We start from the raw sequence: 56,801 nt of genomic DNA, 5'->3' as shown, positions 1-56,801 counted from the left end.
CACCGTCCCGGCCTCCAGCACGTACGCCCGGTCGGCCAGTGCCAGGGCCGCCCGGGCGTTCTGCTCGACCAGCAGGATCGTCACGCCGCGCTCCCGGTTCACGCGCGCCACCAGGGCGAAGATCTCGCGCGCCCGGATCGGGGCGAGTCCCAGCGACGGCTCGTCGAGGATCAGCAGCCGCGGCCGGGCCATCAGCGCGCGGGCGACGGCGAGCAGTTGCTGCTCGCCACCGGAGAGGTTGTCGGCCTTGGACCGGCGCAGCGCGGCCAACGCCGGGAACAGCTCGAACATCTCCCGCGCCGCCGCCCGGGCCGACCGCAGCGATCCGGCCGTGTGGCCGCCGGCCAGCAGGTTCTGCTCGACGGTGAGGTGCCGGAAGACCTGCCGGCCCTCCAGCACCTGGACGATGCCGCGCCGCACGATCATGCCCGGGTCGAGGCCGCGGATCGACCGGCCGGCGAACCTCAGGTCGCCGTGCGTCACCCGCCCGCGCTCACCGGCCAGCAGCCCGGAGACGGCCCGCAGCATCGTCGTCTTGCCGGCACCGTTCGGTCCCAGGACGGCGACCACCTCGCCGTCGGCGACGGTGAGCGACACGTCACGCAACGTCGGCGCGAGCGAGCCGTAGCTCGCCTGGACGTGGTCGAGCTCGAGTGCGGTCATCGGCTGCCCCTCTCGTTGCCGTCCAGCAGGTACGCGTCCGGCGCCGGCGTCCGGTACGGCCAGCGCGCGACCCGGTCGCGCAGCCGGCGGGCCAGCTGGACCAGCCCGCCGGGCTCGGCCACCAGGAAGACCAGGATCGCCGCGCCGAACAGCACCAGCTGGAGGTTGGCGACCAGCTCCGAGGTCAGCTCGATGCCCAGGACCGGCAGCCCGTCGCGGAGGAAGACCGGCAGCAGCGTGACGAACGCGGCACCCCAGATCCCGCCGGCGATGGTGCCGACGCCGCCGATGATGATCATCGCGATGTAGCTGATGGACAGCGAGAGCGGGAAGAACTCCGGCGTGATGGCGCCCGCGTTCACCGCGAACAGCGCGCCGGCCAGCCCGGCGTAACAGGACGACACGAAGAACGCGAGCAGCGTGTAGCGGAAGACCGAGATCCCGCTGCCGGCCGCGGCCAGGCTGTGGTCGCGGATCGCCACGAACGCCCGCCCGCAGCGCGACCGCAGCAGGTTGGCGGCGAAGACGACGCAGATCAGCAGGAAGCCGACGATGAGGTAGTAGCGCCCCTGGACCGTTCCGGTGTCGATCGGGCCGATCCGCTCGGCCGGGATCGACGCGGCCACCTGCGTCCCGCCGGTCACCCACTCCCAGTGGTTCAGCACCCACACGATGACGAACTGCGCGGCCAGCGTCGCGATGGCCAGGTACAGCCCGCGGATGCGCACCGCGACCAGCCCGAAGACCAGCGACGCGCAGCCCGCGATCAGTGCCGCCACGACGACGGCGGCCCACAGCGGCAGCCCGGCCCGGCCAACGAGGTTCACCGCGCCGTACGCGCCCACCGCGGCGAACGCCGCGTGGCCCACCGACAGCTGACCCGCGTAGCCGGTGAGGATGTTCACGCCGATCGAAGCCACGGCCGCCACCGCGACCAGGTTGACCAGGTCCAGCGAGTAGTCGCCGACCAGGTACGGCAGGGCGAGGAAGAGACCGGCGACGACCGCCAGGCGGGTCCGTCCAGCCCGGCTGGCCAGCGCGGACCGCTCTTGCCGGTAGCTCGTGCGCAGCTGCGGTCGCAGCACCGCGGTGGTCGCCATCACACCCGTCCGATCTCGTGCCGGCCGAACAGCCCGTAGGGGCGGACCAGCAGCACGACGATGAGCAGCAGCAGCGGGGCGACCAGACCGAAGCCGCCACCGACCAGTGGGTCCACGTACCAGGTGGCGAGGCTCTCGGCGATGCCGACGACCAGCCCGCCGACGACGACGCCGGCCAGCGAGTCGATGCCGCCGAGGATCACCACGGGGAAGACGAAGATGCCCACGAGCGCCAGGCCGGCGTCGACGCCCAGCACCGATCCCCACGCGAAGCCGCCGAAGGCCGCCGCGGCGCCGGCGATCGCCCACGCGATCGCGTTCACCCGGCGGATCCGGATGCCCAGGGACTGGGCGGCGAGCCGGTGGTCCGAGGCGGCCCGCATCGCCAGGCCGTAGCGGGTGGTGGCGAAGAACACCGCCACCAGCGCGATGAACGCGAGCGCGATGCCCATCGACCACACGTTGACCCGCGGCACCTGCAGGCCGGCCACCGAGACCGGCGCGGCGTTGAACGGCGACGGGATGCTGCGCGGCTCGCTGCCGAAGATGATCGGCACCAGGCCCTGCAGGATCGTGGCCAGCGCGAGCGTGGCCATGAGCAGCGCCAGCATCGACTGGTTCTCCAGCGGGCGGACGACCACGCGCTCGACCACCAGGCCGGCCGCGGCCATCAGCAGCATCGCCGCCGGCACGGCGACCACGGCCGGCAGCCCGCGCTCGCCCAGCAGCCATGCGGTGACGTAGCCGCCGAGCAGCACCAGCTCGCCCTGCGCCAGGTTGATGACGCCGCTGCCCTTGACGACCAGCACGAATCCGACCGAGATCAGCGCGTAGAGGGCGCCGAGGATCACCCCGTTGAGCAGCAGTTGCGGCAGGACGTTCATCGCTCGGCCTCCTCGTCCAGCGTGACGACGGCGAGGCCGAACAGCGCCAGCCACTCGACCGTGGCCGGCTCCGGCGGGCCGCCGAGCGAACCGGCGGCGCGCGCCACCTGCCAGCCGAACCGCCGCCGCACCCGGTTCCTGGCGAGCGCGCCGGCCAGCCGGCCCAGTGGGCCGGATCGGGTCGCCGTCGTGGCCTGCCGCAGCGCCCAGCCGCCCACGCCGCGGGCGAGGTCGATCTCGGCGCGGGCGGAGTGGACGGCCGCGTCCCAGGTCGACGGCGCCGCCACCAGCACCTGCGGAGCCAGCTGCCGGGCGGCAGCGGCCGCCGTGGCCGGCGACTCGGGGACGTTGGCGACGGCTCCTGCGGCCAGACAGGCCGCGAGGACGACCGCCGTGCCGGGCCAGTCCGGCGACTCGGCCGCCAGCACGTCCTCGCCGGGACGGAGCGACAGCGCCGCCGCCATCCGTTCGCCACTGGCCTGGGCCTCGGCGACGAGCTCGGCGCGGGGCACCTCGGTCCAGAGGCCGCGCGCCTGGCGGCGCAGCCCGATCCGCGGCCCGCTCATCGGACCGGCTCCGCGTCGTCCACGCCGAGATACGCCGCGACCACCGCGGGGTCGTGGCTCACCTGGTCCGGCGGCCCGTAGGCGATGAGATGGCCGAAGTCGAGCACGGCGACGACGTCGGAGACGCCCATCACGACGCTCATGTCGTGCTCGATCAGCAGCACGGTGACGCCGCGATCGCGCGCGCCGCGGATCAGCCGCACCATGTCGCGTTTCTCGCCGAGGTTCATGCCGGCCATCGGCTCGTCGAGCAGCAGCAGCGCGGGCTCCATGGCCAGCGCGCGGCCCAGCTCGACGCGCTTCTGCAGGCCGTACGGCAGCCGTCCGGCCGGAACGGTGCGCAGGTGGCCGATCTCGAGCAGCGCCAGCAGGTCCTCGACCACCTCGCGCTCGGCCAGCTCCTCCCGCGTGCACCAGGGCAGCGACAGGCCGCCGGCCAGCAGGCCGGAGCGCATCCGCAGGTGCCGGCCGGCCAGCAGGTTGTCCGCGACCGACAGGCCGCCGAACAGGCCGACGTTCTGGTAGGTGCGGACGATCCCGGCCCGGGCCACCCGGTCCGGCCGCAGGCCGGTGAGGTTCCGGCCGAGCGCCTCGATCCGGCCCGAGTCCGGCCGGTAGTAACCGGTCAGGCAGTTGACCAGCGACGTCTTGCCGGCGCCGTTCGGCCCGATCAGGGACGCCAGGGCGCCGGTCGGCACGTCGAAGGAGACCGACTGCAGCGTCTTGACCCCGGCGAAGGACAGGCACAGGTCCTGGACCCGGAGGGCGGGAGCAACCTCACTCATGATGGTCCCCCTCAGCTCATCGTCAGGCCGCCGCTGGCGCTGAGCGCCTGGCCGGTGACGAAGCTGGCGTCGTCGGAGGCGAGGAACACCGCCGCCGCGGCCACCTCTGCCGGCTCGGCCACCCGCTTCAGCGGCACGCCCCGGATCAGGCCCGCGGCCAGGCGCTGGGACAGCTCGTCCTCGCGCGCCAGCAGCCCCTGCCACAGCTCCGTGTTGATCGGGCCCGGGCAGACGACGTTCGCCCGCACGCCGGAGCGCGCGTACTCCCGGGCGATCGACTTGGCGAACGCGATCAGCCCGCCGCGGCAGGCGGCGGAGATCGCCTCGCCGCTGGCACCGACCTTGCCCGAGTCGGAGCCGACGAACACGAACGCGCCGCGCCCGCGCGCCAGCATCGCCGGCAGGGCGGCCCGGGTGCAGTGGAAGGCGCTCTTCAGCTCCGCGCCGATGGTCCGGTCGATCAGCTCGTCGTCGACGTCGAGGAACGGCGTCATGTGTGCGGTGGCGCCGACGGTGGACACGACAGCGTCCAGCCCGCCGAGCTTCTCGCTCACCTCCGTCACCGCCGCGCCGGCCTCGTCCGGGTCGGCGAGGTCGGCCCGGACGGCGACGGCCCGCCGGCCGGCGTTCTCGACCTCCGTCACCAGCCCGTCGGCGACCTCGGCCCGGGAGCGGTAGAGGACGCCGACGTCGGCGCCCTCGGCCGCCAGCCGGCGCACCGTCGCGGCGCCCACGCCGCCGGAGCCGCCGGCCACCAGCACCACCCGGCCGTCGAACCGTGCTCCATTCACAGCGACCCCCCGAGGTTGCGATCCCACGTGTGCGGCCCGACGCCGCGGCCGCGGATCTCGGTCTTGCGGATCTTCCCGGTCGGCGTCTTCGGCAGCTCGTCCCAGACCTCGACGTAGCGGGGGACGGCGAAGTAGGCCAGCTGGTCGGCGCAGTACGCGACCACCTTGGCCGGGTCCAGCTCCTGTCCCGGCTCGGCGACGACGGCCAGGTACACCTCGTCGTCGTGCCGCCCGTGCCCGGACGGCACGGCCACCGCGGCGCACTCCAGCACGGCCGGGATCTGCGTGACCACGGCCTCGATCTCGAAGCTGGAGATGTTCTCGCCGCGCCGCCTGATCACGTCCTTGATCCGGTCGACGAAGTGCAGATAGCCCTCCTCGTCGAACCGGCCGGCGTCGCCGGTGTGCACCCAGCAGTTGCGCATGAGCGCCACGGTCTCGGCCGGGCGGTTGTGGTAGCCGAGCGTCGTGACGTAGGGGCGGCGCGGGCGGACGACGATCTCGCCGACCTCGCCGACCGGCAGCGGACGGTCGTCGGCGTCGACCACCTGGACCTCCGCGTGCGGCAGCGGCGTGCCGGCCGTCTCCAGCCGGGGCCGCTCGTGCGGGTGCAGCGTCACCATGCCGATCTCGGTGGCGCCGTAGCCGCCGAGCAGCGGCACCCCGAAGCGCTCGGCGAACCGCGCCGCCTGGCTCTCGCCGTAGCCGATGCCCCAGCCCATGCGCAGGGTGTGGTCGTCGCGGGCGGGCGCGGCGCCGGCCTCGGCGAGCAGGAAGTCGACCATCGGGCCCATGCAGAAGAACAGCGTGCAGCCGTGCCGCTGGACGTCCGGCCAGAACCGGCGCACCGAGAACCGGTCGGTCAGCACCATCGACGCGCCGAAGCGCAGCGCCGACAGGGTGATCATCGCCTGCGAGGCGTTGTGGAACAGCGGGAAGTAGTTGTAGAAGACGTCGGACTCGTCCATCCGCAGGTGGCCGCCGATCACCTCGGCGACGGTGAGCTCGTGCTCGTGGCACAGCAGCACGCCCTTCGACGCCGACGTGGTGCCGGACGTCAGCATGATCGCCACCGGGTCGGACGGCCGGACCTCGGCCTCGGGCACGCTCGGCCCGGCCGCCACCGCGGTCCACGGGACGAGAGCGACGGAGGCCGCCTCGTCGGCCTCGGCCTCGCCCACCACCACGACGGTGCGGATCCCCGGCACCCGGGGCAGCAGCGGCAGCACCGCCGGCAGCCGCGCCGCGTCGACGACGAGCGTCGCCGCGCCCGTCTCGGCGAGCACCGACTCCAGCTGCCAGCCCTTGTATGCGGTGTTGACGGGCGCCTCGACCGCGCCCAGCCGGGCCAGCCCGAACCAGGCGGCGAGGAACTCCGGCCCGTTGTCCAGCAGCAACGCCACGACGTCACCGGCGCCGACGCCCAGCTCGGCGAAGCCGCCGCAGGCCCGGGCCGCCCGGTCGGCCAGCTCCCGGTAGGACAGCCGCTCGTCGCGCCACCACACGAACGTCGCGTCGCCGCGCTCTGCCGCGCGGTGGTCCAGCAGCGCGCCCAGCGTGCGCCGGCCGGTGTAGCCGGCGGTCATGGCTGCTCCACCGGCACGAAGTAGACGTCGGCCAGCGTGCCGCGTCGCTGCTCGCGGAACCGGACCTCGACCCGGGTGCCCACCCGCACCGTCCGGTTGACCCGCAGGTCGTCGGTGTGGATCAGCGTGTGCAGCGCGTTCGTCATGCCGTCGAGCCGGACCAGCGCGTAGACGAACGGCGGCTGGACGTAGCGGCGCACCGGCGAGTTGATCTGGGTCCAGTAGCAGTACACCGGCGCCACCACTGTGCCCGTGCCCGGGTGCGGCTGCCACGTCGTCCGCTCCCAGCAGCGCGGGCAGTCCCGGCGGGGGGGGCAGTAGCCGCGGTCGCAGAGCTCGCACCGGGTCACCGTCAGCCGCTGGTTGTCGACGATCTCGCGGAAGAACCGCGAGACTCCGCCATAGGAGTAGGAGTAGTAGTAGTGCAGCTCGTCGGGGACCTCGAACCAGTCGTCGGCGTCCACCGCGTCGTCGGGAAGGTCCACCCCGGTCGTGGTCATCGGCTCCACCTCCCTCATCGGCCGTCCCGTTCCAGCACGATGGCCGCGCCCAGGCCCAGCCCGGCCCCGCCGACCATGCAGGCCAGCCCTCGTCCGGCCCGGATCGGCACCTGCCGCTCGCCGGCCTCGCCGCGCAGCTGCTGGACGATCTCGCCGGTGCTGTAGATGCCCGAGACGCCGGCGATGTGCCCGGCGCCGATGCGCCCGCCGGACGGGTTCACCGGCAGCGGGCCGTCGAACGCCGTGAACCCCTCGTCGATCAGCGCGCCGCCCTCGCCGGGCGCGCACAGCCCGAGCTCGGCGTAGCTCATCAGCTCCAGCCCGGCCACCAGGTCGTTCAGCTCGACGACGTCCAGCTCGGTCCGCGGGTCGGTGACGCCGGCCATCCGGTAGGCCTGCCGGCTGGCGCCGTACAGCGGCCAGACCCGGCCGGCGTCGTCGGCGCTCATCTCGTCGGTCGAGTTGTGATGGCAGGTGCCGACGCCGGTGATCCACACCGGCCGCTGCTCCGGCCGCACGAGCTCCTCGGCCACCAGCACGACGGCCGAGGCCGCCTCGCCGTACAGGCATGACTCGAACATCGTGGTGGGCCAGTTGGTGAGCCGGGAGTCCAGCACCTCCTCGACGGTGACCGGCCGGCGCAGGTGCGCGTTCGGGTTGCGGACGGCGTTGGCCCGGTTCTTCACCGCGACCCGGGCGATCTGCTCCTCGGTCGGCCCGCCGAACTTGTCCATGTGGGCGGTGAGCAGCAGCGCCCACGGCTGCTGCGAGAACGGCAGGTGCCAGGTGGTGTCCAGCGTCATGCTCTCGGCCTCCAGCGCGGCGTCGGCGCGCTGTCCGGTCTCCGGGTCGTCGACGTCGAGCGCCTTCTGCACGCCGAGGCAGAGCACGACGTCGCTGAACCCGGACGCCACGTCCGCCCACGCCGTCTTCACCGCGTACCCGCCGGACGCCGCGCCCGCGGTGACCCGCTGGCCGGGCCGGCCGTTGAGCCCGAGGTAGTCGTGGATCATCACGTCCGGCGTGCCCTGCCGGATCAGCAGCTCGCTGTAGACCGAGTAGACCGCGGACGTGACGTCGCCGGCGACCAGCCCGGCGTCGGCCAGCGCCCGTTTCGCGGCCATCATCGCCAGCTCGTCGAAGCGGTCGGCGGGGTACCGGGAGCGGAACGGCAGCTGTCCCACGCCCACGACCGCGACCCGCCTCATCGCGACCTGCCCTGCTCGCGCTTGAGCCGGCCCAGGGCCCGGCTCAGGAAGATGAGGTCGTAGTAGTCGCCGGCCCGCAGCCGCATGCCGCCGTGTGCGAACTGGTGGGTGATGTCGCGTCCGTCGAGGAACACCTCGCGCAGCGCCTCGGGGGTCGCCTCGACCACCACCGTCGGCGCCGGATGACCGCCCCTGACGACGCCCGGTACGCCGGCGGACACGCTGAGATGCCACCGTTCGCCGGTCGCGACCTCGAAGAGGATCACCGCGTCCCATCGTTCCGTCCCCCCGGCCGGAATGTCGACGACGACCGCCGCGATGGCGGCGACGAGGTCGTCCTGGCTGGGATCGTACGACGGCAGGGCGGTCATGGGCGGCCTCATCGGTAGTCGGTGAAGTCGGGGGCACGGCGGTCGCGGAAGGCGCGGTAGCCCTCCTCGGCCTCGGCCGTTCGGTAGAAGAGGTCGACGGTGGACACCGCGAACCGGCTCATCGCCGCGATCATCTCGGTGTCGACGGCGAAGGACTGCTTGGCCAGCCGCAGCGCCGTCGGGCTCAGCGCGGCGATCTCCGCGCACCAGCGCAACGCCTCGGCCATCAGCTCCTCGCCCGGCACGACGGCGTTGACCAGCCCCATCGCCAGCGCCTCGGCGGCGCTGTAGCGCCTGCACAGGAACCACAGCTCCCGCGCCTTCTTCTCGCCGACCAGCCGGGCCAGGTACGACGTGCCGAAGCCGGGGTCGACGCTGCCGACCCGCGGCCCGACCTGGCCGAAGACGGCGTGCTCCGCGGCGATGGTGAGGTCGCAGACGACCTGCAGGACGTTGCCGCCGCCGATGGCGTAGCCGTTCACCGCCGCGATCACCGGCTTGGGCAGCGAGCGGACCGTGTAGTTGAACGTGTCGATGTCGATGCCCGTGGCGTGCGGCCCGGCGTAGCCGGCGTCGGTCTTCGTCGACAGGTCGCCGCCTGTGCAGAAGGCCTTCTCGCCCGCCCCGGTGATGACGACGGCGGCCACGGTCCGGTCCGCGGCGGCCGCGCGGAGGGCGTGGACCAGCTCGTCGACGGTCTCGGCCCGGAACGCGTTCATCACCTCGGGCCGGTCGATCGTGACGATCGCCGCGGCGTCGCGCCGCTCGTACCTGATGTCGGTGTAGTCGCTCATGTGCGGGCTCCCTTCCTGGCCAGGAAGGCGTCGCGGGCGGCGCGATGCTCGGACGTGGCCAGCAGCGCGACCTGGGCGTCCAGCTCGGCGGCCAGCGCGCTGGCCAGGTCCACATGCCGGTCGACCAGGCGTTTGGTGGCCACCAGCGCCGGCCGGGACCGGTCCGCCAACGTCCGCGCCACCGTCTCCACCTCGGCGAGCAGGCGGTCGTCCGGCACGACCCGGTCCACCAGCCCGGCGCCAGCCGCGTCGACCGCGTCCAGCGTGCCGCCGAGCAGCAGCAGCTCCTTGGTCCGGCCCGGACCCAGCCGGGCCGGCAGCAGCACGCTGGCGCCGGCGTCGGGCGCCAGCCCCAGGCCGGTGAACGAGAGCACGAACCGGGCCGACGCGGCGGCGTAGACGAGGTCGCAGGCCAGCGCCAGGCCGCAGCCGGCGCCGGCCGCCGCGCCGTGCACGGCCGCGACCGTCGGGACCGGGAAGCCGTGCAGCGCCGCGATCATCCGGTTGCCGGCCGCCATCCGGTCCGCGGCCTCGGCCGGCGTCCGCGGCTGCGCCAGCTCGGCCAGGTCGCCACCGGCGCAGAACGTCTCGCCCCGGCCGGTCAGCACGAGCGCGTGCAGGTCGTCGTCGCCGGCCAGCCGGTCCAGCGCGTCGGCCAGCTCCACCCGCATCCGCAGGTCGACGGCGTTGCGCACGGCCGGCCGGTCCAGGATCACCCAGGCGACCCGGTCACGGCGTTCGACGACGACGGTCACCGGTCACCACCCCGTGTAGGCGGCGTCGCGCCGCTCGGCGTACGCGGCCATCGCCTCGGCGTGGTCGGCGGTCCGGAACAGGTACTCCGCGGCGCCGTAGGTCAGCTCCATCGTCTGCGGGAGGTCCAGCTGCAGCGCCCGGCGGGTGATGTTCTTGATCGCGGCCAGCGCCGCCGGCGGACCGGACGCCAGCCGCCGGGCCAGCTCCAGCGTGCGCGGCATCAGGTCGTCCTGCGGATGGACGGCGCTGACCAGGCCGAGCCGCAGCGCCTCCTCGGCGTCGACCCAGTCGCCGGTGTACATGAGCTCCAGCGCCTTGCTCAGCCCGACCAGCCGGGGCAGCCAGAACATGCCGCCGTCGAACGGGATCAGGCCGCGGCGCACGTAGATCTGGGCGAACCGGGCCTCCGCGGCGGCGATCCTGATGTCGCAGGCCAGGCTGATGTCCATGCCGGCGCCCGCGGCCAGCCCGTTGACCGCCGCGATGGTGGGCTTGTCCAGCCGGTGCAGCGCCAGCATCAGCTCGCGGCCGGTCTGCTTGGTGTGGCGCAGCCGCTCCTCCACGCTCATGGTCGGGACGTTCCACAGCGGCCGGTCCAGCGGATGCGCGCCGTTGCCGCCGTCCTTGCGCTCGCCCATCGCCTTCGCGTTGCCGCCGGCCGAGAACGCCCGCCCGGTGCCGGTCAGCACGAGCACTCGGATGTCGGGGTTGTGGGCCGCCGCGTTGAGCGCCAGCGCGAGCTCGTTCATCGAGGCCAGCGTGAACGGGTTCAGCGCCTCGGGCTGGTCGAAGCGCACGACCAGGACGCCGTCGTCGAAGGTCACCTCGTGGTACGTGTACGTGTCCGCGCCGAGCCAGGTCATGCGACTCCCACCTCCGGTCGCCAGCCGGCGGCGAGCTGCCGGCCGACCAGCATGCGCTGGATCTCCGAGCTGCCCTCGGCGATGCGCCACAGCCGCACCGCCCGGTACAGCGCCTCGACGGGTAGTTCCGTGCAGTAGCCGGTGCCGCCGAGGATCTGCATCGCCCGGTCGGCCACCCGGCAGGCCAGCTCCGTCCCGTACGCCTTGACCGTCGCCGACTCCGCCTGGGCGCGCTGACCGGCGTCGATCGCCATCGCCGTCCGGTAGGCGGAGCTGCGGCAGGCCAGCAGCTCGGCCGCGGAGTCGGCCAGGTACCACTGCAGCGCCTCGAACTCGCCGATCGGCCGGCCGAACTGCACGCGGCCGCGGCCCCAGTCGGCGGCGATGTCGATCAGGCGGGCCGCGACGCCCAGGCAGTGCCCGGCCATCAGCACCCGCATCCTGCTCACGTCGGCGATCAGCAGCCGGAAGCCCTCGTCCGGCTCGCCCAGCCGCGCGTCGTCGCCGACGTGCAGGCCGTCGTAGCGCAGCTCGAACGAGTGCAGGCCTTCGCGGCCCATCATGTGCTGCTCGCGGCCGACCTCGACACCGGGTGCGTCCAGGTCGACCAGGAACGCCGTCAGTCCCTTGAGCCCGCGGTCCGGATCGGTCTTGGCGAACGTGATGACGAAGTCGGCCCGGTCCAGGCCGGTGATGAAGTGCTTGGCGCCGTCGATCCGCCAGCCGTCGCCGTCGCGGACCGCGACCGTCCTGATCGCCGCCAGGTCCGAGCCGGCCTCCGGCTCGGTGGTCGCCCACGCGCCCCAGCGCTCGCCCCGCAGCCACGGCCGCAGATAGGCGGCGTGCTGCGCCGCCGTGCCGTGCCGCGCCAGCGGCAGCGAGCCGGGCGGTGTGCCGACGACGTGCCGGAAGCCGACGGCGACCCGGCCCATCTCCTCCGCCGCCACCAGCTGGCCGACGAGGCCCAGCCCCATGCCGCCGTGCTCGGCGGGCAGGCCGAGCGCGTTGAGGTCCAGCTCCCGGCCGCGCCGCTCCAGCTCCGCCCACAGCTCCACCGGCAGGTCGCCGTCCTCGTTCAGCCGGGCCTCGTGCGGCAGCAGTTGCTCGGTGACGAACCGGCGCACCAGCGCGCGCAGCGATACCAGTTCCGGCGGCAGCGGCAGCGTGGTCGCGTCGTACTGGAACCGGCCCGCGTGCACGGCCGCGCCGATGGCGCTGCGCACCTGGTGGATCGGGGTCGGGTGGACGGCCAGCCGGGCGGCGGACGCGGCCGGTTCCGTCGTCTCCCCGCCCACCTGGCGCAGCGTCGAGACCGCCCGCTCGGCCGCCGTCGCCGCCAGCAGCCGGGCCGCCTGCGCCTGCTGCACGGCGACGTCGCCGTGCGCGGCCCGGGCGTCGCGGATCAGCGCGTCCACCGTCACCGCGTCCATCGCCGACTCGGCCACGGCGAACTCCGTGCCCTGCCCCGTCACCGCCGGGAAGGCCAGGTCGACGCAGCGGGCGGTGACGGCGACGGCCTCGGCCGCGCCGGCCAGGCCGGCGTCTGTCGCCGGGTCCAGGGTCGCCGTCATGCGGCCCCACCCGCCGCGGTCACGTACCGGCCGGGCAGCGGCCGCGGCGCGGGCCCGTCGTAGTCGACGGTGTCGAACGGGATGCCGCGCCAGCCTCTCTCCCGCACGGTCTCCTCGACGGCGTGCGCCGCCAGCCCGCAGGTGCGCGCGATCATGCACACGGCCCGGGCGTGCCGCCAGTCCAGGCCGATGTCCAGCATGATCGAGCCCAGTGCGCCGTCGATGTTCATCGGGATGCGCCGGCTGCCGGACCGCTCGATCGCCGCCTCCAGCGCCAGCGCGAGTGCCACGTGCGGCCCCGCGACGCCGAGCCGGGCGGCGGTGCCGACCAGCCGCGGCGCGCGCGGGTCGCCGTTCGGATGCTGCGGATGGCCGTAGCCCGGGATCCGCCGCTTCGCCGCCCGGTGGCCGGTGACGATCCGCTCGGCCGTGGCCGTCCAGCCCTCCGGCGTCGTCGGGCCGGCCTCGACCTCGGCGACGGTCTCGGACAGGAACCGGGCGAACTCCTCGCCGGCGCCGCCGTGGATGTCGCCGAACGTCAGCAGCCCGCCGGCGACGCTGGCCTGCAACGGCACCCCGGAGGCGCTGATCATGCGGGCCACCGCCGACGACGGCGAGATGCCGTGGTCGACGATCGATACCAGCATCGTGTCGAGCATCCGGCGCCGCGGCTCGGTGGGCAGCTCGCCGGTCAGCACCAGGTAGATGCCGGACACGAAGTCGACGTGGTCGATCAGGTCCAGCAGGCTGTAGCCGCGGATGACGACGTCGTCGCCGGTGTGCGGGTCCGCGACGGCCGTGCGCCACTGGATCCGGCTGCTGTCCTCTGCCTGCATCCCTACCTCCGGAACAACACGTTGTTGGCGATGATGTGGCGCTGGATCTGGTTGGTGCCCTCGACGATCTGGTAGAGCTTCGCGGCGCGGAACCGGCGCTCGACCGGGAAGTCCTTCATGTAGCCGTAGCCGCCGAGGAGCTGGACGGCGTCGGTGGTCACGGCCATCGCGGTGTCGGTGGCCAGCACCTTCGCCATCGAGGCGGAGGTCTCCGCCGTCCGCCCGCCGGTGCCGGCGTCGGCCATGATCGCGGCGTGGTAGGTCAGCCGGCGGGCCGCCTCGAGCTTGATCGCCATGTCGGCGACCATGAACTGCACCGCCTGGAACTGCGCGATCGGCTGGCCGAACTGCCGCCGTTCCAGCAGGTAGTCGCGGGCGTACTCGTAGGCGCCGGTGCCGATGCCCAGCGCGACGGCGGCGGCCAGCGGGCGGGTCTTGTGCAGCGCCCGCAGCGCGCGCATCCCCTCGTTCTCCGCGCCGAGCATCGCCGTGGCCGGCACCCGCAGCCCGGTGAACGTCAGGGCCACCGTCGGCGACGCCTCCTGGCCCATCTTGCGCTCCAGCCGGTCGACGACGATGCCGGGCGTGCCGTTCTCGACGTCCTGCTCGACGAGGAAGCCGCTGATGCCGGAGAGCTTCGGCGCGTCCGGGTCGGTCTTGGCGAACACCATGAGCAGGCCGGAGATGTTGCCGCGGGTGATGAAGCACTTGTGCCCGTCGATGACGTAGTCGTCGCCGTCGCGGACCGCCCGGGTCTCCATCGCCGCGTTGTCCGAGCCGGCGTTCGGCTCGGTGAGCGCGAACGCCGCCTGCAGCTCGCCCGTCGCCAGCCGCGGCAGGTAGCGCTGCTTCTGCTCGTCGGTGCCGGCCAGCACGATCGGGTAGCTGGCCAGCGACGGCCCTGCGATCAGCGACGCGCTGACCGAGCAGACCTTCGCGACCTCCTCGGCGATCAGGCACTGCAGCAGGACGCTGGCGCCGATGCCGCCGTACTCGGCGGGGACCGGCAGCCCGAGCAGGCCGAGGTCGCAGAACGTCCGGTAGATGTCCCAGGGGAAGTCGTGCGACTCCGCGATCGCGTCCGCCCGCGCGGCGACGACGTCACGGGCGAGGTCGCGGGTCATCGCGACCATGTCCCGCTCGGTCTCGGACAGCGGCAGCGAGTCGTCGATCACGTGGCGACCCCTTCGGCGAGCAGCCGGCCGTAGCCGGGCGCGGCGGCGGTGACGCCGAGTTCGGTCAGCACGGCCCACAGGGCGGCCTGGGTGGCGGAGACGACGGGCACGCCGAGCTCGGCCTCGAGCTCGGCGATCACCTCGTGGGAGTGGACGTTGAGGCAGGCCAGGTACAGCGCGTCGCTGCCCGGCTGCCACGCTTCGCGGGCCAGGGCGGCGATCTCCGCCGAGGCGAGCGTGGCCAGCTCGTACGTGTCGGCGATGCCGAGGCTGCGGCTGCCGGCGACGGTGAAGCCGGCCGACTCGAAGTAGGCGACCTCCATGTGGTCGATCTCCGGCACGTACGGCGAGGCGATGGTCAGGCGCCGGGCGCCCACCGCGCGCAGCGCCCGCACGACCGCGTCGATGCCGCTAAGGCACGGGATGCCGGTGAGCTCGGTCAGCTCCCGCACCACCGCGAGGTCGTGGTCGCGGCCGCGGACCAGCCCGGAGGCCGTGCACGCGTAGAGGATCGCGTCCGGCCGGCAGTCGGCCAGCACCCGCACCGCGGCCCGGCCGTGCGCGTCCATCCGCTCCACCGCCGCGGCCGTGGCATCCGGCCCGATCGGCATGCGCTGGGCGTGCACCGTCAGCCCGGCCGGGAGCGTGGCCGCGAAGAACGGCTCGACGACGGTGTTCACGCTCGGCAGCACCACACCGACGCGTCCCACGCTGGGTGCTGCGTCCATGCCGCCTCCTTGCGAGCTGGTCGGTGCCGTGGTCGCGACGTTAGCAGGACATCAGATAGTCCGGCAACCGAATACTTTGTGTCGTTAGTTGGACACCCGTATATCCATTGACCGATAGTTGGTTGCATGGCTAGCATGCGGCCAGCCACACATGCGGGGCACGCCCACAACGATGTGAGGGGAGCACCATGCAGCGAAGGACACCGGGGCGATTTGCCGCCTGCATCCTGGTCGCCGGACTGGCGGCATCGGCCTGCGCCGCGAACGGCGACAACGAGACCTCCGGCGACGGCGGCGACAAGCCAGGCGTCGTCATCGGCGCCATCGGCAACCGGGTCGGCCCGATCCCGCTCGTCGGCCGCGACCTCGGCACCGCGATCGACGACTGGTTCGACATGCTCAACGCGCAGGGCGGCATCAACGGCCGCCAGGTCGAGCTGATCGAGATCGAGTCGCAGTACGACGTGTCCAAGGCGCTCGCGGCGTACGCGCGGCTGAAGCGCGACGGCGCCGTCGGATTCTTCCCGATGGGCCTGGCCCAGGCGCAGTCGCTGGGGCCGATGGCACAGACCGACGAGATCGTCATGCTCGCGACCGGGACCGGCCAGGCCGAGACGCTCGACGGCGCCGCCGCGCCGTTCGAGTTCCAGGGCGGCGCCAGCTACCCGGCCCAGTACTCCGCCATGGTCCAGCACGCCAACGACGACTGGGCGGCGAAGGGCGAGCAGGGCACGCCCACGTTCGCCACGCTGTGCTGGGACACGCCGGCCGGCAAGGCGTCCTGCGACGCGGTGAAGGCGGCCGCCGACGCGGCCGGCAACGAGGTGGCCGTCGAGACGTTCGTGGCGCCCACGACCGCCGACCTCGCCGCCCAGGCGCTGCGCTTCGACGAGGCCGCGCCGGACTACGTGTTCCTGTCCGGCGGCGCGAAGTTCCCGCTGCTCGCGCTGAACGCGTTCCGCACCGTCGGGCTGGACGCCCCGGTCTACAACATCATGTGGGGCTTCTCCGACGACGTCTGGGAGACCGCGGGCGCCGACGCCGAGGGCTACACCGGCACGTCGCTGGCCAACCTGGCCGCGGACGCGCCGGACGCCTACGACCAGCTGCGCGAGTACTTCGAGTCCGAGGGCAAGGAGCCGCCGGAGTTTTTCGACGAGGCGCTCTACGCCCAGGGCTTGGTGATGGCGAACCTCATGGCCGAGGCGATCCGCCAGGCCGACCTGCTGGCCGGCGACGGCGAGATCACCGGCGACCTGCTGCGGCAGGGCATGGAGAAGATCGCCGACTTCGACGCCGGCGGCCTCACCTGCCCGGTGACGCTGACGCCTGACGACCACATCGGCACCCGCCAGGTGAACCTGTACCAGATCGAGAACGGCGCGCCGGTGCGCGTCGGCGAGTGCGTGGAGGGCGCCACGACCCAGTGACGCGGTCCGGAAGGCGAGCCCCGGCGGTGGTGAGACGGTGCGTGCCTCTCACCACCGACCGGGCTCGCCGGGCCGTCAGCTACACCCTCAGCCGCGTCGACGCGCGGTGAGCTGCTCAGCGCCGCCAGAACAGCGCGGCGGCGCGGGCCAGGCGCAGCGACTCCCGCCGGTCGGCCGGGTCCGCGCCGGCCGCGCGCAGGTGATGGGCATGCAGCAGGGCCGCGAGCACGCGGCCGGTGTCGAGGCGGCCGGCCTGCCGCAACTGCGCGCGATAGGCCACCAGCGCTCGCCGGCGCAGCTCCCACGCGTGCGCGACGGCGCCTCCGCCGGGCGTCGAGCGCAGCGCCGCCCAGTCGCCGGCCGGGTCGGCCAGCCGGACGGCCGCGGCGGGGACGGGTCGTGGCTCCGGCGCCGCGGGTCCGGGCCCCGCGTGGTCGATCAGCCACCGCAGGCCGGCGGTGGCGCCGCCGCTGAATCCGGTGGCGATCGCGACGAGACTGGCGGCGGTCAGCGCGCGGCGGTGCTCGGGCGACGTGCCGGTGAGCTGGACGACGGCGGCGTGCGAGTCGGCGGCGAAGACGGCCTCCGCCGCCGTGAGCGCGGGGCCGGCGCCCCACCGTCCGGTCGCGGGCCGGTGCGGGACGTAGCTGACGTCGCGGAGCAGGCCCAGGCCCCGCAGCGACGCGGCCCAGCTGCCGACCCGCCGCGCGGCGAGGCTGTAGGCGGCGCCGTCGCCGCCGGCCAGTGCGATGCGCAGCCGCAGGTGCGGCTCCGGGTCGCGGTAGCGGCTGAACCACCACACGGGCGGCTCGTCCCACGCGGCCAGCAGGGCGGGCAGGTGGTCGGTGAGCAGCTCGGCCTGCCGGTCCGGGCGGCCGTAGACCTTGGCGTACAGCCACGGCGCGGCACCGGCCCACTGGTGCGGGCCGCGCACCCGCTCGGTTCGCGTCTCGGTCATCTCTGCTCCGTCCGGTGGCCGGTCGAACCGGACCGGGGGTAGGAGGGCACCCCGATCCGGCCGACCACGGGGTCCAGCGTCGGGGACCTCCGGGCCGCCGGGGAGGGCATCCTGCGGGGCGATCTGGCGGCCGTGCCCCCGGCTCCCGGTACTGTCGGCGCAGGAGGGATGCCGGTGCCGACGTCGAACAGCAAGCTGCGCGCGCTGCGCGAGTCGCGGCCGTCGCCGGCGCGTCCCGGCACCGGGCTGAGCCGCGGCGAGCTGGCCGAGGCCGTCAACGAGTACCTGTGGCGCACCACCGGACGGCGCTACTCGCTCGACGCCCACACCGTCGCGCGGTACGAGCGCGGCGCGATCGGCTGGCCCAGCGCTCCGTACCGCGAGGCGCTGCGCGCGGTGCTCGGCGTGGCCAAGGACGCCGACCTCGGCTTCCATCCGACGCCTCGGGGCCGCACCACGCCGTCGCGGGCCGGCCGGTTCCTGGCCGGCATCTCGATCGACAGCCCGGCGCCCACCCGGATCGGCTGGGCCGACGTCGAGCAGGTGCGCGCCGCCGTGCGTGCGGTCGCCGCGTCGGAGAACCTCTTCGGCGGCGGGCTGTCCTGCGAGTCCGGCATGGCGCAGCTGCGCTGGGCCGCCCGGCTGCTGGACGCCCGGGGCAGCGACGAGGTCCGGAACGCGATGCACGAGGCGGTCGGCAACCTGGGCGGCGTCGTCGCGTACTCGGCGTTCGACATCGCCGCCTACCGCGCGGCCGACCAGTGCTTCGAGTTCGCGCTCTGGTGCGCGGACGAGGGAGGGTCCTGGGCGTTGCGGGCCAACACGCTGGCGGAGATGTCCCGGAAGGCGGCGCACCTGGGCGACCTGGACGGCGCCCTGGCGATGATCGAGTCCGCGCGGTCCCGGCCGGACCGGGTGTCGGCGACGGCCCGGGCGATGATGTCGACGCTGCGGGCGCGGCTGCTGGCCGTCATGGGCCGGCCGGCCGAGGCGCTGGCCGACATCGAGCGTGCCGACGCGCACTTCGCCGAGCGCGATCCCGCCGGCGACCCGCCGTGGCTGTGCTACTACGACGCGGCCGAGCACGAGGGCAGCACCGGGAAGGCGCTGATCCCGCTCGCGCTCGCGGGCGACCGGCCCGAGGTCGCCGCGCCGCGGCTGCGGACGGCGATCGAGGCGCACCGCGACGACTACCCGCGGTCGCGGGCGTTCTCCCGGATCCGCCTGGCCACGTTGACGATGACGGCTGGCGACCCGCGCGAGGCCGCCGCTATCGGCCGCCGGGCGGTCGCCGAGGCGGCTCCGCTGCGGTCGCGCCGGCTGCTGGCCGAGCTGGGCCGGCTCGCCGACGCGGCCCGGCCGCACACCCGCGTCGGCGACGTCGCCGACCTGCGCGCGGACATCGCCGAGCTCGCGGCGCCGTGACGGCGGGACCGGACCGGGCCCGCGCCGTACTCGACGCCGCCGCACACATCGCGGGCCTGGCCGCCGGCGGCGCGACGCTCATCCGCGACGGCGCCAACGTCATGTACCGGCTGCCCGGGCAGGTCGTGGCCCGGATCGGCCGGCCCGGACGGGAGGACACGGCGCTGCGCGAGGTGCGGGTGTCGGCGTGGCTGCGCCGCAACGGCGTCGCCGCCGTCGAGGCGCTGGACGACGTCGCGCAACCGGTGGTGATCGACGGGCGGCCGGTGACCTGGTGGCGGGAACTGCCGCCGCACCGCCCAGCCGAGCCGGCCGAACTGGCCACCGTCCTGCGAGCCGTGCACGCGCTGGCGCCGCCGGACGGCCTCGCGCTGCCGCTCTACGAGCCGTTCGCCCACCTCGACGACCGCATCGGCGCCGCCGCCGGCCTCGCGGACGGCGACCGGGCCTGGCTGCGCGGCCACCTGGCCGAGCTGCGGCGCCGGTACGCGCGGCTGGACCTGCCCGGCCCGCCGCAGGTCATCCATGGCGACGCCTGGCAAGGCAACGTCGCCGTGCCCGCCGACGGCCCACCGGTGCTGCTGGACCTGGAGGCGGTCGCTCTCGGCCACCGCGACTGGGACCTGATCCAGATCGCCGTCGACCACGCCGACTTCGCCCGGCTCGACGCCGCGGACTACCGCGCGTTCGTCGACGCCTACGGTGGCTACGACGTCGTGGGCGCACCGTGGTTCCGCACGCTCGCCGACATCCAGGAGCTGCGCTGGACCACGTTCGCGCTGAGCAAGGCCGCCGTCAGCGCGGACGCGTCGGCGCAGGCCCGGCACCGGATCGCGTGCCTGCGCGGCGATGTGCCGCGGCCCTGGACCTGGGCCGCGATCTAGCCCTCGGACGGGACGTACTTCTGGTACTCCGTCTCGAACGTGAGCGGCGTGTCCGGGTCGAACTCGACGTGGACGGCGCCGGCGGAGTCGGCCAGCACGACGACCGGCGAGCCGAGGACGGGGACGCGGGGCGGGTCGGTGCGCATGTACACCGTCACGACCCGGCGGTCGGCGTAGCTCACCTGCACCGTGAACTGCGGCAGGTCCCAGAGCCAGGACTGCAGGAACACGCGCGCGGCGATGGTTCCCTCGTACCGCGTGCCGGTCCGCCGCAGCCGCTCGATGGTCACCTGCCTGGCCCGCGCGTGCGGCACGGCCAGAGCGAGCCGGGCAAGGAGCAGGAGGGTGAGCAGCGTGACCAGGGCGCCGGCGAGTACGCCGAGCTCGCGCGGGATCTCCGGCGAGGTCGCGATGCGGTCCAGGTCGAACGCCGGCGTCGGCTCGGCGGCGTAGCCGGCCACCGTCCAGCCGATGGCGCTCCCGCACAGCCCGAGGAGCACCGACAGTCCGGAGAACAGGCCGGCGACCCGGCTCTGCCCGAACGTCTCGCGGAGCTGCCCGTGCAGCGTGGCGGTGATCGTCGCCGCGACGAAGGCGGTCACCGCCGCGGCCCCGACCGCCCAGGGGCTGCCCATCGCCATGTACAGGTCGTGGCTCGGTGCCAGCCCGAGCAACGCCGCGTACGGCACCGAGGCCGCGGCCGCCCAGGCCGCGGCCCCGATCAGCAGGAGCAGCACGTGACCGGCGCGCACCCGTCCGACCGGCTGCCCCGGCGCGAGCTCGGTCATCCTCGCGCCGCGGTCGGTGGTCGAGAGGATCGGGGTGCGCTCCGACATCGACGACTCCTCTCCGCTGGTCAGCGTACTGGGCGCGCCCCGGCGAGGCGGGGGCGGATCCGGGTGCCCGGGCGTGCCTGCGGGATGACCTGGAGGCCGCGGAACGCCCGGGGCGCGCCGTCGAGGACGATCTGGGTGGTCCGCCCGGTGACGGTGAGGTCGGTGCGCCGCCCGATCGCGTCGTACGCGACTGCCGTGTCGCCGGTCGTGGTGACCGACAGCGTCGTCTTCGTCGGCCACGGGTCGATCCACAGCTCGGGGGCGGGGAAGTGGTCGCCCGTCCCGTGGTTCGCGTTGAGGATGTAGCCATCGGCACGGTTCCAGAGCACGGTCAGGTCGCCGTCCGGCGTCTGGAACACCAGGCCCTTCGTCCTCGGATCGTCGAACTGCAGCCAGCCGCCGAAGACGGCGTCGTCGAGCAGCCGGGCGGCGTTCGCGTAGGCCAGCAGCGACGGCTTCGCGCTGAGGTCGCGGTTCATCAGCCCGAAGTGGTACTCGACGTTGTCGGGGTTGGCGATCTGCGGCATGCCGAGCACGCTGTCGTGGAACTGGTACCAGAGCACGCCGCGGATCCCCTCGGCCTTCGCCAGGGCGAGGGTGAGGAAGATGTTCTCGGCGGCGTGCCGGTAGGTGTCGTTCCACCACGCGTTCGGACGGGTGCAGGCGTAGGCCTCGGTCAGCCAGATCTCCTTCTCGCCGTACTCGGCCATCAGCTCCTTCAGCTTGCGCAGCCCGCCGTAGAAGTTCCAGTAGCTGCCGTGGCTCGACGGGTCCGAGCCGTCGGCCGGCACGTAGTCGGGGGTGAAGTTGCCGCGGCCGGGGTGGAAGGCGAACGCGTCGATGAGGTCCCAGCCGCCGCCGGCGTGGAAGTTGCGCACCCACGGCTCGTCCATGCCGGCCAGCCCGTTGTTCATGATCTTGATCGTGGCGCCGACGGCGGCGGCTCGGTCGACGACCGGGCGCAGCGCCAGGTCGATGTACTTCTGCGCCGCCACACCCGTGTTGAACGGCCGGTTCAGCTCGTTGCCGACCTCGAAGTACTCCGCCCCGGCGGCGATCGCGATGTCGAGGTTCGTCGCCGCCCAGGCCGCCGCGGCCTCCGGCGTGGCGTCGAGCGACGGCTGCAGCTCGATGTTGTGCGACATGCCGCGCGCGTCGAACGCCGACGGCGGCAGGCCGGGGCCGCCGTCGTAGGCGATCCGGACCCGGCTGACGCCGACGCGCTGCCACAGGTCCAGCAGTGCGTCGGCCGACGGGCGCTGCAGCCAGGGGTAGTTCGAGATGCCGAACATGCTCGCCGCCGACGGGCCGGCGGCCGGCTCGGCCGGCAGCACGGACAGCGTCGTGCGGGCGAACGCCTCGTCGGCGCCGGACCGCGCGGTCACCTCGGCCACGAGGATCCCCTGCGCCGGCGCCGCCACGGTGAACGTGTGCTCCCGGGCCGACCGGGCGGCGATCGTGACGGGGACCGTCGCGCCGGCCAGCTGGGCGCCGTCGTAGTCGCGGACCCACCAGCCGAGGTCGACGGTCTTGTCCACGTCGCCGCCGTTCGCGACGAGCGCCGTCACCGACATCGTCTCGCCCGCCTGTGCCCAGATGCTGAAGTCGCGGCCGGTCCGCAGCTCGACGCCGAGCTCCCGGCCGAGGCCGATCGACGCCGTCGCGGAGGGACGGGTCGTGCTGAAGAAGAAGTCGGCCTGGCTGCGGTAGCCGCCGCCGGGCAGCGCGACGCCGGGGGAGTGGACCCAGGTGCTGTTCGTCCAGGCCTGCCGGGACCGCTCCAGCAGGAACATGCCGTGCTGGGCGCCCCACGTCGACGTGTGCGCCACGCCGATGTTGTGCTCGTACGGGATGCCGCCGCCGGCGTCGCGGACCCACTCGGTGACGGCGACATAGTCGTCGGGCTCGGTGGCCGACACGATCGCCCGGCTGAACGAGAACCCGTCCGGTACCAGCGTCGACGCGCCGTTGACCTGCCACTCCAGGTGCGCGTGGTTGGTCGCCACCGTCACGGTGCCGACGACGGTGGTGGGGCCGGCGGCCGCGGCGAACGTGTACGCCATCTGGATCGCGGGGGTGCCGTCGGGCAGCGTCACGAGTGTGGGCTGGCCACCGGTCGAGGTGTGTACGCCGGTGCCGCTGTCCTTGACCTGGAAGCGCGAGCCCTGCGAGCGGATGACGCCGGCGCCGTCGCGGATGGCGATCCGCCCGCCGACGCTGGCGACGACGCTGATGCCGGCCGCGGAGAGGGTCACGTCGCCCGCGGCCGCCGAGGCGGTGACGGGGGATCGTTCCGCGACGAGCAGGACGCCCGCCGCGAAGGTGGCTCCGAGGAAGCCGCGGCGGCTGAGGTCACGTGCCGAGGTGGGTTCCGACGTCATCGTCGCTCCGTTCTGCTCGCTTCGACGCGAGCCGATAATGCCTATTAGCATCTTGGGCGACCTCATCCTGGGCGGTCCGCCGAAGCGGTGTCAAGAAGGGTTGCGCGATTTGATGATGCGTATTATCGTCGCCGCCACCGCGTGAAAATAGGCATTATCAAGTTCAGGAGCTCAGATGCCACCGAAGCCTCGCCGGGTCACCCAGCGGGAGATCGCCAGGATCGCCGGCGTGAGCCAGACGACGGTCTCGCTGGTCCTCAACGACCGCGACGGCTCGAACGTCCGCATCCCCGAGGAGACCCGTGAGCGGGTCCGTGAGGCGATCGAGGCGGCGACCTACGTCGCCGACCCGGCGGCCCGCCGGCTCGCGGGCCTGGACAACCAGATCGTCGGCGTCTTCACCTACGAGCCGGCGCTCTCGCCCGAGAGCATGGACTTCTACGGCCCGCTGCTCAACGGCATCGAGCGCGCGGCCGAGCAGGTCGGCTGCGACCTGCTGTTCTTCACCAGCTCGCCGGTCGCCGAGGACGGCACCCGGCGGCTGTTCCACCGCAAGACGCGGCTGCGGCTGGCCGACGGCTGCATCCTGCTCGGCCAGCAGATGGACGGCGCCGAGTTGGAGCGCCTCGTCGACGAGCGGTTCCCGTTCGTCGCGGTCGGCCGCCGGGACGAGACCGACGCCAAGGTCCCCTACGTGGGGCTGGACTACGTCACTCCGACGCTGGCGCTCATCGACCGCGCCGTCGCCCTCGGCCATGAGCGCGCCGTCTACCTGCACGGCGGCCGGCCGGTCCCGAGCGCCCGGGACCGGCTCGCCGCGATCGAGACCGCCGGCGCCGAGGGCCGGCTCGCGTTCGCCCTGGGCGGCTCGGACGACCTCGGCGGCCTGGCCGCGCTGGTGCGCGAGCACGGCGCGACGGTGGTGTTCGCCGAGGACGCGTTCGTGGCCGAGGACGCCGTACACGCGCTGACCAGCGCGGGCCTGACGGTTCCGGCCGACGTCTCCGTCGCCGCGCTCGGTGAGGTGCGCGGGCACCGCAGCGACGGCCGGGTGCTCAGCGGCTTCCACGTGCCGCGCGAGCGGGTCGCCGCGGTGGCGCTGGACGTGCTGCACGAGCTCATCGCGTCCCCGGTCGAGGACTGGGACACGCTGGACACCCAGCGCCTGCTCGGCGCCGAGGTCGAGCCGGGCGAGACGATCGTCGAGCGGACGGCCCGATGACGACGATCCACACCGACGTCGCGATCGTCGGCGGCGGGCTCGGCGGCGTCGCCGCCGCGCTGGCCGTGCTCGACCGGGGCCTGCGGGTCGTGCTGACGGAGGAGCACCCGTGGCTGGGCGGCCAGCTCACGTCGCAGGGCGTGCCTCCCGACGAGCACATCTGGGTGGAGCGGTTCGGCGTCACGGCGCGCTACCGGGGCCTGCGCGACGGCATCCGCGACCACTACCGGCGCAACTACCCGCTGTCCGAGGCGGCCCGGGCGGACCGGGAGCTCAACCCGGGCCGCGGCCGGGTCAGCCGGCTGTGCCACGAGCCGCGGGTCGCCGCCGCCGTCATCGGCGAGCGCCTCGGCCCGTACGAGGCCAGCGGCCGCCTGGTCGTCCTGCGCCGGACCGTCCCGGTGGGCGCCGACGTCGACGGCGACCGGGTCCGCTCGGTCACCGTCGAGCGACCGGCCGACGGAGTTCGCACGACGATCCACGCGTCGTTCGTGCTGGACGCCACCGAGACCGGCGACCTGCTGCCGCTCACCGGCACCGACTACGTCGTCGGGGCCGAGTCGCGGGACGAGACCGGCGAGCCGAGCGCGCCCGTCGTCGGCGACGCCGCGAACGTCCAGTCGATCGCCTGGTGCTTCGCGTTCGACCACGTCGACGGCGACCACACGATCGAGCGGCCGGCCGATTATGAGGAGTGGCGCGCGCTGGAGCTGCCGTTCTGGGGCGCCCCGATGCTGTCGTTCGTCGCGCCGAACCCGCGCACGCTGGCGCCGGAGGCTCGCACGTTCGACGTCAACCCGGCGGCCGAGCGCACCGGCGACCCCCGTTTCGACTCCGGCGACCAGGACCTCTGGACGTTCCGCCGGATCGCGGCCCGGCAGACGTTCCGCGAGGGGTTCTACGACAGCGACATCGTGCTGGCGAACTGGCCGCAGCTGGACTACGTCGGCGGTTCGATCATCGACACCGCCGACCGCAAGGAGCACCTGGCCGCCGCGAAGGCCCAGTCGCGGGCGTACTTCTACTGGCTCCAGACCGAGGCGCCGCGGCCCGACGGCGGCGCCGGCTGGCCCGGCCTGCGGCTGCGCGGCGACGTGCTCGGCACCGGCGACGGCTTCGCGCAGGCTCCGTACATCCGGGAGTCGCGCCGGATCCGGGCCCACCGCACCGTCGTCGAGCAGGACGTGTCCGTCTCCGTCCGCGGCCACGCCGGACCGGCACGGTTCGCGGACTCCGTCGGCGTCGGCATGTACCGCATCGACCTGCACCCGTCCACCGGCGGCGACAACTACATCGACGTCGAGTGCGCGCCGTTCGAGATCCCGCTCGGCGCGCTGGTCCCGCTGCGCACCGTCAACCTGCTGCCGGCGGCGAAGAACATCGGCACCACCCACATCACCAACGGCGCCTACCGGCTGCACCCCGTGGAGTGGAACGTGGGCGAGTCCGCGGGCGAGCTCGCGGCGTACTGCATCGAACGCTCCATCCGCCCGGGCGACGTCGTCGCCGATCCGCGGCTGACCGAGCGGTTCCAGGCCCGCCTCGTCGAGGCGGGCGTCGAAATCCACTGGCCCGAGATCATCGGCTACTAGGGAAGAGCACACACATGACCACAGCAACGAGGCTGGGCGCCGCCATGCTGGCGGCCGCCATCGGGCTCACCGCCGCCGGCTGCTCCGCCGACTCCACCGGCTCCGACGACACGTCGTCCACCCCGGCCGCGGCCGGCAGCGTCGACCTGCGCATGACGGTGTGGACGTCGAACGAGGACCAGCTCGCGCTGTTCGACTCGATCGCCGAGTCCTACCGCGCCGAGCACCCGGAGATCGGCTCGATCACGTTCGAGAGCCTGCCGTTCGCGGACTACAACACGACGCTCACCACGCAGATCGCCGGCGGCAACGCGCCCGACCTCGCTTGGATGGGCGACCTGTCCGAGGACCTGATCAGCTCCGACGCGCTGGTGCCGCTCACCGAGAAGCTCCAGGACACCGAGGGCTGGAACTACGACGACCTGCTGGACAGCGTGACCGCGGAGTTTTCCGACGGCGACGAGCTCTACGCCTACCCGTTCTCCAACTCGCCGTTCGCGCTGTACGTGAACACCGACCTGCTCGCGCAGGCCGGGCAGACCCTGCCCGCCGACGGTCTGACCTGGGAGGACGTGTCGACGATCGGCGCCGCGGTGAACGCGGCCACCGGCAAGGGCGGCTTCGTCCTCCGCGACTTCGACTACGCCTCCTGGAACGTGCTCGGCACGGTGTGGCCGGGCTGGGGCGCCGCCGCCTGGTCCGAGGACGGCACCGAGTGCACCTTCGACAGCCCGGAGATGACCGAGGCGTTCCGGTTCCTGCACGACGCGGCCTTCGTCGACGGCTCGATGCCGGGCCCGGGCACGACGGCGGACTTCTTCGCCGGCGACTCCGCCTTCACCGTCGCCCAGGTCTCCCGCGCGTCGCTGCTGGACGGCTCGTTCGCCTACGACGTCGTCCCGCTGCCCGAGGGCCCGGCCGGCGAGTACTCCGTCATCGGCCAGGCCGGTGTCGGTGTGCTGTCCTCCAGCGACCACGTCGAGGAGGCGACCGACTTCCTCGCCTACCTCACGAACCCGGAGAACGCCGCGCTGCTGGCGCAGTACTTCCCGCCGCCGCGCGAGTCGCTGCTGACCGGTGAGGCGCTGGCGGCGAACAACCCGAAGCTGACCGCCGAGCAGCTCCAGACCGTCGTCGTCGACCGCATCCCCGACGCCGTCACGCTGCCCAACCACGCCAACCCGGCGGAGATCGCGCAGAAGGGCAAGACGGCGCTGGACGCGATGTGGACGGCCGACGCCGACGTCGAGGCAGTGCTCGGCTCGGTCTGCGACGCGATCCAGCCGCTGCTGTCGCGGTGATGAAGGCACCGTTCTGGACGACGAGGCGGCGAGACGCGCTCACCGGCTACCTGTTCATCACGCCGCAGCTCATCGGCGTCGTGGTGTTCGTGCTGGTGCCGGTGGGCCTCGCCGTCTGGTACAGCCTCAACGACTGGAACATCTTCCGCGGCGAGCTCACGTTCGTCGGCGGCGAGAACTGGGCGGCGCTGCTGGACGACCCGCAGCTGCCGTCCGTCCTCGGCGCCACCGCGGTGTTCTCCGGCGGCGTCGTCGTCCTGAACATCTCGCTCGGCCTCGCGCTCGCCGTCATGCTGAACCGGCGGTTCCGCGGCGTGACGGTGTTCCGGACGATGTTCTTCTCCCCGGTCGTCGTGTCGGTGGTCGCCTGGACGCTGGTCTGGGGGTTCCTGCTGCAGGACAACGGCGGGATCAACGCGGCGCTGAGCGTCGTCGGCATCGACGGCACGAATTGGTTGCAGAACGGGAACACCGCGATGGTCGCGGTCATCGTCACCCAGGTGATCCGCTCCGTCGGCGTCAACATGGTGCTGTTCCTGGCCGCCCTGCAGGGCGTGCCCGGTGAGCTCTACGAGGCGGCGCGGATCGACGGCGCCGGCGACGCGGCCATCTTCCGCCGCATCACGCTTCCGCTGATCTCGCCGACGCTGCTGCTCACGGCCATCATCACGATCGTGGGTGCGCTGCAGGCGTTCGCGCAGATCGCGGTGCTGACCCAGGGCGGGCCGGGACTGTCGACGACGGTGCTCGTCTACTACGTGTTCCAGCAGGCGTTCGAGTTCAACGACATCGGCTACGGATCCACGCTCGCGCTCATGCTGCTGACGTTCGTCATGCTGCTCACGCTGCTGCAGTGGCAGCTGCGCCGGAAATGGGTGTTCCATGAGAACTGACCTCGCGCGCCGCATCGTGCTCGTCGTCGCGCTCACGGTGCTCGCCATCCCGTTCGTGATCCCGACGGTCTGGATGATCGCGTCGTCGGTCAAGCCGCTCGCGGAGATCTTCCAGTCGCCGCCGACGCTGTTCACGTCGTCGCCGACGTTCGAGGCCTACGCCGAGGCGTTCCGGTTCCAGCCGTTCGCCCGGCAGTACGTCAACAGCGTCTACATCGCCGTTGTGGTCACCGTCATCACGCTGGTGGTGTCGAGCATGGCGGGGTACGCCTTCGCCCGGATCCGCTTCCCCGGGAGCAACGCGCTGTTCCTCGTCGTGCTGGTCGGGCTGCTGGTGCCGAGCGAGGTCACGATCGTGCCGCTGTTCCAGATGTTCACCGAGGCCGGGATGGTGAACACGCACTGGCCGCTGATCCTGGTGACCGCGCTCGCGGCGCCGTGCGTGCTGGCGACGTTCATCATGCGGCAGTTCTTCATCGCGCTCCCCGGCGAGCTGGAGGAGGCGGCCCGGCTCGACGGTCTCGGCCGGCCGGCGATCTGGGCCCGCATCGCGCTGCCGCTGGCCAAGCCCGCGCTGTCCGCCGTCACGATCCTCACGTTCCTGGCGTCGTGGAACCTCTACCTCGAGCCGACGGTGTACCTGACCTCGCCGGAGCTGTTCACGCTGCCGCAGGCGCTGACCCGCTTCACCGACGCCTATGGCGGCGAGATGTGGAACACCCAGCTCGCGGCGGCGACGATGACCGTCGTGCCGGTGCTGATCGTGTTCGTGATCGCGCAGCGGCAGTTCGTCGAAGGGCTCGCGCACGCGGGGCTGAAGGGGTGACGGCTTGTGCGGACCGCACAAGCTATGGGCCGCGACCTTGTACGCGATGCGCCACGCCCTCGGTGCCATTGGCCTGACAAGGTCGAATGGTGCCGGACATCTCCCGTATCGCGATCGTCAACCGGGGTGAGGCCGCGATGCGGCTCATCCACGCCGTACGAGATCTGAACGCCAGATCCGTGCCCGCGGACGGGGCCGCAGCGGTCCGGACGATCGCGCTGTACACCGACGTCGACGCCGCGGCCGCGTTCGTGCGGGAGGCCGACGAGGCGTACCTGCTCGGGCCGGCCGCGCGCCGGCCCTACCTCGACCTGGCGAAGCTGGAGCAGGCACTGACCGAGACCGGCGCGGACGCGGTCTGGGTCGGCTGGGGGTTCGTCGCCGAGGACCCGAACTTCGCCGAGCTGTGCGACAAGCTCGGCGTCACCTTCATCGGCCCGAGCGCGGACGCCATGCGCCGGCTCGGCGACAAGATCGGCGCGAAGCTGATCGCCGAGGAGGCCGGCGTCCCGGTCGCGCCGTGGAGCCGCGGCGGCGTCGGCACCCTCGACGAGGCGCTGGCCGCGGCCGAGCGGATCGGCTACCCGCTGATGCTCAAGGCCAGCGCTGGCGGCGGTGGCCGCGGCATCCGCAGGATCACGTCCGCGGACGAGCTGCGCGAGGCCTACCAGCGCACCCGCGACGAGGCCGAGCGGGCCTTCGGCAGCGGCGTCGTCTTCCTGGAGCGGCTGGTCACCGGCGCCCGCCACGTCGAGGTGCAGATCATTGCCGACGGGCAGGGCACGGCGTGGGCGGTCGGCGTCCGGGACTGCTCCATCCAGCGCCGCAACCAGAAGGTGATCGAGGAGTCCGCGTCGCCGCTGCTGCCGCCGGAGGCCGTCGCCGACGTGAAGGCGGCGGCCGAGCGGCTGGCGATCGCCGTCGGCTACGCCGGCGCCGGCACGGTCGAGTTCCTGTACCACCCCGGCGAGCGGACGTTCGCGTTCCTGGAGGTCAACACCCGGTTGCAGGTCGAGCACCCGATCACCGAGGCGGTGACGGGGCTGGACCTGGTCCGGCTGCAGCTGCAGGTCGCGTCCGGCCGGCCGCTGACGGGCGAGCGCCCGGCCGAGCGCGGGCACGCCGTCGAGGCGCGCCTGAACGCCGAGGACCCCGACCGCGACTTCGCGCCGGCTCCCGGCCGGATCAGCCGGCTGGAGTTCCCGACCGGGCCGGGCATCCGGGTCGACACGGGCGTGACCGAGGGCGACACGATCCCGGCCGACTTCGACTCGATGATCGCCAAGATCATCGCCTACGGCACGGACCGCGCCGAGGCGCTGGCCCGGCTGCGCCGCGCGCTGACCGAGACGACCGTCGTCATCGACGGCGGCGCCACCAACAAGAGCTTCGCGCTGGACCTGCTGGACCAGCCCGAGGTGGCCGGCCCGTTCGACGCCGACGGCCGGGTCGTCGGCCACGACGGACTCGTCTGCGCCGACACCGGCTGGATCGACCGGGTCCGGGCCGAGGGCCGGCTGGTGTCGCGGCGGCACGCCGGCGTGGCCCTGGTCGCGGCCGCGATCGAGGCCTACGAAGAGGCCGAGCGCGTCGAGGTGACCCGGTTCCTGGAGACCGCCCGCGGCGGCCGGCCGCAGACTCAGCACGAGCACGGTCAGACGATCGAGCTGGAGCTGCGCGGCGTCACGACGACGCTGACCGTGCGGCAGAGCGCGTCGGGCACCTACGAGGTCGGCGTCGTCGACGCGGCCGGCGTCGAGCAGTTGGTGGAGGCTCGGCTGGACCGGCTGGACGCGGTGCACGGCCGGCTGCGTCTGGGCGAGCACACGTTCCGGCTCGTCACGGCCACCCATCCCCCGGTGCACCTGGTCGAGGTCGACGGCGTCACGCACCGGATCAGCCGGGCCGAGGGCGGCATGATGCGCGCACCGGCGCCCGCGCTGGTCGTCGCCACCCCGGTCGCCGTCGGCGACGAGGTCGAGGCCGGGGCGCCGGTGCTGGTGCTGGAGTCGATGAAGATGGAGACGGTGCTGCCGGCGCCGTTCGCCGGCCGGCTCAAGGAGCTGCTGGTCCGGGCCGGCAGCCAGGTCGAGACCGGCGCGCCGCTGGCCCGGCTGGAGCCGATCGGCGACCCGGCCGACGCGCCGTCGGTCGTGAGCCGTGACGGCGACGACCCGGCCGCGGAGGTGGCCGCGCTGCGGCCGTCCCACACCGAGCGGGCGGAGGCGGACGCGGCCCTGGAGCGGCTGCGCGGCCTGCTGATGGGCTACGACGTCGACCCCGACGACCGGCGCGCGGCCATCGCCGACCACCTGCGGCTGCGCGACCACCTCGCCGACGACCGGCCCGGCGTGCTGCGAGCCGAGATGCGGCTGCTCTGGCTGTTCACGGACCTCGCCGAGCTGAGCCGCAACCGGCCGGCCCACGACGAGGGCCACACCGAGCTGCGCGTGCACAGCACCCGCGAGCACTTCCACACGTTCCTCCAGTCGCTGGACCCCGAGCGCGGCGGGCTGCCGGAGCAGTTCCGCGAGCGGCTGCTGCGGGTGCTGCGGCACTACGGCGTCACATCCCTGGACCGGACGCCGGAGCTGGAGGAGGCGCTGTTCCGCGTCTTCCTGGCCCAGCAGCACACCGACACCGACGTGGAGATCGCCACGGCGATCCTGCAGCGCTGGCTGGCCGAGCCGCGTCCGGCGACGGGACTGGCGCGGGCCGCGCGGACCGAGCTGGAGCGGCTGGTCCGCGCCACCCAGCTGCGCTTCCCCGTCGTCGGCGACCTGGCCAGGTCGATCCGGTTCCGCTGGTTCGACCAGCCGCTGGTCGACGCCGAACGGCGGCAGGTGCTCGACGGCGTCGCCGCCGAGGTGGCGGCGCTGACCTCGGCCGACGCGCCGAACCGAGCGGCACGGATCGAGGCGCTGGCACAGATCCCCGAGCAGCTGGTCGGGTTCCTGCGCGACCGGCTGTTCGAGCGCTTCCCGGCGACCGAGCCGCTGCTGGAGGTGCTCATCCGCCGGCACTACCACGAGTACGCGCTGCACGACCTCACCGTCGCCGAGGCGGCCGGGCGCCCGGTCGTGTCGGCCGAGTACCAGTCCGACGAGCACGGCTCGACCCGGGTGATCTCGACCATCGCGGACATCGCCGAGCTGTCGGACGCCGACGGTGCCCTGGCGGCGGCGATCGGGGCCGAGCTGGCGGACGACCACGAGAACGTGATCGAGATCTATCTGCGCTGGCCGGGCCTGCCGGCCGACCCGGAGGAGACGTCGGCGCGGCTCGAGGAGCTGGTCCGTGCCCTGCCGTTCGCCGCCCGGGCCCGCCGCGTCTGCGTCGCGACCTGCCCGGAGCCCGGCCGCGCGGTCGACTACTTCACGTACCGGCCGACGGACGCGGGTCTGGTCGAGGACGATCTCGTCCGCGGCATGCACCCGATGGTCGGGCGCCGCCTGAACCTGTGGCGGCTGACCGAGTTCGACGTCACCCGGCTGGAGGCGCCGGGCGACGTGATCCTGTACGAGGCGGTCGCCAAGTCCAACCCGGCCGACCGGCGGCTGGTCGCCTGCGCCCAGGTCCGCCAGCTCGCGGTCGTGCGGGACGAGGCCGGGCGGGTGATCGGGCTGCCGCACGCCGAGCGGGCGGTCGAGAACTGCCTGGAGGCGATCCGCCGGGTCCGCACCGCCCGCGGCCGCGCCGGCGCCCGGCTGGACCAGAACCACGTCTGGGTCACCGTCTGGCCCGTCGTCGACGCCGACGTCGACCAGCTGAAGGCGCTGCAAGCCAAGATCACCCCGCTCAGCGAGGGCGCAGGGCTGGAGGAGGTGCTCGCGCTGGGCCGCGTCGCCGGCCCGGACGGCGCCGTGCACCCGATCGCGATCCGGTTCCACGCCCAGCCCGGCGCCGGCACCGTCGCCGACCTGGTCGAGCCGCCGACCACCCCGCTGGCGCCGCTGGACGACTACGCCGGCAAGGTGCTGCGTGCCCGCCGTCGCGGCCTGGTGTACCCGTACGAGCTGGAGTCGGTGCTGGCCGGCGGCGGCACGCTCACCGAGCTGGACCTGGACGAGAACGGCGCGCTGGTCGAGGTGGACCGGCCGCGCGGACGCAACACCGCCGGCGTCATCGTCGCCCGGGTCACGACGCCGACGAAGCTCTACCCCGAGGGCGTCACCCGGATCGTGCTCTGCGGCGACCCGACGATGTCGCTCGGCGCGCTGGCCGAGGCCGAGTGCGCTCGGGTGATCGCCGCGCTCGACCTGGCCGAGGAGCTGGGCGTGCCGCTGGAGTGGTTCGCGCTGTCCGCCGGCGCCCGGGTGGCGATGGACTCCGGCACCGAGAACATGGACTGGGTGGCGGCGGCGCTGCGGCGCATCGTCGAGTTCACCCAGCGCGGCGGCGAGATCAACATCGTCGTGGCCGGCATCAACGTCGGCGCGCAGCCGTACTGGAACGCCGAGGCGACGATGTTGATGCACACCCGCGGTGTGCTGATCATGACGCCGGACTCGGCGATGGTGCTCACCGGCAAGCAGACGCTGGACTTCTCCGGCAGCGTGTCGGCCGAGGACAACTTCGGCATCGGCGGCTACGACCGCGTCATGGGGCCGAACGGGCAGGCGCAGTACTGGGTGCCGAACCTGGCCGAGGCGCTCGGCGTGCTGATGGCGCACTACGAGCAGACGTACGTGCTGCCGGGCGAGGCCGGGCCGCGGGTCGCCGTCAGCTCCGACCCCGACGACCGGGACATCTCGTCGCACCCGCATGGCGGCGAGTTCGCCACCGTCGGCGACGTGTTCTCCGCCGCGGCGAACCCGGACCGGAAGAAGCCGTTCGACATCCGCGCGGTGCTGCGCGCCGTCGCCGACGCTGACGCGCCGCTGCGCGAGCGGTGGGCCGGGATGGCCGACGCCGAGACCGCCGTCGTCACCGACACCCGGCTCGGCGGGCACTCGGTGAGCCTGATCGGGATCGAGTCCAAGCCGGTGCCGCGGCACGGGTTCCCGCCCACCGACGGCCCGGACACCTATACGGCGGGGACGCTGTTCCCGCGGTCGTCGAAGAAGATCGCCCGCGCCATCAACGCCGCGTCGGGCAACCGGCCGGTGGTGGTGCTGGCCAACCTCTCCGGCTTCGACGGGTCGCCGGAGTCGATGCGCAACCTGCAACTGGAGTACGGCGCGGAGATCGGGCGGGCGGTCGTGAACTTCCGCGGCCCGATCGTGTTCTGCGTGATCTCCCGCTACCACGGCGGCGCGTTCGTCGTCTTCTCCAAGCGGCTCAACCCGGGGATGACGGTGCTGGCGCTGGAGGGCTCCTACGCGTCGGTGCTCGGCGGGGCGCCGGCCGCGGCTGTCGTGTTCTCGGCCGAGGTCGACAAGCGGGCCGCCGCGGACCCGGCGGTGGGCGCGCTGGAGCGGCGGATCGCGGCCGCGACGAACGGCGAGCGCGCGCCGCTGCTGCTCGAGCTGGCCGAGCTGCGGGCGGCGCTGCGGGCGGAGAAGATCTCCGAGGTCGCGGCGGAGTTCGACCGGATCCACGACATCCGGCGAGCGGTCGAGGTCGGCTCGGTCGACGAGGTCGTCACCGTCGCCGAGCTGCGGCCGAAGATCATCGCCGCGATCCGCCGGTATCCGTCGCGCCGTTGATCTCAGAATGCTCTGAGATCGAGTTCATAGGCTCGGGGTATGCCGAGCCGTCCTCGTCTCGTGCTGGCCGCGGGCGTCGCCGTGGCGGCGCTCGTCGCCGGCGCACCGGCTCCGGTCGAGTTCGTGCCCGCGACGGGCGCGGCCGTGCCGCCGGCACCGGCACCGTCGCCGGCTCCGGCTCCGGCGCCGGAGGCCTCGGGAGAGACGCTGCGGCTCGCGTTCGCCGGCGACGTCCACTTCGAGGGCGACCTCCGGGACCTGCCCTCGGCCCCGGACTCCACCCTCGGCCCGATGTCCGACGTCCTGCGCGACGCCGACCTGGCGATGGTCAACCTGGAGTCGGCGCTGACCCTGGGCGGCACACCCGCGGCCAAGGAGCTCGAGGACGCGGCGCAGCGGTACTGGTTCCGGACCGGGCCGGCCGCGCTGGACCTGCTGGCCCGCTCCGGCGTCGACGTCGTGTCCGTCGCCAACAACCACGGCGCCGACTACGGGCCGGCCGGCCTCGCCGACACCATCGCGGCCGCCGAGACCGGCGCCGTCGCCGTCGTGGGCGCCGGGCGCACCGACCGGCAGGCGCACGCGCCGTACCGGGTCAACGTCAAGGGCACCGACATCGCCGTCCACGCCGCCGACGCGTCGCCGGCCGAGAGCGCGGACCCGACGTGGGCGGCCGCGCCCGGCACCGGCCGGGGGCTGGCCTCGACCCGCGGCCCGGGGGCGGCGGCGCTCACGGCCGCGGTGGCGGCGTCGGCGGCGCGGGGCGACCTGGTCGTCGTCTACCTGCACTGGGGCGAGGAGGGCAACGCCTGCCCGGTCCCGGCGCAGCAGGACCTGGCGGCGACGCTCACCGCGGCCGGCGCGGACATCATCGTGGGCACCCATGCGCACACGCCGGCCGGCGCCGGTCTGCGCGACGGCGCGTACGTCGGCTACGGGCTCGGGAACTTCCACTGGTATCACGGCCGCGAGTCCGAGACCGGCGTGCTCCGGCTGTCCGTCCGCGACGGCGAGGTCGTCGGGGACGAGTGGGTGCCGGGGCGGATCGCGCCGCAAGGTGGCGGGCCGGCGCCGCTCAGCGGCGACGCCGCCGCTGCCGCCGTCGCCGCCTGGCAGGGGCTGCGTGGCTGTACCGACCTCGCTCCCGGTCCCGGCCCGGTGGCGGCGCCGGACCCCGTCGTCGCCGACGCGCCTCCCGGGCTTTCGTCGTTCGCGTCGTCCATCGAGCCGCTCGGCCCGTCGGTGCTCTCGGCGATGCGCGGGCCGGACCCGGCGACGTGCCCGGTGCCGCTGACGGACCTGCGGCTGCTCACCCTCACTCACGTGGGGTTCGACGGCCGGGCCCGCACCGGCGAGCTGATCGTCCACGCCGAGGTCGCCTCTGACGTCGTGGAGGTGTTCGCCGCGCTCTACGCCGCCCGCTTCCCGATCGAGCGCATGCTCCTCGTCGACGAGTTCGGCGGCGACGACAACGCGTCGATGGCCGCCAACAACACGTCCGCCTACAACTGCCGCCGCGTGGCCGGCCAGCCGACCTGGTCCAACCACGCGTACGGCCGCGCCATCGACATCAACCCGGTCCAGAACCCGTACGTCCTCGACGGCGCCGTCCTGCCGCCCGCCGCCGCCCCCTTCCTCGATGTCGACCGTACCGGCGCCACCCCCGCGCCTCCCGGCGTCATCGCCGACGGTGACATCGTCCGGCAGGAGTTCGAGCGGATCGGCTGGGAATGGGGCGGCCTCTTCTCCGACCCCGACTACCAGCACTTCAGCGCGCCGGAGCGGCCCTAACGATCGTCGAACCGCTTGGTCACGACGAACGCCGTGCCGGCCAGCGGACTGCCGACGGGAGTGTCGGCCCAGACGGCGAGCTGCTCCGGTCGTTCTCCGCAGGTGCCCAGCAGCTCCACCAACTCGTCGACGGTCGGCGCGGAAGATCGAACACAACGGAGAACCGTCTCACCGGTTGTTGTGTTGGGGTCATCGGTGTGCGGTTCCCACCGGCCGATGTCGATGTGCCACTCGTCTCGCCCGTACAGGCCGCTGGGCAGCGGAGCATCCACGCTGAGATAGAGCTGACTTGGGTCGCCCACAGTGGGGTCGTCCATGACGCTGAGCTCGGCTACGTCCATGAACAGCTCACCGTCGGCGCACTCGGCGGTCACGGCCAGCAGTAGCCGAAGATCGTTGATGCCGTTGCTGGTTCGAGTCTTGGTGGCCCCGCGCTCGCACCGATTCAGCTGGCTTCGATCGGTCTCGCTCAACCCGTCCATCCCACCACCGAAGATCAGGAACGGCCGGAAGGATTCCCAGTGACGTCGATCCTCCGACTCCGAAGGGACGGTGCCATCGGAGTGCCCAGCCAAGCCGTCGCGAAGGTGGCGTACTTCGGTCTCCAGCTCGGCGGCGATCGCGGTGCGCACCGGCGGCGCCACCGTTTCGATCGCGTCGTCAAGGTCGGCCAGCGCCTCGTGGAGGAGAAACTTCACGTACTCGTACCACAGGCTGTGTGAACCCCGGAAAAGGTCGCCGCGAAGGCTCCGATCGGTGACCGCCTCGAGGTGGTCGGACGGATACTGGGTGTAACGGTCGTCGCGGGTGTCGAACACACTGATGGGCATGGTGGCGCAGGCGCTGACCCGGTTGAGCGCGTCGACGATCGGCGCGGCGACCCGAGCGTCGTCGACGCTGGTGACGGTCGACGAGACAGTGCCGGCCGAGCCGCGGTAGGTGGCAAGGATCTGGACCTTGCCGCGGTTGGGATGCTGGGAGTAGATGGTCACGAGGGGTCCTTCCATCCGGCGCGCACAGGCAGCACCGGAATGCTCAGAGAACGATGGAAGAGACGGTGGCGAAGGCGCAGTCCAACGCTCCGTGCCTCGAGAAGACGGCGGTGGTTCAGGCGCAATCCCGAACTCCATGCCTGCGATCACCCTACCCGGGCACGCGCTCAGATGGCGCGGGCGTCGACGACGGCGTCGAGGAACGGGCCGGGCGGACGGAGGCGGAACTCGTCCGGGCGCGGCTCGACGTCGGTGAGGCGGTCGATGCGGAACGAGCGGACGTCGCGGCGCAGCAGGTCCCAGGCCAGCACGTACCAGACCGGCAGGTTGTAGAAGAGGTAGTGCGGCTCGATCTCCCGCTCGGTCACCGCGCCGCGCTGGTCCCGGTACCGCACCAGCGCCACCCGGCGCCGAGCGAACGCGTCGAGCAACGCCTTCGTGACCGCCGGTCGGGGCGGGACGTAGCCGGCCAGCACCATGGGCGACGCGGTCCGGCCGGCCAGGATGCGACGGCGCAGGGCGAGGATCCGTCGCGCCTGGGCCGGCGCGAACGCCGCGCCGATCTTCCGGGTGACCGAGCGCAGGTCGTCCAGCAGCAGCGGCGAGCCCACCTTCTCGGCGATGGTGAGGCTGAGCAGCAGACCGAGCGCCTCGGACTCGTTCAGGTGCACCCGGCCCAGCGACCAGCCCGGCTCCAGCCGCAGCCCGCCGCCGACGCCGCGGTCGCCCTCGACCGGGACGCCGAGCTCGCGCAGCAGGGCGAGGTCACGGTGCACGGTGCGCGGACTGACCGCCAGCTCCACCGCCAGGTCGGCGACCGTCGTCCGGTCCCGGGCGGCCAGCAGCGCCTTGAGCGCGTCGATCCGCTGCGTCCTGCTCACCGTCCAAATATGACAGCAAGCGGCATATTAAGCCCTAGCGTCGGCGGCACCCATCGAGACGAGGAGACGAGGATGCTCATCGCACTGGTGCCGTTCGCGCTCAAGCCGGACGTGTCCGAGGACGCGCTGCTCGACCTGTCCGAGCGGTTCGAGAAGGAGTTCGTCGCCGAGCAGGACGGCATCGTCCGCCGGGTCCTGCTGAAGGACGGCGACAGCTACGCCGACCTGGTGTTCTTCCGCGACCAGGAGTCGATCGACCGGGTCATGGAGGCGGAGCGGACCAGCCCGGTGTGCGCCGAGTTCTTCTCGGCCATGGCCAGTGACGGCTCCTACCGTCTCTACCAGGTGCTCAAGAGCTACGACTGAGCCGCGCGGCCTGACGGGTGAGGTGGTCGCGCTCGGCCGGGTCGGCCGCTCGCTCGGCTGCGTCGGCGTAGAGGCGGGCGGCCAGGGCCAGATCGCCGTCGCGTTCGTGCAGGTGAGCGGCGACGGCGGCGTAGCGGGGCAGCGTGTCGTCCAGCTCGGCGAGCGCTGCGAGGCCGGCCCGCGGCCCGTCCGCCTCGCCGACGGCCACGGCGCGGTTGAGCCGGACGATCGGGCTGCCGGTCAGCCGGACCAGCTCGTCGTACCACTCGACGATCTGGGGCCAGTCGGTCTCACCCGCCGTGGGCGCGTCGGCGTGCAGGGCGGCGATCGCGGCCTGCGCCTGGAACTCGCCCAGCCGGTCCCGGGCCAGCGCCGCTTGCAGGATCTCCACGCCCTCGGCGATGAGCCGGGTGTCCCAGAGCGCGCGGTCCTGCGAGGCGAGCGGCACCAGGCTGCCGTCGGCCGCGGTCCGGGCCGCGCGCCGGGCGTGGTGCAGCAGCATCAGCGCGAGCAGCCCGGCCACTTCGGGATGGTCGATCGCGGCCGCGAGCTGCCGGGTCAGCCGGATCGCCTCGGCGGCCAGGTCGACGTCGCCGGAGTAGCCCTCGTTGAAGACGAGGTAGAGGACGCGCAGCACGGTGGCGACGTCGCCGGGCTGGTCGAACCGGACGTCGCTGACGGTGCGCTTGGCGCGGCTGATCCGCTGCGCCATCGTCGCCTCGGGCACCAGGTAGGCCTGCGCGATCTGCCTGGTGGTCAGCCCGCCGACGGCGCGCAGGGTGAGCGCGACCGCCGAGGACGGCGTCAGCGACGGGTGGGCGCAGAGGAAGTACAGCTGGAGCGTGTCGTCGGTCCCGGACACCGGCCCGGGCACCGGCTCGTCCTCGACGACGTCCTCGCGACGCCGGCGGGCGGTGTCCGCGCGGGTGGCGTCCAGGAACTTGCGCCAGGCGACGGTGACCAGCCAGCCCTTCGGGTCCCGCGGCGGGTCGTCCGGCCAGACCCGGACCGCCTCGACCAGCGCGTCCTGCACGGCGTCCTCGGCCGCCGCGAAGTCCGCGCCGCGCCGGACCAGGATCGTCAGCACGCTCGGGGTGAGGCTGCGCAGCAGGACCTCGTCCACCGTCACTCCGTCATCGGCTGCGGCGCGGTGAGCAGGGGCCGCAGCTCGAGCCACTCGTGGATCGGCCGCCCGCCCGCGCCCGGCGCCGCGGACAGCTCACCGGCCAGCTCGAGCGCGCGCTCGTAGCTGTCGACGTCGATCACCATCCAGCCGGCGACGAGGTCCTTCGTCTCGGCGAACGGGCCGTCGGTGACCGGCGGCCGGCCCTCGCCGTCGTACCGGACGAACGTGCCCTCGGGGGCGAGGGCGCGATGGTCGACGAACTCGCCGGACTCCTCCAAGCGGGCGGCGAAGTCGCGCATGTACGTCAGGTGCGCCTCGACCTCCTCGGGCGTCCACTCGTCCATCGGCACGTCGTTCACCGCCGGCGGTGCGCCGCGGTAGTGCTTGAGCAGCAGGTACTTGGCCATCGGACCATTCTGACCGGTCCCCGTGCACGCCGTGTATAGAAGAAGTTTCTTCTCACTCTTGCGGTTTCCCATCATTTATTTCTAAACTGCACGCACCCGAGCGGCGAACAGGGAGGGCACAGCGGTGGTGGACGTGCGGACCGTGCCGGACGAGGCGGGCAGCCTGCCCCGCTTCCCGATGCCGCGAGAGACCCCGTTCCATCCGCCGGCGGCGTACGCGCGGCTGCGGGACACCGCGCCGGTCAGCCGGGTGCGGCTCTGGGACGGCGGCACGGCGTGGCTGGTCACGGGCTACGACGAGGTGCGGGCCGTGCTCGCCGACCCGCGGGTCAGCTCGCGCCGGCAGCACCCCGGCTACCCGTTCGCGACACCGGCCCGGGCCGCGGCCGAGCGGGGTGAGCGCGCGTTCATCTCCCAGGACCCGCCCGGCCACGGCCGGCTGCGCAAGATGGTGACGAAGTACTTCACCGTGCGGCGGATCGAGTCGCTGCGCCCGGTGGTCCAGGACATCGCCGACACCGTCATCGGCCGGGCCGCGGAGCTGGGTCCGCCGATCGACCTGGTCCGCGAAGTCGCGCTCGAGGTGCCGGCCCGGACCATCTGCCACCTGTTCGGCATCCCGGCCGAGGAGCGGTTCTTCTTCCAGGGCCGCGACCACACCCGCAACGCGCTGGACTCGTCGCCACTGGAGGTCGAGGCCGCGACGGCGGACATGCTCGGATACGCGGCCGACCTGGTGGCGCGCAAGGAGCGCCGGCCCGACGAGAGCATCGTGAGCGAGCTGGTCCGCGACCAGCTGCACACCGGCGCCGTCGACCGTGACCAGCTGGTCGCGATCGTCCGGCACCTGCTGGCGGCCGGCCACGACACGACGGCGAACATGATCGCGCTGGGCGTGCTGGAGCTGCTGCGCCACGCGGACCAGCTCGACGAGCTGAAGGCGCGGCCGGAGCTGTGGCCGAACGCGGTCGAGGAGCTGCTGCGCTACATCAGCGTCTTCCAGATCTCGCCGAACCGGGTCGCCACCGAGGACATCGAGGTCGGCGGCGTCGTCATCGCGGCCGGCGAGGGCATCATCACGCCGCTGGCCGCGGCCAACCGGGACGGGCGGGCGTTCCCCGACCCGGACACGCTCGACATCCACCGCGAGGCGCGGCATCACGTCGCCTTCGCCTACGGCGTGCACCAGTGCCTCGGCCAGCCGCTGGCCCGGCTTGAGCTGAATGTCGTCTACGAGACGCTGTTCCGCCGGCTGCCCGGCCTGGCGCTCGCGATCGACACGGACCGGATCGTCGTGCGCCAGTACCTGCTGTCCAGCCTCGGCGAGCTGCCGGTGACCTGGCCGGTGAACCGATGAGCCGCATCGTGGTGGACGAGGAGAAGTGCGTCGGCGGCGGGCAGTGCGTGCTGGCCGCGCCGGACGTGTTCGACCAGGACGACGACACCGGCACGGTGCTGCTGCTCGACGCCGACCCGCCGGCCGGGCAGGACGCCGCGGTCCGGCAGGCCGCCCGGCTCTGCCCGGCGGTCGCGATCACGGTGGCGACGCCGTGATGCGGCGGGTCGTGATCGTCGGCGCGTCCGCGGCCGGGGTGACGGTGGCCGACGCGCTGCGGCACGGCGGCCATCAGGGCGACCTGACGCTCGTCGGCGCCGAGCCGCACCTCCCGTACGACCGGCCGCCGCTGTCGAAGGAGCTGATGGGGGAGCCGGTGGCGTTGCGCGAGCCCGGGCACTACGAGCGCAGCGGCATCGACCTGCTGCTCGGCACGCCGGCCGTCGCGCTGGACCCGGCGTCGCGTCTGGTCCGGCTGGCCGGTGGCCGTGAGCTGCCGTACGACGCGCTGGTGATCGCGACCGGCGTCGGGCCGCGGCGCCTCCCCGGCGCCGAACGGCTGGCCGGCATGCACGTGCTGCGCACGCTCGACGACGCCGCCGGCCTGCGGGCCGATCTGGCGAAGGCTCGCCGCGTGCTGATCGTCGGCGCCGGGTTCCTCGGCGCCGAGGCCGCCGCGAGCTGCCGGGGGCTCGGCCTCGACGTGACTCTGGTCGACCCGCAGCCGGCGCCGGCCGCGGCCGCGCTCGGCACCGCCGTCGGCGGGGTGCTGGCCGCGGCGCACGCCGAGAACGGCGTCGACCTGCGGCTGGGCCTCGGCGTGCGGCAAATCGTGGCGGACGACGGGCGGGTCGCCGGCGCCGTCCTCACCGACGGCGCCCGGGTCGCGGCGGATGTCGTGCTGGTGGCGATCGGCTGCCGTCCGGCGACGGACTGGCTGGCCGGCAGCGGGCTCCCGCTCGGCGACGGCGTCGAGGCCGACGCGACCTGCCGGGTCGCGCCGGACGTCTACGCGGCCGGCGATGTCGCCTCCTGGCGGCACCCGGACCACGGCCGGCTCCGGGTCGAGCACCGCACCAACGCGACCGAGCAGGCCGAGCACGTCGCGGCCGCGATCCTCGGCGCGCCCGCGCCGTTCCGGCCGGTCCCGTACGTGTGGAGCGACCAGTACGGCGTCCGCCTGCAGGCCTGGGGCGTGACCGGCGCCGCACACGACGTGGCCGTCGTCGCCGGCAGCCTGGCCGACGGCCGGTTCGTCGCGCTGTACGGCCGCGACGGGCGGGTCACCGGCGCCGTCGGCCGGCGGATGGCGAAGGCGCTGCGGCAGGCGCGCGAGCTGGTCGCCGCCGGCGCGCCCTGGGCCGAGGCCGTCCGCGCCGGCCCGGACCGGGCCATGATGCCGGCACCCACCGATCAGCGAACCACCCCAGCGAGGAGCACCACGTGACCGAGACACCCAGCACCCCGGCGCCGGACCGCGGCGCCGCCGAGTCGCAGGCCGAGCCGTCCTGCCTGGAGCGGCTGCGGCAGGCCCGCCCGGGGCTCAGCGGAGCCCGCGCCCGAGTCGCCGACACCGTGCTGACCGACCCGTGGAAGGTCCGCGGCGCATCCATCCAGGTGCTCGCGCAGATGGCCGGCGTCTCCGAGAACGCGGTCAGCCGGTTCACCCACGCGCTCGGCTACACCGGTTACCGGGAGTTCGCCCAGGCGCTCTCACTGGACCTGGGCAAGTCGCTCGGGCTGTACCACTCGCACCCGGTCGAGCTGGTGCTGGAGTCGCGCGCCGGGCTCGGCGGCCCGCTGGACCTGGTGCAGCGGGTGATGGCGCTCGAGGTCGAGTGCATGCAGGACACGCTGACGAACCTGTCCGAGCCGGCGCTGCGGCACGTCGTGCACCGGCTCGCCGGCGCGCCCGCGGTGCTGCTGCTCGGCACCGGCACGGCGGCGCCGCTGTGCCACATGTTCTCCTACCGGCTGGCCAGCGTCGGCGTCCCGGTCACCTGGACCGCGGACCCGATGATGATGCTCGCGCACGTCTCCCGGCTCAGCCCGGGCGACCTGGTCTTCGCCATCTCCTACTCGGGCCGGTCCCGCGACACGGTGCAGGCGCTGACATACGCGAAGGAGCGCGGCGTCGAGACGGTCGGGCTGACGGCGAACCCGCAGTCGCCGATCGGCGACGTCACCGACGCGTCGTTGACGATCTTCAGCGAGGCGGTCTCGCGGGGCACGGCGCAGTTCGGCGCCCGGGTCGCCGGACTGGCGCTGCTGGAGGCCATCGCGACGGCCGTGTCGGAGGAGAAGGGCGGCTCGACGTCTGAGCTGGAGGAGCTGGGCGCCACCCAGGCCCGGTTCAACGACCTCCCGCAGGACTGGCGGAACGACTCGTGACGCAAGGGGTGCGGCTGAGCATCGCGGGGGTCGGCCACTGGCACGCGCCCCGGCACGTCGACGCATTCGTGGCGGCAGGCGCGACCGTCGTCGCGGTGCAGGACGACGACCCGGCGGCGGCGCGGCGGTGGGTGACCCGGCTGGGCTGCCCGGCCGAACGATCGCTGGACGACCTGCTCGGCCACGACGCCGACCTGGTCCTGGCGATGCCCCGGCACCGGACCGCACCCGACGTCATCGCCCGGCTGATCGCGCACGGCACCCCGTTCGTCGTCGAGAAGCCGGCCGCCGCGAGTGCCGCCGACCTGTGGCCGCTCGTGCACGCCGCCGAGGCCGCCGGCCGGTTCGCGACCGTACCGCTGATCAACCGGTACAGCACGTTCTGGGAGCAGGTCGGCCGGCTGCGCGCCGACGGCCTGCTCGACCCCACGACGGTGGCCCGGTTCCGGATCGTCAACGGCTCGCCGGACCGCTACGTCGAGGATGACGTCGCGTGGGTGCTGGACCCGGCGGTGAGCGGTGGGGGAGCGCTGCGCAACCTCGGCCCGCATGCCGTCGACGCGTTCCTGTCGCTGGCCGGGGGCGAGGTCAGCGTGGTCGGCGCCGCCCTGTCGCACCGGCAGCACGGGCTGCCGGTCGAGGACCACGCGGTGGCCCTGCTGCGCGACGAGTCCGGCCTGCTCGGGCTGGTCGAGGTCGGTTACAGCGGACCCGACCGCGACGGCACCGACCACGAGTGGGCGCTCACCGGCGCCGGTTCGTCGGTGCGCGAACTGCACGACGTCGTCGAGGTCAGCACCGCCGCCGGCAGCACCACGGTGGACTCGCCGACGGTCATGCAGCGCTACCGGATCTTCGCCGCCGACGTCGTCGAGCGGCTGCGAGCGGGCCGGCCGGCGCCGGTGCCGCTCCGGGCCGCCTGCGCGGCCCTCGACGTGATCGATCGCATCTATGCCCACGGCTCATCCGAAGGAGAGAACCCATGATCGGGAGTGTCAATGGTGCGCCCCTGAGCAGGCGCACCTTCGTCCGCGGCGTGCTCGGCGCGGCCGCGGCCGGCACCGTCGGCGCCGCGCTGTCCGGCTGCGGCTCCGATGACGGCGCGTCGTCCGGCGACGGCGGCGGCAAGCTGGTCTTCTGGCACAACTACACGCAGGAGGCGCGGGTCGACTTCATGCGCCAGGTGGCCGACCGGTTCGAGCAGAGCCACCCGGGCACCACGGTCGAGATCGAGGTCGTCCCGTTCCCGCAGTTCCCGACCAAGTGGCCGGCGGCGCAGGCGGCCGGGTCGCTGCCGGACGTCACCACCGTCCTGCCCGAGCAGGCGGTCTCGATGTGGCATGCGGGCGCACTGAACCCGATGGGCCCGGTGCTCGACGAGCTCGGCGGCGGGTCGGCGTTCATCCCGGGCCTGGTCGACAAGATCGGGCTGTACGAGGGCGAGCACATCCTGCTGCCGCACTACGTGCACAACCGGCTGCTCGCGCACCGCAAGGACCTGCTCAGCGCGGCCGGCGCCAGCCTGCCCGAGCGCCCGACCTGGGACCAGGTGCTGACGGCGGCCCAGGCGGCCACCCGCGAGCCGGACCAGTTCGGCTGGATGCTCAAGCTGTCCGCGGCCGACACCGGCGGCGGCTACCTGCTCTACATGCTCACACACTCCGCCGGTGGCCGGCTGTTCGACGGCGACGGCAAGGCGATGCTCGACACGGCGGAGGTGAAGCGCGCCACCGAGTTCCTCGTCGAGATCGGCCGCACCGCCAGCGGACCGGGCCAGGTCAACTACAACATCAACGACAACTTCTCGCTGATCAACGCCGGGACGACGGTGCTCGCGGAGGTGTCCGGCGCGGAGATCGGGACCGCCGCGATCGAGGCGCCGGACATCGCCGCGCAACTGGCCACCACCTTCATGCCGACCGACGTCAATCCCGGCCACTTGATCGGGGCCATCTCGGTGGCGCTGCCGAAGGGCCGCAACCCCACGCTCGCGCAGGAGTTCGCCGCGTTCCTCTACGCGGAGGAGAACTACGTGCCGTTCCTGCACACGATCCCGCTGTTCATGTTCCCGTCGCTGGCCGCGGCGAACGGGCCGGCGTTCTTCGACCACCCGACGATCGCGCAGTACCAGGCCACCGCGCAGCAGACCATGACCGGCGTCGAGGAGGGGTTCGCCCCCGGTTTCGAGGACGGTCCGTCGCCGTACGCCGGCCCGGTGTTCGCCAGCCACGCGATCGAGCAGGCGCTGCAGTCCATCCTGGTCGGCGGCGCGAGCGTCGACGGCGCGCTGAGCGCGGCCAACCAGACGCTCCAGTCCACCCTCGACAGTGTCTCGTCTCGCCTCGGCTGAGCCGGCCGCCGACCGGCGGCGCTCCCCGCAGCCGCCGGTCCGCGGACCGAGCGGACGGGGACCGCTGGGCCGGCTGGCCGGCTGGGCCGACCGGCGCACGCACGCGCTGCTGGTGCTGCCCGGCGTGGCGTTGCTGCTGGCCGTCGTCGCGTACCCGATCGGCTTCAACCTCTGGAACAGCTTCACCAACCGCAACCTCAGCTTCCCGGTCACCGACTGGGTCGGGCTGGCGAACTACCGGTGGGTGTTGGAGGACCCGGCGTTCTACTCCGCGATCGGCAAGACGCTGGTGTGGACGTTCGCGTCGGTGGCCGGGCAGCTGCTGCTCGGGTTCGCCGGCGCGGTGGCGCTGCAGAACGTCCGGCGGGCGCAGACGCCGCTGCGACTCGGGCTGATCGTCCCGTGGGCGTTCCCGTCGATCGTGCTGGCGTTCAGCTGGCGGTTCATGCTCGACCCGATCGTCGGCGTGCTCAACGACGCTCTGCTCGCGGTCGGCGTCATCGACGAGCCGCTCGCGTGGTTCGGGAACGAGTCCACCGCGATGCCGGCGATCGTCGTGATGAACATCTGGTTCGGCTTCCCGTTCATGATGGTGGCGCTGCTGGCCGGGCTGCAGACGATCCCGGCCGAGCACTACGAGTCCGCCCGGGTGGACGGCGCGAGCTTCTGGCAGGAGCTGCGCCACATCGTCCTGCCGGCGCTGCGGGCGCTGATCGGCGCGCTGGTGGTGCTGCGCACGATCTGGGTGTTCAACAACTTCGACTTCGTGTACCTGGCGACGGCGGGCGGCCCGGCCGGCGCGACGGAGACGCTGGCGGTGTACGCGTTCCGGGTCGGCTGGACGAACTTCGAGATCGGCCGGATGGCGGCGGTCTCGGTGGCGATGCTGGCCGTGCTGGTCGTCATCGTCGCCGTCTACCTGCGGGTGCTGCGGCCGGACCGGGACGAGGAGGCGTGATGGCGACGACACTCATCTCGGGCGGCCGCAGCCGGACCACCCGCATCGGCGCCGCCGTCGTGCTGGTCCCGCTGGTGGCGTTCGCGGTGTTCCCGCTGGTCTGGATGGCGCTCTCGTCGGTGAAGCCGCCGGAGCAGCTGTACTCCGGCGACCCCGGCTGGCTGCCCGACGGCATCGACTGGGGCTTCTACCGACGGGTGCTCGACGGCACCCCGTTCGCGGAGTTCATGGTCAACAGCCTCGTCGTCGGCCTCGCGTCGACCGCGATCGTCGTCGTGCTGGCGGCGATGGCCGGCTACGGGCTGGCCCGCGGCAGGTTCCGCGGCCGCGCGGTGATCTCGCGCAGCGTGCTGGTCGCGTACGTCTTCCCGACCATCCTGTTCGTGATGCCGCTGTTCATCCTGGTCTCCGACCTGGGCCTGGCCGGAGGCTATCCCGGCATCGTGCTGGTGCACGTCGTGTTCAACTTCCCGTTCTGCGTGTGGCTGATGATGCAGTACTTCCGCACGCTGCCGGTCGAGATCGAGGAGGCCGGCCGGGTCGACGGGCTCAGCCACGCCGGCGTGTTCGTGCGCATCGCGGCGCCGCTGGCCGCGCCGGGCCTGGCCACCACCGCGATCTTCGGCTTCCTCAACAGCTGGAACGAGTTCCTGCTCTCGTTCGTGATCCTCGGCAGCGGGGAGCGGCGGACGCTGCCGGTCGGCATCTACAACTTCCTCGGCAGCGAGGTGGCCGACTGGGGTCCGCTGATGGCCGCGACGACGCTCGCGGTGCTGCCGACGCTGGCGCTGTTCCTGCTCGTGCAGCGGCGCATCACCGGCGGCCTGACCGGCGGCGCGGTGAAGGGATGAGCCGCTGGCCGCTGTGGCTGCACTCGATGGCCACTCCGGAGACCGACGTGGCGGGGTGCCTGGCGATCGCGCACCGGCTCGGGCTGGACGGCGTCGAGCTGATCGTCGCCGACGACTACCCGGCGGCGCTCTCGTCCCAGATGGACGCGGCGAGAGCGGCGGCCATGGCGGACGGGCTCGGCCTGCGGGTCGGCGTGCTGTGCTCGTACGCGCGAGACCTCGACGACGAGTCCGCAGCCGTGCGGGACGCCACGGCGGACGCGTTGCGCCGGGCGGTCGACCTGGCCGCCGCGGCCGGCGCCGGGCACGTCCGGGTGCTGGCCGGCCGGGACCGCCCGGCGGACGACCGTCCGGACGCGGCCAGCCGTGCGGCCGCGACGCTGCACGCCGTCGCCGCCCACGCCGGGCCGGCCGGGGTGAGCCTCGACGTCGAGAACCACATGGACACGCTCGCCACCAGCGCCGCCGCCACCCGCCAGCTGGTGGACGCGGTCGCCGCTCCGGCCGTCGGCATCCTGTACGACCAGGCCAACCTCGCCATCATGGCCGCCGAACCGCCCGCAGACGCCGTCGGCGTGCAGCGGGAGCTGATCCGGCACGTGCACGTGAAGAACTTCGTCCGTTCCGACGGCTTCGAGGGCCGCACCCCGGTCGGCCTGGCCGCCGGCGAGGTGGACTGGCCGGTGACGCTGGGGCTGCTGGACGGGTACACCGGCGCGCTGACGCTGGAGTACGAGCGGCGCTGGTACCCCGACGTGCTGCCGCCCGCCGACGTCGGCCTGGTCGCCGATCTGGAGCTGCTGCGCTCCCTCTCCTGACCGATCACTGGAATGAGGTCCCCGATGCACCTGCTGAGCTTCCGCCTGCCCGGAGCCGTCCCCGCGTGGGGCGTCGCCGCCGGCGACCGGGTCGCCGTCGCGCCCGTTGGCGCGCCGCCGGACGTCGCGACGCTGCTGGAGCTGCCACTGGCGGAGCGCGACGCTGTGCTCGCCGCGGTCGCCGGCGAGGAGCGAATCGCCCTGGACGAGGTGGAGCTACTGGCGCCCATCCCGCGGCCGCGCCGCAACGTCTTCGCCGTCGGCGCCAACTACCGAGGCCACGTCGAGGAGTCCGAGCACTCGGCCGGGCCGCCGGCCAGCCCGATCTTCTTCACCAAGGCGACGACGTCGGTCACCGGGCCGGGGCCGGTCGCCGTCGACCCGGCGCTGAGCACCCGGGTGGACTGGGAGGTGGAGCTGGCCGTCGTGCTCGGCGCCGGCGGCCGGCACCTGTCGCGGCCGGAGGCCGAGGCGGCGATCTTCGGCTACACCGTCGCCAACGACCTGTCCGCTCGCGACCAGCAGCACGGCCGGCCGGAGGGCCAGTGGTTCCTCGGCAAGAGCCTGGACGGGTTCTGCCCGCTCGGCCCGTCGCTGGTGACCCGCGACGAGGTGCCCGACCCGGCCGCGCTGCGGCTGACGCTCACCGTCAACGGCGTCGCGAAGCAGAACTCCACCACCGCGGACATGGTCTTCGACGTGCCCGCGCTGCTGGCCGAGCTGTCCCGCTTCGTGACGCTGCAACCGGGCGACGTGCTGCTCACCGGCACGCCGTCCGGGGTCGGCGACGCGCGCACGCCACCGGAGTACCTGGCGCCCGGCGACGACGTGGTCGCGCGGATCGAGGGGATCGGCAGCCTGGCCACGACGATCGTGGACGGCGCCCGGTGAGCGCCCGCGTCGTCGTCGCCCTCGGCGACGAGCTGCGCGGCCGGGTCCTCGCCGGCGCCGACCTGGATCGGCTGGCCGCGGCGGCCGACGTCGTCGTCTCCCTGGACCCGGCCGAACTGACCGCCGCGGACGTCTGCGTCACCGGCTGGGACACGCCGCCGCTGCCACCGTCGTCGTACGCCGACGGCGCCCGCCTGCGGCTGGTCGCACACACCGGCGGGTCGGTGCGGTACCTGATCCCGGCCGCCGCGCTGGATCGTGGCGTACGGGTCACCCAGGTCGCCGCGGTGCTGGCCGAGGCGGTGGCCGAGTTCGCGGTGATGTCGATCATCGCCGGACTGCGCGACTCGGTCGGATTCGCCACCGCGCTACGAGCCAGCGAGCCGTGGGCCGACCTCGCCGCCCGGCCGCCGGGCCGGCTGCTTCGCGACCGGACCGTCGGCATCGTCGGCGCCAGCCGCACCGGCCGGGCGACGCTGCACCGGCTGCGCCCGTTCGGCTGCCGGTGCCTGGTGTACGACCCGTTTCTCGACAAGGCGGACGCGGCCGCGCTCGGCGCCGAGCCGGTCGATCTGCAGCGGTTGCTGCGGGACTCCGACGTCGTCTCGCTGCACGCGCCGGTGCTCCCGGCGACCCGCGGCATGATCGGCGCCGCGCAGGTCGCGGCGCTGCGACCCGGCGCGCTCGTCGTCAACACGGCCCGGTCCGCCCTCGTCGACGGTGTCGCACTGCTCGCCGCGGCTCGCGCCGGCCGGGTCCGCGTCGTCACCGACGTGTTCGACGCCGAGCCGCTGCCGGTGGACGACCCGTGGCGCCGCGCCGACGGTGTCGTCGCCACCCCGCACATCGCCGCGCTGACCGCCGACACGCTGCGAGAGCAGGGCGCGGTGACCGTCGACGAGGTGCTCCGGTTCCTCGCCGGCCGGCCGCTGGAGCACGAGATCACCCGCGCGGCGTACGACACCGCCGCTTGAGACCGGAGGACCCATGCTGATCAAGGCCGTCGACGTCATCGTCACCCGCCCGGGCCGCAACTTCGTCACGCTGAAGATCACCACCGAGGACGGCCTGGTCGGCTGGGGCGACGCGACCCTCAACGGCCGCGAGCTGGCGGTCGCCGCGTACCTGAGCGAGCACGTCGCGCCGATGCTCGCCGGCATCGACGCGCACCGGATCGAGGACACCTGGCAGCTGCTCTACCGCGGCGCGTACTGGCGGCGCGGGCCGGTGACGATGGCCGCGATCGCCGCCGTCGACGTCGCGCTGTGGGACCTCAAGGCGAAGGTCGCCGGGCTGCCGCTGTACCAGCTGCTCGGTGGCGCCAGCCGGGACCGCTGCCTGGTCTACGGACACGCCAACGGGCGCGACACCGAGGAGCTGCTGGACTCGGTGCGGGCGCACCTGGAGCTGGGCTACCGGGCCATCCGGATCCAGTCCGGGGTGCCCGGGCTCGGCTCGATCTACGGCCTCCCGCCGGCCGACGACCGGCTCGGCCGGTACGAGCCGACCAGCGCCGGCGGCCTGCCCGCCGTCGAGACCTGGGACAGCCCCGCCTACCTGCGGCACATCCCGGGCGTGTTCGAGACGGTCCGGAACGAGTTCGGGCCGGAGCTGCCGCTGCTGCACGACGCACACCACCGGCTCACCCCGATCCAGGCCGCCCGGCTGGCGAAGGCGCTGGAGCCGTATGACCTGTTCTGGCTGGAGGACGTGACCCCGGCGGAGAACCAGGAGGCGCTGCGGCTGGTCCGCGCGGCGTCGACCACCCCGCTGGCGATCGGCGAGGTGTTCAACAGCATCGTCGACTACCAGCTGCTGATCCGCGAGCAGCTGATCGACTACGTCCGCTCGCCGGTCCCGCACGCCGGTGGCATCACCGGGCTGCGCCGGGTCCTCGACTACGCGGCGATGTACCAGGTCAAGTCCGGGATGCACGGGCCGGTCGACGTGTCGCCGGTCGGGCTGGCCGCGTCGCTGCACCTCGGCCTGGCGATCCACAACTTCGGCATCATGGAGTACATGCGGCACCACCCGTTGGCCGGCGAGGTCTTCCGCTCGACGCACACGTTCGACGACGGCGGGCTGCACCCCGGCGACGAGCCCGGTCTCGGTGTCGACGTCGACGAGGAGGCCGCCGCGGCGTTCCCCTTTCAACCGGGCTACCTGCCGGTGAACCGGCTGGCCGACGGGACCGTGCACGACTGGTGAGGAGGACGGTGCGCCCGAGCATGCCCGGGCGCACCGCCGCCTCTCAGCGGATCTCGCAGGTCAGCCGCATCCAGTCCATCTGGAACGCGGCCGTGTCGCCGTTGTTGCCGGCCGACCAGAGCCGCACCGCCGGAGCGGTGTCACGGTCCTGGATCGTCCAGCTGGCGCCGGTGTCGACGCCGTTGCGGAACAGCCGGGCCTCGCCGGCATCGGTGTCGACCCGCCAGGACGCCAGCGCTCCGGCATTGCTGAGCGCGTAGACGCGGGTCCAGTCGGTGTCGCCCTTCTTGATCGTGTAGACGCCGTCCTGCTGGATCGCCAACATCAGCCGCCGGCTGCGGTTCGTCACGCTGACGGTGAGGCTGCTGCCGTGCCCGTTCGACGGGTTCAGCGCCGCGTAGTCGGTGACCTGGGCGCGGAAGTCCAGCGAGAAGTCGCACCGATCCGGCAGATCCTTCGTGACGGCATTCTGCGTGGTGGTGCCGCTCTGGACCCGCAGCTCGCCGGCCGGCGCGATGGTGCCGCCGGTGCCGTACGGCACCCAGCCGGTGAGGTCGTCGAACGTCGTGGAGACGAGGCTCTCCTCGACGCTCACCCAGTTCACCGACGACGCCGCCGGCGACCCGCTGGTGCCCGACGCGGACACCGTCGTCCGGACCGGCGCCGTGCTGGCCGGCACCGTCCACTCCACCCCGGTGTCGACGGAGTCGAAGAACAGCCGGGCGGTGCCGTCGGCCTGGACGATCACCCGGTACTGGTGATCGTTCGCGTCGATCGCCTGGGTGAGCACCCGTTGCCAGGTCGCCGCGCCGGACACCCGCGCGTAGACGCCGTCGGACTGCACCGTGAAGGCCAGCTCCCGGCTGCCGTTGGCCACCCGCAGCTGCAGGCTCGCGCCGACGCCGGTGGTGGTGTTCAACGTCGACGCGGTGGTGACGCGCCCGGTCATCGCCGCGATGAAGCCACCCTGGTAGGCGTGGTCCTGATGCACCGTCGTCGTGGTGCCGGCGGCGTTGGTGAGGTTCAGCCGGCCGCCGGTGACGGCCGCGGTGCCGCCGTTCGCGGTGGTGGTCCATGGCCCGGTGGCGTCCCAGTTCTCGTTGACGCCGGTGAACGAGTCCGAGACGTCCAGCTTCATCACCTTGATCGCCGACGTGTCGTGCTCCCAGACGACGAAGAACTTGCCCGGCGCGTACTCGTCGGCCATCGCGTAGGTGTCCCAGCCGGCGCTGTGCGGCCGGGCTACGATCGGCGGCCCGTCGGCGACGAACCGGCCAGGACCCCAGGGCTGGCCAGGCTTCTTCACCTTGTAGTTGAGGATCGACCGCCAGTGCGGCGGCCGGGTCTCGACCGGGCTGGGGAAGATGCCGCCCATCGTGTTGTAGATGGTGAGGAACTGCCCGTTCGAGTCCACCGTCACGTATCCCTTGGTGCCCATGTTCGGGATGTTGGGCTCGAACGCCAGTGGCGACCAGGTCAGGCCGCCGTCGTTGCTGGAGGTCCGGGACATGTAGACGGTGCCGGTGACGTAGTCGGCGGCCGGTGCGGCGACCCGGTTGAACATCAGCAGCTGGTTCGGGTTCTCCGGGTTCACCACCAGCTGGTTCTCGCCGGACTTGGTGTTCAGCGGGTCCGGTGCGAAGGCGCCCGCCGTCCAGTTCACCAGGTCGGTCGAGCGCATGACCGCGACCTGACCGCCCTTCCAGAACGGCGCGATGTGGTAGTTGCCGTACTTCAGCGGCCGGCCCGCGATGACGAAGCTGGACGGCACGCCGCTGAAGTTCGCGGTGTGGTCGGTCCAGTTCTGCCCGCCGTCGGTGCTCTTCTTCACGAACGTGGTGACCGGCTGGCCGTTGGTCGAGCCGGCCGGCGCCCGGCCGAGGAACGCGTAGAGCGTCGTGTCGACCTTGTAGAAGATCACGTAGTGCCAGCCGTAGGTGGCGTCCTTGGCGGCGAGGGTCTGCGGCGTGCTCCAGTTCGCGCCGCCGTCGGTCGAGTAGGAGTACTTGATGGCGCCGTTGTCGTACTGACCGGCCGTGTTGCCTTCGCGCCAGGCGGCGACGACGTTCATCGGGCTGGTGGAGATGATGTCAGGCGTGCGGATGCCGTCGCCGTCGAGCAGGGTGAGGTCGGAGTGGACGGTGACTTCTGGGGTGAAGCCTTCGGAGTGGGCGGGCGAGGCCAGCAGGGTGAGGAGGAGGGAGAGCGCCGCGACCAGTGCGCCGATGACGGCGGGCGGCCGGGCCAGGCGTGGTGCGTCCATCGTTGGCGGCTCCATGCTTCGGTGGAAGGGAGGCAGCTGCGCGTCGTGGATGGTCGATCTCTGCGGCCGGCAGATGATCAGGAGGCTAGCAGTAAATACTGTGATTCGACAGGTCTCAGAAGTTTATTCTGACACGTCTCATTCCGGGGCGCTGTCTCGTCATAGGGGTGAGGAGGTGTCCATGCAGTACGCCCTGATGATCTACACCGAGGCCGGCCACGACACCGAGCTGTCCGAGGACGAGCGGATCGCGGAGAAGGCCGAGTACGAGACCCTGCGCGACGACCGCCGATTCCTCGGCGGCACGCGGTTGCAGCCGGCCGAGACGGCGACCAGCGTGCGGGTGGCCGGCGGCCGGACGCTGCTGACCGACGGCCCGTTCGCCGACACCAAGGAGGTGCTCGGCGGCATCTGCCTGGTCGAGGCGGCGAACCTCGACGAGGCCCTCGAGCTGGCCGCGAGCATCCCGGCGGCCCGCCACGGCGTCGTCGAGGTGCGGCCGCTGGCGGAGCAGCGCTGAGCTCGCTCGACGAGGTCTTCCGCGACGAGTGGGGCCGGGTGCTGGCCTCGCTCGCCGGGTTCCTCGGCGACCTCGACCGCGCCGAGGAGGCCGCACAGGACGCGTTCGCCGTCGCCGCCGCGCGCTGGCCGGCCGACGGGGTGCCGGACCACCCGCGGGCCTGGCTGGTGACGACGGCGCGGAACCGGGCCATCGACCGGATCCGCCGCGAGCGGACGCTGGCCGAGAAGATCCACCTGCTGCCGGCGCCGGAGGCCACGATGGACGAGGTCGACGACACCGTGATCAAGGACGAGCGGCTGGAGCTGATCTTCACCTGCTGCCACCCGGCGCTGGCGCTGGAGGCACAGGTGGCGCTGACGCTGCGGGCGCTCGGTGGCCTGGAGACCGCGGAGATCGCGCGGGCGTTCCTCGTCTCCGAGGAGACGATGAAGCGGCGCCTGACCCGGGCCAAGGCGAAGATCAGGGCGGCCAGCATCCCGTTCGCCGTGCCCGACGAGCGGCTGCTGCCGGACCGTCTCGACGCCGTGCTGGCGATCATCTACCTGATCTACAACGAGGGCTACAGCGGCCGGGTCGACCTCGGCGCCGAGGCGATCCGGCTGGGCCGGGTGCTGGCCGGTCTGCTGGCCGGCCGGCCCGAGGTGCACGGGCTGCTCGCGCTGATGCTGATCCACCAGGCCCGCCAGCGGGCCCGGTTCGACGGCGACGACCTCGTGCTGCTGGCCGACCAGGACCGCTCGCTGTGGGACGGCGCGCTGCTCGCGGCCGGCCGGGCGGCGCTGGACCGGGCGGTCGAGCTCGGCGGCGACGGTCCGTACGTGCTGCAGGCGGCGATCGCGTCCTTGCAGACGCGGGAGCGGGTCGACTGGCCGCGAGTGGCCGGGCTGTACCGGCGGCTGGTCGAGCTGACCGGCTCGTCGGTGGTCGAGCTGAACGGCGCCGTCGCGGTGGCCGAGGCCGGCGATCCCGCGGCCGCGCTGCGCGCCGTCGACCGCCTCGACCTCGACGACTACCTGTACTTCCACTCCACCCGCGGCGAGCTGCTGCGCCGGCTCGGCCGCGACGACGAGGCGGCCGCCGCGTACCGTCGCGCCCTCGGCCTGGCCACGACGACACCCGAGCGGCGGTTCCTCACCCGGCGGCTGGAAGAACTCTGACGCGGTCCGTCCCCCGGGTGGCGGTCCGTTCGTCACCTCTACATGAGCGATGTAACGACACTGGTCGTCGACGGTGAGCTGATCCGCCCCGGCGACGACGCCTACGACACGCACCGCAACGCCTATCAGCGCCACGGCGCACCGGCCCTGATCGTGCGTGCCAGCAGCACCGACGACGTCCGCCGGACCGTGGCCGCCGCCCAGGAGCAGGACCTCGTCCTCTCGGTGCGCAGTGGCGGGCACGGCGGTCCCGGCTTCGCCACCAACGACGGCGGCATCGTCCTCGACCTCGGCCCGCTGGACGGCGTCGAGGTCCTCGACGCCGGCCGCCGCCTGGTCCGCATCGGCGCCGGCGCCCGCTGGGCCGGCGTCACGCGAGCGCTGGCCCCGCACGGCTGGTCGATCTCCTCCGGCGACACCACCGACGTCGGCGTCGGCGGGCTGATCCTCGGCGGCGGCATGGGCTGGCTGGTGCGCCAGGAGGGCCTCACCATCGACGCGCTGGTCGCCGCGGAGGTCGTCACCGCCGACGGCCGGGTACTGCAGGCCGGCGCCGACGAGCATCCGGACCTGTTCTGGGCGCTGCGCGGCGGTGGCGGCAACTTCGGCGTCGTCACCAGCTTCGACGTGATCGCGCAGCCGGTGCCCGAGGTGTACTCCGGGCACATCGCCTACCCGCGCGCCGACGCCGCCACCGTCCTCAGGGGCTGGCGCGACGTCATGCGGGCGGCGCCGGACGCGCTCACCTCGATGGTCGTGCTGCTGCCCGAGGGCTTCGCGCCGCAGGCGCTGATCGTCGGCGTCTGCGTCGCGCACGGCGACGCCGCGGCCGCCGAGCAGGTGATCGAGCCGCTGCTCCGGATCGGCGGTGCGACCCCGCTGGACCTGCGGGTGCGGCCGTACGGCGACGTGCTCGCCC

At 73.3% G+C, this 56,801-nt stretch carries 51 protein-coding genes (1 of these 51 running past the window's edge); 26 read left to right on the top strand and 25 right to left on the bottom strand.

Features of this window, described 5'->3' with window-relative positions; all coding sequences use genetic code 11:
* The 17 genes in view from C1I92_RS13025 to C1I92_RS12950 are tightly spaced (at most 14 nt apart) and all read right to left on the bottom strand, a layout consistent with a single transcriptional unit that may run on beyond the window.
* Positions 1-663, bottom strand: partial view of an ABC transporter ATP-binding protein gene (locus C1I92_RS13025; protein ID WP_111255089.1) — the 5' portion only. It extends 147 nt beyond the left edge of the window; the window shows 663 of its 810 coding nt (coding positions 1-663); its start codon is at positions 661-663; its stop codon lies beyond the left edge, outside the window.
* Positions 660-1,763 (bottom strand): branched-chain amino acid ABC transporter permease, encoded by a 1,104-nt coding sequence (locus C1I92_RS13020; protein ID WP_111255088.1) that lies wholly within the window; start codon positions 1,761-1,763, stop codon positions 660-662. The genes C1I92_RS13025 and C1I92_RS13020 overlap by 4 nt, the downstream gene beginning before the upstream one ends.
* Complete coding sequence (locus tag C1I92_RS13015; RefSeq protein ID WP_111255087.1) at positions 1,763-2,647, bottom strand: branched-chain amino acid ABC transporter permease; 885 nt, start codon at positions 2,645-2,647, stop codon at positions 1,763-1,765. The genes C1I92_RS13020 and C1I92_RS13015 overlap by 1 nt, the downstream gene beginning before the upstream one ends.
* Entirely contained in the window at positions 2,644-3,213 is a 570-nt protein-coding gene (locus C1I92_RS13010) for a hypothetical protein (protein ID WP_111255086.1), read from the bottom strand. The genes C1I92_RS13015 and C1I92_RS13010 overlap by 4 nt, the downstream gene beginning before the upstream one ends.
* Positions 3,210-3,998 carry an ABC transporter ATP-binding protein gene (locus tag C1I92_RS13005; RefSeq protein ID WP_111255085.1) on the bottom strand — a complete coding sequence of 263 codons (789 nt, stop codon included), beginning with the start codon at positions 3,996-3,998 and terminating at the stop codon, positions 3,210-3,212. Before C1I92_RS13005 ends, C1I92_RS13010 begins: the two co-directional genes overlap by 4 nt.
* An 11-nt stretch (positions 3,999-4,009) precedes the next feature.
* Positions 4,010-4,789 carry an SDR family NAD(P)-dependent oxidoreductase gene (locus tag C1I92_RS13000; RefSeq protein ID WP_158564111.1) on the bottom strand — a complete coding sequence of 260 codons (780 nt, stop codon included), beginning with the start codon at positions 4,787-4,789 and terminating at the stop codon, positions 4,010-4,012.
* Positions 4,786-6,375, bottom strand: coding sequence for an AMP-binding protein (locus C1I92_RS12995; RefSeq protein ID WP_111255083.1), 1,590 nt, complete (start codon positions 6,373-6,375; stop codon positions 4,786-4,788). Before C1I92_RS12995 ends, C1I92_RS13000 begins: the two co-directional genes overlap by 4 nt.
* Positions 6,372-6,875, bottom strand: a complete 504-nt coding sequence (locus tag C1I92_RS12990; RefSeq protein WP_158564110.1) for a Zn-ribbon domain-containing OB-fold protein — start codon at positions 6,873-6,875, stop codon at positions 6,372-6,374. Before C1I92_RS12990 ends, C1I92_RS12995 begins: the two co-directional genes overlap by 4 nt.
* Positions 6,876-6,889: 14 nt before the next feature.
* The gene (locus C1I92_RS12985) at positions 6,890-8,083 is read right to left on the bottom strand and encodes a thiolase family protein (protein ID WP_158564109.1); all 1,194 of its coding nucleotides are present in this window, start codon (positions 8,081-8,083) and stop codon (positions 6,890-6,892) included.
* Positions 8,080-8,454 (bottom strand): hypothetical protein, encoded by a 375-nt coding sequence (locus C1I92_RS33780; RefSeq protein WP_158564108.1) that lies wholly within the window; start codon positions 8,452-8,454, stop codon positions 8,080-8,082. Before C1I92_RS33780 ends, C1I92_RS12985 begins: the two co-directional genes overlap by 4 nt.
* Positions 8,455-8,462: 8 nt before the next feature.
* The gene (locus C1I92_RS12980; RefSeq protein ID WP_111255080.1) at positions 8,463-9,248 is read right to left on the bottom strand and encodes an enoyl-CoA hydratase-related protein; all 786 of its coding nucleotides are present in this window, start codon (positions 9,246-9,248) and stop codon (positions 8,463-8,465) included.
* Complete coding sequence (locus C1I92_RS12975) at positions 9,245-10,003, bottom strand: enoyl-CoA hydratase/isomerase family protein (protein ID WP_111255079.1); 759 nt, start codon at positions 10,001-10,003, stop codon at positions 9,245-9,247. Before C1I92_RS12975 ends, C1I92_RS12980 begins: the two co-directional genes overlap by 4 nt.
* A 3-nt stretch (positions 10,004-10,006) precedes the next feature.
* Positions 10,007-10,867 carry an enoyl-CoA hydratase/isomerase family protein gene (locus C1I92_RS12970; protein ID WP_111255078.1) on the bottom strand — a complete coding sequence of 287 codons (861 nt, stop codon included), beginning with the start codon at positions 10,865-10,867 and terminating at the stop codon, positions 10,007-10,009.
* The gene (locus tag C1I92_RS12965) at positions 10,864-12,438 is read right to left on the bottom strand and encodes an acyl-CoA dehydrogenase family protein (protein ID WP_111255077.1); all 1,575 of its coding nucleotides are present in this window, start codon (positions 12,436-12,438) and stop codon (positions 10,864-10,866) included. Before C1I92_RS12965 ends, C1I92_RS12970 begins: the two co-directional genes overlap by 4 nt.
* The gene (locus C1I92_RS12960; RefSeq protein WP_111255076.1) at positions 12,435-13,274 is read right to left on the bottom strand and encodes a citryl-CoA lyase; all 840 of its coding nucleotides are present in this window, start codon (positions 13,272-13,274) and stop codon (positions 12,435-12,437) included. The genes C1I92_RS12965 and C1I92_RS12960 overlap by 4 nt, the downstream gene beginning before the upstream one ends.
* Before the next feature lie 2 nt (positions 13,275-13,276).
* Positions 13,277-14,449, bottom strand: coding sequence for an acyl-CoA dehydrogenase family protein (locus tag C1I92_RS12955; protein WP_199521187.1), 1,173 nt, complete (start codon positions 14,447-14,449; stop codon positions 13,277-13,279).
* Positions 14,446-15,177 carry a maleate cis-trans isomerase family protein gene (locus C1I92_RS12950; protein ID WP_146605119.1) on the bottom strand — a complete coding sequence of 244 codons (732 nt, stop codon included), beginning with the start codon at positions 15,175-15,177 and terminating at the stop codon, positions 14,446-14,448. Before C1I92_RS12950 ends, C1I92_RS12955 begins: the two co-directional genes overlap by 4 nt.
* 188 nt (positions 15,178-15,365) lie before the next feature.
* Between C1I92_RS12950 and C1I92_RS12945 the strand changes: the two genes are divergently transcribed.
* Positions 15,366-16,607 (top strand): ABC transporter substrate-binding protein, encoded by a 1,242-nt coding sequence (locus C1I92_RS12945; protein WP_111255074.1) that lies wholly within the window; start codon positions 15,366-15,368, stop codon positions 16,605-16,607.
* A 115-nt stretch (positions 16,608-16,722) separates the two neighbouring features.
* Here C1I92_RS12945 and C1I92_RS12940 read toward each other — a convergent pair whose 3' ends face one another.
* Positions 16,723-17,565 carry a thiopeptide-type bacteriocin biosynthesis protein gene (locus C1I92_RS12940; RefSeq protein WP_111255073.1) on the bottom strand — a complete coding sequence of 281 codons (843 nt, stop codon included), beginning with the start codon at positions 17,563-17,565 and terminating at the stop codon, positions 16,723-16,725.
* Positions 17,566-17,739: 174 nt separating this feature from the next.
* Here C1I92_RS12940 and C1I92_RS12935 point away from each other — a divergent pair, with 174 nt between their 5' ends.
* Together C1I92_RS12935 and C1I92_RS12930 are read left to right on the top strand one after the other, a co-directional pair.
* Positions 17,740-18,990: an NsdA family TPR-like regulatory protein gene (locus tag C1I92_RS12935; protein ID WP_199521186.1), complete on the top strand. Its 1,251-nt coding sequence runs from the start codon at positions 17,740-17,742 to the stop codon at positions 18,988-18,990.
* Positions 18,987-19,874, top strand: coding sequence for a phosphotransferase (locus C1I92_RS12930; protein WP_111255072.1), 888 nt, complete (start codon positions 18,987-18,989; stop codon positions 19,872-19,874). Before C1I92_RS12935 ends, C1I92_RS12930 begins: the two co-directional genes overlap by 4 nt.
* Here C1I92_RS12930 and C1I92_RS12925 read toward each other — a convergent pair.
* Together C1I92_RS12925 and C1I92_RS12920 are read right to left on the bottom strand one after the other, a co-directional pair.
* The gene (locus C1I92_RS12925; protein ID WP_111255071.1) at positions 19,871-20,710 is read right to left on the bottom strand and encodes a hypothetical protein; all 840 of its coding nucleotides are present in this window, start codon (positions 20,708-20,710) and stop codon (positions 19,871-19,873) included. The two genes, C1I92_RS12930 and C1I92_RS12925, sit on opposite strands and share 4 nt — an antisense overlap.
* Before the next feature lie 20 nt (positions 20,711-20,730).
* Positions 20,731-23,091, bottom strand: coding sequence for a hypothetical protein (locus C1I92_RS12920; protein WP_199521185.1), 2,361 nt, complete (start codon positions 23,089-23,091; stop codon positions 20,731-20,733).
* Between the two features lie 175 nt (positions 23,092-23,266).
* Between C1I92_RS12920 and C1I92_RS12915 the strand changes: the two genes are divergently transcribed.
* The 7 genes from C1I92_RS12915 to C1I92_RS34415 all read left to right on the top strand — a co-directional run bounded on the left by C1I92_RS12915 (position 23,267) and on the right by C1I92_RS34415 (position 36,364).
* Positions 23,267-24,313 (top strand): LacI family DNA-binding transcriptional regulator, encoded by a 1,047-nt coding sequence (locus C1I92_RS12915; protein ID WP_111255070.1) that lies wholly within the window; start codon positions 23,267-23,269, stop codon positions 24,311-24,313.
* Positions 24,310-25,905 carry an FAD-dependent oxidoreductase gene (locus tag C1I92_RS12910; RefSeq protein WP_111255069.1) on the top strand — a complete coding sequence of 532 codons (1,596 nt, stop codon included), beginning with the start codon at positions 24,310-24,312 and terminating at the stop codon, positions 25,903-25,905. The genes C1I92_RS12915 and C1I92_RS12910 overlap by 4 nt, the downstream gene beginning before the upstream one ends.
* A 14-nt stretch (positions 25,906-25,919) precedes the next feature.
* Positions 25,920-27,206, top strand: coding sequence for an ABC transporter substrate-binding protein (locus C1I92_RS12905; RefSeq protein WP_111255068.1), 1,287 nt, complete (start codon positions 25,920-25,922; stop codon positions 27,204-27,206).
* On the top strand, positions 27,206-28,099 hold the full coding sequence (locus tag C1I92_RS12900) for a carbohydrate ABC transporter permease (protein ID WP_111255067.1): 894 nt from the start codon (positions 27,206-27,208) through the stop codon (positions 28,097-28,099). Before C1I92_RS12905 ends, C1I92_RS12900 begins: the two co-directional genes overlap by 1 nt.
* On the top strand, positions 28,089-28,925 hold the full coding sequence (locus C1I92_RS12895) for a carbohydrate ABC transporter permease (RefSeq protein ID WP_111255066.1): 837 nt from the start codon (positions 28,089-28,091) through the stop codon (positions 28,923-28,925). Before C1I92_RS12900 ends, C1I92_RS12895 begins: the two co-directional genes overlap by 11 nt.
* An 86-nt stretch (positions 28,926-29,011) precedes the next feature.
* On the top strand, positions 29,012-34,573 hold the full coding sequence (locus C1I92_RS12890; protein WP_111255065.1) for an ATP-binding protein: 5,562 nt from the start codon (positions 29,012-29,014) through the stop codon (positions 34,571-34,573).
* A 39-nt stretch (positions 34,574-34,612) separates the two neighbouring features.
* A complete protein-coding gene (locus C1I92_RS34415) occupies positions 34,613-36,364 on the top strand; it encodes a CapA family protein (protein WP_199521183.1) in 1,752 nt (583 codons plus the stop codon).
* Here the strand turns inward: C1I92_RS34415 and C1I92_RS12875 are convergent.
* Both C1I92_RS12875 and C1I92_RS12870 read right to left on the bottom strand, forming a co-directional pair.
* Positions 36,361-37,356: a hypothetical protein gene (locus tag C1I92_RS12875; protein ID WP_111255064.1), complete on the bottom strand. Its 996-nt coding sequence runs from the start codon at positions 37,354-37,356 to the stop codon at positions 36,361-36,363. The two genes, C1I92_RS34415 and C1I92_RS12875, sit on opposite strands and share 4 nt — an antisense overlap.
* Before the next feature lie 167 nt (positions 37,357-37,523).
* Positions 37,524-38,237 carry a helix-turn-helix transcriptional regulator gene (locus C1I92_RS12870; RefSeq protein WP_199521182.1) on the bottom strand — a complete coding sequence of 238 codons (714 nt, stop codon included), beginning with the start codon at positions 38,235-38,237 and terminating at the stop codon, positions 37,524-37,526.
* 72 nt (positions 38,238-38,309) lie between these two features.
* On the opposite strand from C1I92_RS12870, the gene C1I92_RS12865 reads away from it, so the two are divergent.
* Positions 38,310-38,603, top strand: a complete 294-nt coding sequence (locus tag C1I92_RS12865) for a hypothetical protein (protein WP_111255062.1) — start codon at positions 38,310-38,312, stop codon at positions 38,601-38,603.
* On the opposite strand, the gene C1I92_RS12860 is transcribed toward C1I92_RS12865, so the two are convergent.
* A complete protein-coding gene (locus C1I92_RS12860; RefSeq protein ID WP_111255061.1) occupies positions 38,587-39,726 on the bottom strand; it encodes an RNA polymerase sigma factor in 1,140 nt (379 codons plus the stop codon). The genes C1I92_RS12865 and C1I92_RS12860 overlap by 17 nt on opposite strands.
* Before the next feature lie 2 nt (positions 39,727-39,728).
* Positions 39,729-40,136 (bottom strand): YciI family protein, encoded by a 408-nt coding sequence (locus C1I92_RS12855; protein ID WP_111255060.1) that lies wholly within the window; start codon positions 40,134-40,136, stop codon positions 39,729-39,731.
* 124 nt (positions 40,137-40,260) lie between these two features.
* On the opposite strand from C1I92_RS12855, the gene C1I92_RS12850 reads away from it, so the two are divergent.
* The 12 genes from C1I92_RS12850 to manD are packed head-to-tail and all read left to right on the top strand — an operon-like array spanning position 40,261 to position 51,939.
* Entirely contained in the window at positions 40,261-41,493 is a 1,233-nt protein-coding gene (locus tag C1I92_RS12850) for a cytochrome P450 (protein ID WP_111255059.1), read from the top strand.
* The gene (locus C1I92_RS12845; RefSeq protein WP_111255058.1) at positions 41,490-41,690 is read left to right on the top strand and encodes a ferredoxin; all 201 of its coding nucleotides are present in this window, start codon (positions 41,490-41,492) and stop codon (positions 41,688-41,690) included. The genes C1I92_RS12850 and C1I92_RS12845 overlap by 4 nt, the downstream gene beginning before the upstream one ends.
* Positions 41,690-42,919, top strand: coding sequence for an NAD(P)/FAD-dependent oxidoreductase (locus C1I92_RS12840; protein WP_199521180.1), 1,230 nt, complete (start codon positions 41,690-41,692; stop codon positions 42,917-42,919). The genes C1I92_RS12845 and C1I92_RS12840 overlap by 1 nt, the downstream gene beginning before the upstream one ends.
* Entirely contained in the window at positions 42,916-43,863 is a 948-nt protein-coding gene (locus C1I92_RS12835) for a MurR/RpiR family transcriptional regulator (protein ID WP_158564107.1), read from the top strand. Before C1I92_RS12840 ends, C1I92_RS12835 begins: the two co-directional genes overlap by 4 nt.
* Complete coding sequence (locus tag C1I92_RS12830) at positions 43,860-44,849, top strand: Gfo/Idh/MocA family protein (protein WP_111255056.1); 990 nt, start codon at positions 43,860-43,862, stop codon at positions 44,847-44,849. Before C1I92_RS12835 ends, C1I92_RS12830 begins: the two co-directional genes overlap by 4 nt.
* The gene (locus C1I92_RS12825) at positions 44,846-46,213 is read left to right on the top strand and encodes an extracellular solute-binding protein (protein WP_111255055.1); all 1,368 of its coding nucleotides are present in this window, start codon (positions 44,846-44,848) and stop codon (positions 46,211-46,213) included. The genes C1I92_RS12830 and C1I92_RS12825 overlap by 4 nt, the downstream gene beginning before the upstream one ends.
* The gene (locus tag C1I92_RS12820) at positions 46,191-47,171 is read left to right on the top strand and encodes a carbohydrate ABC transporter permease (RefSeq protein WP_111255054.1); all 981 of its coding nucleotides are present in this window, start codon (positions 46,191-46,193) and stop codon (positions 47,169-47,171) included. The genes C1I92_RS12825 and C1I92_RS12820 overlap by 23 nt, the downstream gene beginning before the upstream one ends.
* Positions 47,171-48,022 carry a carbohydrate ABC transporter permease gene (locus C1I92_RS12815; protein WP_111255053.1) on the top strand — a complete coding sequence of 284 codons (852 nt, stop codon included), beginning with the start codon at positions 47,171-47,173 and terminating at the stop codon, positions 48,020-48,022. The genes C1I92_RS12820 and C1I92_RS12815 overlap by 1 nt, the downstream gene beginning before the upstream one ends.
* Entirely contained in the window at positions 48,019-48,840 is an 822-nt protein-coding gene (locus tag C1I92_RS12810; RefSeq protein WP_111255052.1) for a sugar phosphate isomerase/epimerase family protein, read from the top strand. The genes C1I92_RS12815 and C1I92_RS12810 overlap by 4 nt, the downstream gene beginning before the upstream one ends.
* Positions 48,841-48,864: 24 nt before the next feature.
* A complete protein-coding gene (locus C1I92_RS12805) occupies positions 48,865-49,731 on the top strand; it encodes a fumarylacetoacetate hydrolase family protein (protein WP_111255051.1) in 867 nt (288 codons plus the stop codon).
* Positions 49,728-50,705 carry a hydroxyacid dehydrogenase gene (locus C1I92_RS12800; protein ID WP_111255050.1) on the top strand — a complete coding sequence of 326 codons (978 nt, stop codon included), beginning with the start codon at positions 49,728-49,730 and terminating at the stop codon, positions 50,703-50,705. Before C1I92_RS12805 ends, C1I92_RS12800 begins: the two co-directional genes overlap by 4 nt.
* Positions 50,706-50,718: 13 nt before the next feature.
* Complete coding sequence (manD, locus tag C1I92_RS12795; protein WP_111255049.1) at positions 50,719-51,939, top strand: D-mannonate dehydratase ManD; 1,221 nt, start codon at positions 50,719-50,721, stop codon at positions 51,937-51,939.
* 43 nt (positions 51,940-51,982) lie between these two features.
* On the opposite strand, the gene C1I92_RS12790 is transcribed toward manD, so the two are convergent.
* Positions 51,983-54,202 (bottom strand): sialidase family protein, encoded by a 2,220-nt coding sequence (locus C1I92_RS12790; RefSeq protein ID WP_158564106.1) that lies wholly within the window; start codon positions 54,200-54,202, stop codon positions 51,983-51,985.
* Positions 54,203-54,383: 181 nt separating this feature from the next.
* Here C1I92_RS12790 and C1I92_RS12785 point away from each other — a divergent pair, with 181 nt between their 5' ends.
* The 3 genes from C1I92_RS12785 to C1I92_RS12775 all read left to right on the top strand — a co-directional run.
* Positions 54,384-54,722, top strand: coding sequence for a YciI family protein (locus tag C1I92_RS12785; RefSeq protein ID WP_111255047.1), 339 nt, complete (start codon positions 54,384-54,386; stop codon positions 54,720-54,722).
* A 38-nt stretch (positions 54,723-54,760) separates the two neighbouring features.
* Positions 54,761-55,882, top strand: coding sequence for an RNA polymerase sigma factor (locus C1I92_RS12780; protein ID WP_111255046.1), 1,122 nt, complete (start codon positions 54,761-54,763; stop codon positions 55,880-55,882).
* 42 nt (positions 55,883-55,924) lie between these two features.
* Positions 55,925-56,801: FAD-binding oxidoreductase (locus C1I92_RS12775; protein ID WP_146605118.1), on the top strand; the 877-nt coding region annotated here is incomplete at its 3' end.

Origin of the sequence: Jiangella anatolica, from assembly GCF_003236295.1 — a bacterium.
In the GTDB taxonomy this organism is placed as follows: Bacteria; Actinomycetota; Actinomycetes; order Jiangellales; family Jiangellaceae; genus Jiangella; species Jiangella anatolica.
This window is presented reverse-complemented; position numbering and strand designations above follow the sequence as displayed.

What these genes read in the sequence shown, in the direction of transcription:
- C1I92_RS13020 (WP_111255088.1), bottom strand. Translation starts at nt 1,763, where the DNA reads ATGGCGACCACCGCGGTGCTGCGACCGCAGCTGCGCACGAGCTACCGG.
- C1I92_RS13015 (WP_111255087.1), bottom strand. Translation starts at nt 2,647, where the DNA reads ATGAACGTCCTGCCGCAACTGCTGCTCAACGGGGTGATCCTCGGCGCC.
- C1I92_RS13010 (WP_111255086.1), bottom strand. Translation starts at nt 3,213, where the DNA reads ATGAGCGGGCCGCGGATCGGGCTGCGCCGCCAGGCGCGCGGCCTCTGG.
- C1I92_RS13005 (WP_111255085.1), bottom strand. Translation starts at nt 3,998, where the DNA reads ATGAGTGAGGTTGCTCCCGCCCTCCGGGTCCAGGACCTGTGCCTGTCC.
- C1I92_RS12995 (WP_111255083.1), bottom strand. Translation starts at nt 6,375, where the DNA reads ATGACCGCCGGCTACACCGGCCGGCGCACGCTGGGCGCGCTGCTGGAC.
- C1I92_RS12990 (WP_158564110.1), bottom strand. Translation starts at nt 6,875, where the DNA reads ATGACCACGACCGGGGTGGACCTTCCCGACGACGCGGTGGACGCCGAC.
- C1I92_RS12985 (WP_158564109.1), bottom strand. Translation starts at nt 8,083, where the DNA reads ATGAGGCGGGTCGCGGTCGTGGGCGTGGGACAGCTGCCGTTCCGCTCC.
- C1I92_RS33780 (WP_158564108.1), bottom strand. Translation starts at nt 8,454, where the DNA reads ATGACCGCCCTGCCGTCGTACGATCCCAGCCAGGACGACCTCGTCGCC.
- C1I92_RS12980 (WP_111255080.1), bottom strand. Translation starts at nt 9,248, where the DNA reads ATGAGCGACTACACCGACATCAGGTACGAGCGGCGCGACGCCGCGGCG.
- C1I92_RS12970 (WP_111255078.1), bottom strand. Translation starts at nt 10,867, where the DNA reads ATGACCTGGCTCGGCGCGGACACGTACACGTACCACGAGGTGACCTTC.
- C1I92_RS12965 (WP_111255077.1), bottom strand. Translation starts at nt 12,438, where the DNA reads ATGACGGCGACCCTGGACCCGGCGACAGACGCCGGCCTGGCCGGCGCG.
- C1I92_RS12960 (WP_111255076.1), bottom strand. Translation starts at nt 13,274, where the DNA reads ATGCAGGCAGAGGACAGCAGCCGGATCCAGTGGCGCACGGCCGTCGCG.
- C1I92_RS12950 (WP_146605119.1), bottom strand. Translation starts at nt 15,177, where the DNA reads ATGGACGCAGCACCCAGCGTGGGACGCGTCGGTGTGGTGCTGCCGAGC.
- C1I92_RS12945 (WP_111255074.1), top strand. Translation starts at nt 15,366, where the DNA reads ATGCAGCGAAGGACACCGGGGCGATTTGCCGCCTGCATCCTGGTCGCC.
- C1I92_RS12940 (WP_111255073.1), bottom strand. Translation starts at nt 17,565, where the DNA reads ATGACCGAGACGCGAACCGAGCGGGTGCGCGGCCCGCACCAGTGGGCC.
- C1I92_RS12925 (WP_111255071.1), bottom strand. Translation starts at nt 20,710, where the DNA reads ATGTCGGAGCGCACCCCGATCCTCTCGACCACCGACCGCGGCGCGAGG.
- C1I92_RS12920 (WP_199521185.1), bottom strand. Translation starts at nt 23,091, where the DNA reads ATGACGTCGGAACCCACCTCGGCACGTGACCTCAGCCGCCGCGGCTTC.
- C1I92_RS12915 (WP_111255070.1), top strand. Translation starts at nt 23,267, where the DNA reads ATGCCACCGAAGCCTCGCCGGGTCACCCAGCGGGAGATCGCCAGGATC.
- C1I92_RS12910 (WP_111255069.1), top strand. Translation starts at nt 24,310, where the DNA reads ATGACGACGATCCACACCGACGTCGCGATCGTCGGCGGCGGGCTCGGC.
- C1I92_RS12905 (WP_111255068.1), top strand. Translation starts at nt 25,920, where the DNA reads ATGACCACAGCAACGAGGCTGGGCGCCGCCATGCTGGCGGCCGCCATC.
- C1I92_RS12900 (WP_111255067.1), top strand. Translation starts at nt 27,206, where the DNA reads ATGAAGGCACCGTTCTGGACGACGAGGCGGCGAGACGCGCTCACCGGC.
- C1I92_RS12895 (WP_111255066.1), top strand. Translation starts at nt 28,089, where the DNA reads ATGAGAACTGACCTCGCGCGCCGCATCGTGCTCGTCGTCGCGCTCACG.
- C1I92_RS12890 (WP_111255065.1), top strand. Translation starts at nt 29,012, where the DNA reads ATGGTGCCGGACATCTCCCGTATCGCGATCGTCAACCGGGGTGAGGCC.
- C1I92_RS34415 (WP_199521183.1), top strand. Translation starts at nt 34,613, where the DNA reads ATGCCGAGCCGTCCTCGTCTCGTGCTGGCCGCGGGCGTCGCCGTGGCG.
- C1I92_RS12865 (WP_111255062.1), top strand. Translation starts at nt 38,310, where the DNA reads ATGCTCATCGCACTGGTGCCGTTCGCGCTCAAGCCGGACGTGTCCGAG.
- C1I92_RS12855 (WP_111255060.1), bottom strand. Translation starts at nt 40,136, where the DNA reads ATGGCCAAGTACCTGCTGCTCAAGCACTACCGCGGCGCACCGCCGGCG.
- C1I92_RS12845 (WP_111255058.1), top strand. Translation starts at nt 41,490, where the DNA reads ATGAGCCGCATCGTGGTGGACGAGGAGAAGTGCGTCGGCGGCGGGCAG.
- C1I92_RS12840 (WP_199521180.1), top strand. Translation starts at nt 41,690, where the DNA reads ATGCGGCGGGTCGTGATCGTCGGCGCGTCCGCGGCCGGGGTGACGGTG.
- C1I92_RS12825 (WP_111255055.1), top strand. Translation starts at nt 44,846, where the DNA reads ATGATCGGGAGTGTCAATGGTGCGCCCCTGAGCAGGCGCACCTTCGTC.
- C1I92_RS12815 (WP_111255053.1), top strand. Translation starts at nt 47,171, where the DNA reads ATGGCGACGACACTCATCTCGGGCGGCCGCAGCCGGACCACCCGCATC.
- C1I92_RS12810 (WP_111255052.1), top strand. Translation starts at nt 48,019, where the DNA reads ATGAGCCGCTGGCCGCTGTGGCTGCACTCGATGGCCACTCCGGAGACC.
- C1I92_RS12805 (WP_111255051.1), top strand. Translation starts at nt 48,865, where the DNA reads ATGCACCTGCTGAGCTTCCGCCTGCCCGGAGCCGTCCCCGCGTGGGGC.
- manD (WP_111255049.1), top strand. Translation starts at nt 50,719, where the DNA reads ATGCTGATCAAGGCCGTCGACGTCATCGTCACCCGCCCGGGCCGCAAC.
- C1I92_RS12790 (WP_158564106.1), bottom strand. Translation starts at nt 54,202, where the DNA reads ATGGACGCACCACGCCTGGCCCGGCCGCCCGCCGTCATCGGCGCACTG.
- C1I92_RS12785 (WP_111255047.1), top strand. Translation starts at nt 54,384, where the DNA reads ATGCAGTACGCCCTGATGATCTACACCGAGGCCGGCCACGACACCGAG.